Genomic DNA, 57,671 nt, shown 5'->3' on the forward strand with positions numbered 1-57,671 from the left:
CAGTTCGTAGCGGCTGGGACGAGACATTTAGGCTGGTTTCCTCCTGCCTGTATCGTCTCATCTCCCATGCGCATCGCTCTGAATGTCGATTCAGCCTAGGGGCAGCCACCCGTGCCGCCAAGCATCTTTTGATGCTGCTGCGGGACCCCGTTGTACCGAAATAACGGGTCGGTAGGCTTTTCTACGCGGGAGCAAGGGGCTGCACGAAGGCCCTGGTGCCCGGTTGCGATATGAAAAAAGTAGCTGATCGCGCTTTCCTTGTGCGGTTTTAGAGTTTTTTTGCCCTTCAAAACCAGCGTGGGAAAGCGCAAGCAGCTATAAAAAAAGAGCTGCCAGGACAGCTCTTTTGTACAGCAGGATGTGGAGGGCTGGCGGGGCGCCATGGCTACAGTTCTTCGACACGCCGGGCCGGATAGCTGTCCCAGCTCTGGCAGCCCGGGCAGTGCCAGAAATGCTGGCGTGCCTCGAAGCCGCAGGCCGCGCAGCGGTAGCGCGTGAGCGGCTTGGCGGCATGGTCCAATGCCTTCTGCACGGCTGGGTGGTATTGCTCCTCGGCCAGGGTCTCGCCCTGCAGCCACTGGGCCGCGGCCACCAGCGAGGGCTCGTGGTCCAGATGCTGTACCAGCCGGGCGCGGCCGGGTGCATCGGGCACCCCGCTGTGCTGGTCCAGGGCAACCAGGGCCTGCAGCAGGTCCAGCGAAGGCGCCTGGCGGTACTGGGTCTCCAGCAGCCCCTGCACGCGCGTCTGCTGGCCGGTGGCCTGCGCCACATCCACCAGCAAAGTGGCCGCCAGCGGCAGCGAGGCAGGGGCCTGGCGCGCCAGGTTTTCCAGGGTGTCCAGCGCCTGCGCAGGCTGCGCGCAGCGCTGCTGCAGCTGTGCCAGCTCCAGCAGCGGTCGCGGGGCCTGGGGCGCGGTGGCAAGGGCTTGCTCCAGCAGCTTGCGTGCGGCATCGAACTGGCCCTGGGCCATTCGGGTCTGTGCATCCTCGCAGAGGTAGTGGGCCAGGCGGGTGCTGAAATCCCCCTGTCCTGCCTGCTGCATCTTGCCGGCAATGGCGGCGGCCTGCCCCCAGTCGCGCGAGCGTTCGTAGATGGCCAGCAGGGCCAAGCGTGCCTCGGCTTCGAAGGCCGTGCCTTCCAGGCGGCGCAGGGCATCCTCGGCGCGGTCCAGCAGGCCGGCCTTCAGAAAATCCTGGGCCAGTGCATGCTGGGCGCGATCGCGGTCGCTGCGCGAGAGGTCGCCGCGCGACAGCAGGTGCTCATGCACGCGCACGGCACGATTGTATTCGCCGCGGCGGCGGAACAGGTTGCCCAGGGCAAAGTGCAGCTCCGAGGTGTCGGGGTCGTTCTGCACGGCCTCGATGAAGGCATCGATGGCCTTGTCCTGCTGTTCGTTGAGCAGAAAGTTCAGCCCCTTGAAGTAGGCCTTGGGTGCCTGCCGGTTGTCGGCACGCACCTGGCGCAGGTCCCAGCGCGAGGCCAGCCAGCCCAGCACGAAAGCCACGGGCAGGCCCAGCAGAATCCAGGTCAGATTAAATTCCATGCACGTCGCTCGGTACGATGACGGGAGAAGAAGGCGAAACGCCGACGTTGCCGGCAGTTGCGTCCTTGGTGTTGGGGGGGGGCAACCTCGGCTTGCGCGGGCTGCGCCTGCTGGGCCCTGGCCGCTGCCTGGGCATCGCGCGCCGCGGTGCGGTGCTTCCACCAGCGCGGCACCATGCCCAGCACGCCCACGATCAGGCCCAGCACAAAGGCGGCCAGCACCACCAGCACCAGGGGCGCCGTCCAGGTGGTGCCAAAGAAAAAGTGCACGGTTGCGTCCTGCTGGTTGTTCAGCGCGAAGGCAAACAGTGTGAAAAAAATGGCTGCCTTGAGCAGCCACAACAGGTATTTCATGCTTCCCCTTGTGTGTCGGGAAGGATTTTAGGTCAGTCCGCACGCAGGGCGTGCGCGATGCCTGCGCAGGAGCGCTCAGGACGGGTCTGCGGCGGAATCTGCCGCGGTATCGGTGCTTTTCTGGTTGTCCACGGCTTCGCGCAAGGCCTTGCCGGGCTTGAAATGGGGAACACGCTTGGAAGGGACCTGCACGGCCTCGCCGCTGCGCGGATTGCGGCCGATGCGCGGCGGGCGGTGGTTGATGGCGAAGCTGCCGAAACCGCGGATTTCAATGCGGTGTCCGCGTACCAGGGCATCGCTGACGGCGTCCAGAATGGTTTTGACGGCCTGCTCGGCATCGCGCTGGTTGAGTTGGCCAAACCGGGCGGCAAGTTCTTCGACGAGATCGGATCGGGTCATCGGACGACGAGGTGAAAGGGGGAAACAACAGCGGGCGCACAAGGCGCCCGCTGTCTTCGACGCGTAGCGGTCGGCAGGCAGACCTGCCGACCGGCTGACGTGGATTACTTGTCGGAGTTGTCCAGCTTGGCGCGCAGCAGGGCGCCCAGGCTGGTCGTGCCGGCGTTTTCCTTGGAGGACTGGGCCGACAGGGAAGCCATGGCTTCCTGCTGCTCGGCGTGGTCCTTTTGCTTGATGGACAGCTGGATGTTGCGGGTCTTGCGATCCACGTTGGTCACCACGGCGGTCACTTCGTCGCCTTCCTTCAGCACCGAGCGGGCGTCTTCCACGCGGTCAGCGGAGATTTCCGAAGCACGCAGGTAGCCGACGATGTCGTCGCCCAGGTCGATTTCAGCGCCACGGGCGTCCACGGTCTTGACCTTGCCGGTCACGATCTGGCCCTTGTCGTTCACGGTCACGAAGGTCGTGAAGGGGTCGCTGTCCAGCTGCTTGATGCCCAGGGAGATGCGCTCGCGCTCAACGTCCACGGCCAGCACGATGGCTTCGACTTCCTGGCCCTTCTTGTAGTTGCGGACAGCGGCTTCGCCAGCTTCGTTCCACGACAGGTCGGACAGGTGCACCAGGCCGTCGATGCCGGCAGCCAGGCCCACGAACACGCCGAAGTCGGTGATCGACTTGATCGGGCCCTTCACGCGGTCGCCGCGCTTGGTGTTCTGGGCGAATTCCTGCCAGGGGTTGGCCTTGCACTGCTTCATGCCCAGGGAGATGCGACGCTTGTCTTCGTCGATTTCCAGAACCATGACTTCCACTTCGTCGCCCAGGGACACGAGCTTGGTGGGAGCAATGTTCTTGTTGGTCCAGTCCATTTCGGAAACGTGCACCAGGCCTTCGATGCCGGGTTCCAGTTCCACGAAAGCACCGTAGTCGGCGATGTTGGTGACCTTGCCGAACAGGCGCGTGCCCGAGGGGTAGCGGCGAGCCACGCCCATCCAGGGATCGTCGCCCATCTGCTTCAGGCCCAGCGAAACGCGGTTCTTCTCGGTGTCGAACTTGAGGATCTTGGCCGTGATTTCCTGGCCAGCCTGCACCACCTCGGAGGGGTGACGCACGCGGCGCCATGCCATGTCGGTGATGTGCAGCAGGCCGTCGATGCCGCCCAGGTCCACGAACGCACCGTACTCGGTGATGTTCTTGACCACGCCGTTGACGATGGCGCCTTCCTTCAGCGTTTCCATCAGCTTGGCGCGCTCTTCGCCCATCGAGGCTTCGACCACGGCGCGGCGGCTCAGCACTACGTTGTTGCGCTTGCGGTCCAGCTTGATGACCTTGAACTCCATCGTCTTGTTTTCGTAGGGAGTCAGGTCCTTGATCGGACGGGTGTCGATCAGCGAGCCGGGCAGGAAGGCGCGGATGCCGTTGACCAGAACGGTCAGGCCGCCCTTGACCTTGCCGGAGGTGGTGCCGGTCACGAATTCGCCGGATTCCAGCGCCTTCTCGAGCGACAGCCAGGAAGCCAGACGCTTGGCGGTGTCGCGCGACAGGATGGTGTCGCCGTAGCCGTTTTCGATGGAGCCGATGGCCACGGACACGAAGTCACCCACTTGGACTTCGATTTCGCCCTGGTCGTTCTTGAATTCGTCGATCGGCACGTAGGCTTCCGACTTCAGGCCTGCGTTCACCACAACAAAGTTGTGCTCGACGCGCACCACTTCGGCGGTGATGACCTCGCCGGGACGCATTTCGGTGCGTTGCAGCGATTCTTCAAACAGGGCGGCAAAAGATTCAGACATGTAGTTCCTTGCCCGCATACAGGTTTCCGTCGGCACCATTGCCAAGCGTTTTTATGACTGGATGCGGAGGTTTGTGGGTTCACACCCACGGGGTTAAAAGGTGAAAAAACCTGCTGCCGGGCCGCCGCTGTCTCTGACGAGCGACGCTCCTGGCACCAAGGGCCAGCAAGCCAGTTGCAGGGCCGTGCCTGAAAAATCAAGCGCGGCCGAACGGCTGGCGTTCCTGCCACCACGACAGCACCTGGGCAACCACTTGTTCAATGGTCAATTCGGAGCTGTCGAGCAGCAGGGCATCTTCGGCGGGCTTGAGCGGCGCGGTCGCCCGCTGCATGTCGCGGGCATCGCGTGCCTCAAGGTCTGCCAAAAGGGTGGATATGTTAGCTGAAATCCCTTTGGAAATCAACTGTTTATATCGGCGCTCGGCGCGGCACTGGGCCGAGGCCGACAAATAGACCTTCAGCGGCGCATGGGGAAAGATCACCGTGCCCATGTCGCGGCCGTCGGCCACCAGGCCCGGCAGGGTCTGGAATGCCAGCTGCAGGTCGACCAGCGCGCTGCGCACGGCGGGCAGGGCCGAAACGCGCGAGGCGTTCATGCCGGCCTGCTCGCTGCGGATGGCCAGGCTGATGTCCTCGTCGCCCAGCCACACGCGCTGCTGGGCATCGAAGCGCACGGGCATGTCCAGCGCCATCTCGGCAATGGTTTCCTCGTTGGATTCGTCCAGTGCCAGGCCGGCGCGCGATGCGGCCAGGCCCGTGATGCGGTAGAGCGCGCCCGAGTCCAGCAGCTGGTAGCCCAGCGCCCTGGCGACTTCGGCGGCAATCGTGCCCTTGCCCGAGGCGGTGGGGCCGTCGATGCAGATCACGGGAATGCGCTCGCGCTCGGTCTGGCAGACCGAGAACAGGGCCTCGAAATAGTCGGGGAAGGTCTTGGCCACGCACTTGGGGTCTTCGATGCGCACGGGCAGCTTGGCCGGATTGAAGGCCGCCAGCGAAAAGCACATGGCCACGCGGTGGTCGTCATAGGTGTGGATGCTGGCAGCCTTCCAGTCGGCCCTGGATGCCGGGGGCGTGATGCGGATGTAGTCAGGGCCTTCCTCCACCGTGGCGCCGAGCTTGCGCAGCTCGATGGCCATGGCGGCGATGCGGTCGGTTTCCTTCACGCGCCAGCTGGCGATATTGCGCAGCGTGGTGGTGCCGTCGGCATACAGCGCCATCACGGCCAGCGTCATGGCGGCATCGGGGATGTGGTTGCAGTCCAGGTCGATGGCCTTGAGCGGCCAGCCCTGGCCCGGCTCTCCGCGCGTGACCTGCAGCCAGTTGGGGCCGCTTTCCACCTGGGCGCCCATGGCCCGGGCGGCTTCGACAAAGCGGATGTCGCCCTGGATGGAGTCCCGGCCCACGCCCAGGATGCGGATGCTCTTGCGCCCGGTGGCGTTGTCGGCATCCGCTGCGTCGGCCATGCCGGTGGCAATGGCTCCCAGCGCGATGAAGTAGCTGGCCGAGGATGCATCGGCTTCGACATGGATCTCGCCGGGCGAGCGGTAGCGGCTGCCGGCCGGGATCACGAAGCGCTGCCAGTTCTCGTTCTTCACGGCAATGCCGAAGCGCGCCAGCAGCTCCAGCGTGATGTGGATATAGGGCCTGGAGATCAGCTCGCCCACGACCTCGATGACGATGTCGCGCTGTGCCCCGGGGACATTGGCCTGCAGCGGCAGGGCCATGAGCAGCGAGGTGAGGAACTGGCTGGAGACGTCGCCGCGCACCTGGATGGGGGCCTGGCCGAACCGGCTGAAATCGGGCCGGCCGATCTTGAGCGGCGGGAAGCCCTCGTTGCCCAGGTAGGCGATGCGGCAGCCCAGCTGGCGCAGCGCATCGACCAGATCGCCGATGGGGCGCTCGTACATGCGCGGCACGCCCGTCATCTCGAAGCTGCCGCCCAGCACGGCCAGCGCCGCGGTCAGGGGGCGCATGGCCGTGCCGGCATTGCCGAGGAACAGCGTGGCCGCGGCGTCCGCGGGGAGCTGGCCGCCGATGCCCGTGACTTCGATGGCCTGGCCTGGAGCGACGGCATCGGGGGCGATGCGGCAGCCCAGCTGCCGGAGCGCGGCCAGCATGACGCGGGTGTCGTCCGAGTCCAGCAGATCGTGGATGACGGTCGTGCCCTGGCTCAGCGCGGCCAGCAGCAGCACACGGTTGGAGATGCTCTTGGAGCCGGGCAGGCTCACGGTGCCGTGGGCGGTGTCCAGGGCGGGCAGGTCGAGGAATTCGGTGGTGAACATGGCAATTCCACAAGGCGGAAACAAAAGGTCGGACAGGGCCAGGGCGGTTGTTCGAACATTAGCCGCCCGCGCTTTCCTGCACTGCCCCGAAGGCGAAAACGCTCAGGCCTGGTGCCTGCGGGCGCCCATGCGCCACTGCGAGCGCGCGGCGCTGGCCAGCGTCAGGCGGTCCTGCAGGCCCTGGCCGTCGCCGGCCCGGATCATGGCTTCCAGCTGCTCCAGCGCCTGGCGGAAATGCCGGGACTGGGCCAGCACCTGCTCGTGGTTGGCCAGCAGCACGTCGCGCCACAGCTGGGGGTCGCCGGCACCGATGCGCGTGAAATCGCGAAAGCCAGGGCCGGCCAGGCTCAGCACTTCGTCGGCGTCGGGCTGGCCCAGCACGCTTTGCATCATCGCGAAAGCCAGCAGATGGGGCAGGTGGCTGACGGTGGCGAGGGCGCTGTCGTGCGCCTCGGGCGACATGGCCTTGACCTCGCAGCCCAGCGCCTGCCACAGCGCCCGGGCCTTGGCCAGGTGCGCGGTCAGCGTGCGCTCGGTGGGTGTCAGAACCACCTGCGCGCCGCGGTACAGATTGGCATCGGCATGCTCCACGCCGGCCACTTCCTTGCCGGCGATGGGATGGGCGGGCACAAAGCTGCCGAGCTGGTCGCGCAGCGCCGTGCGTGCGGCCTGGATCACGTCGGTCTTGGTCGAGCCCACGTCCATGATCATCATGTTCGGCGTGACCAGGTGCTTGATGGACTTGAGCGTGGCTTCGGTGGCGGCCACGGGCACGGCCAGCAGCACCAGGTCGGCACCGGCGGCGGCCAGCAGGGCCGAGGGCGCTTCCACGTCGATCACGCCCATCTGGCGCGCGCGCTCGGTGGTGGAGGGCGACTTGCTGTAGCCCACCACGCGCTTGACCAGGCCGGCTTTCTTGAGCGCCAGCGCGAACGAGCCGCCCATGAGGCCGCAGCCGATCAGGCCCAGCTGCTCGAACGGCTGCAGGGGCGGCTGCAATCCCGGCTGTAGTTCCTGGAACGGCATCACTTGGCCACCGGATAGGTGCCCAGCACCTTGTAGAAGGCGCACAGGCCGCGCAGCTCGTCCAGCGCGGCGGCCACGTTGGCCTGGGCCGGGTGGCCTTCGATGTCGATGTAGAAGTAGTACTCCCACTGGCCGGTGCGTGCCGGGCGGGACTCGAAGCGCGTCATGGAGACGCCGTGCTTCTTGAGCGGCACCAGCAGATCGTGCACGGCACCTGCGATATTGGGTACCGACACCACCAGGCTGGTGCAGTCGTGGCCGCTGGGCGCGGCGGTGGCCAGCGTGTGCGGCAGGCAGATGACGGCAAAGCGCGTGCGGTTGTAGGCGTCGTCCTGGATGGCGTGGGCCGTGATGTGCAGGCCGAACTGCTGGGCCGCGCGCTCGCCGGCGATGCCCGCCCAGGTCGGGTGGAGCGCGGCCAGGCGCGCGCCTTCGGCATTGCTTTCCACGGGGCGGCGCTCGGCATGCGGCAGGTGCTTGGACAACCAGCCCTGGCACTGGGCCAGCGCCTGCGGATGGGCGGCCACCACCTCGATGCCTTCCATGGAGTTGGTGGTGCGCATGAGGTTGTGGCGGATCAGCATGCTGACCTCGCCCACCACATGGCAGGGCGTGTGCAGGAACATGTCCAGCGAGCGCGTGACCACGCCCTCGTTGGAATTCTCCACGCCCACCACGCCGTACTGGGCGCTGCCCGCGGCCGTGGCGTGGAAGACTTCCTCGAAGCTGTTGCAGTACATCAGGTCGGCCGCGCCGCCGAAATACTGGATGGCCGCCTCTTCGCAGAAGGTGCCGGCCGGGCCGAGCACGGCCACGCGCTGGGGCGATTCCAGCGCCAGGCACGCCGACATGATCTCGCGCCAGATGGCCGCCACATGCGCGCCCTTGAGCGGGCCGGGGTTGCTGGACTTGATCTTCTCGATGACCTGGGCCACGCGGTCCGGCCGGAAGAAGGCCGAGCCTTCCTTTTTCTTGAGTTCACCCACCTGCTCGGCCACGCGGGCGCGCTGGTTGACCAGCTCCAGCAACTGGCGGTCCAGCGTGTCGATCTGTGTGCGTAGCGCCAGCAACTCCGGGCTGGCTTGGGGTTCTGTACTCATGGATACCTCAAAAATCGTAGCTGCTGGCGCCTGTCTGAAAATGACTTCAGGCAAGAATCATGGTGAAGTGCTTGCGGATAAGGTGCTGGCAGCTCACTTTTTCATATGTTGCCGTGGCTTCAGGCCTTGCGCTGCTCGAAGTCCTGCATGTAGGCGATCAGGGCCTGCACGCCTGCTATGGGCATGGCGTTGTAGATGCTGGCGCGCATGCCGCCCACGGACTTGTGGCCCTTGAGCTGCAGCAGGCCGGCTTGCTTGGCGCCTGCCAGGAAGGCCTCGTTGCGCGATTCGTCGCGCAGGAAGAAGGGGATGTTCATGCGCGAGCGGCAGTTGGCCGCCACCTTGTTCACATAGAACGAGGACTGGTCCACATAGTCGTAGAACAGCTTGGCCTTGGCGATGTTGCGCGCCTCCATGGCGGCCACGCCGCTCAGGTCGCCTTCGCGCTGGCGCTTGAGCCACTGGAAGGTCAGGCCGGCCATGTAGATGCCCCAGGTCGGCGGCGTGTTGAACATGGAATCGTTGTCGGCCACGATCTGGTAGTCGAAGGCGCTGGGGCAGGCGGGCAGGGCATGGCCCAGCAGATCCTCGCGCACGATGACGATGGTCAGGCCGGCCGGGCCGATGTTCTTTTGCGCACCGCCGAAGGCCAGGCCCACGCGGCTCCAGTCGATGGAGCGCGAGGCCACGTGCGAGGAGAAATCGACGACCAGCGGCGCATCCGAGCCCAGGGCCTTGAGGTCGGGCAGCTCCTGGAACTCCACGCCGTGGATGGTCTCGTTGCTGCAGATGTGCACATAGCTGGCGCCGCGGCTCAGCTGCCAGCTGTCGGGAGCCGGGATGGTGGTGTAGCCGCTGTCCTTGGCCGTGGCGGCGATGTGCGATTCGCTGGCGTACTTGGCCGCTTCCTTGGCCGACTTCTGGCTCCAGCTGCCGGTGACCACGAAATCCACCACGCCGGCGCGCGACAGGTTCAGCGGCACGATGGCGTTCTCGGCAATGCCGCCGCCCTGCATGAAGAGGATCTTGAAATGGGCCGGCACGCCCAGCAGCTCGCGCAGGTCGGCCTCGGCGTTTTCGTAGATCGAAATGAATTCCTTGCCGCGGTGGCTCATCTCCATCACGCCCATGCCGGAGCCGTGCCAGTCCAGCATTTCGGCGGCTGCTTGCTGCAGCACTTCTTCAGGGATGGCGGCGGGGCCGGCGGAGAAGTTGTATGGGCGGTTCATGGGGTTCACGATCAAGTCAGGCGCTGGCGCAGGCAGGACAAGCGCCAGCAGCTATCAAAATTTCAGCCATCCGGGCGGTCTGCCCGCAAGCATGGCAGAACGCCCGGATGGCTTGAAGCTGCACGCAGCTTCGGGGGCGCAGCGCTTACGCGTTGTCGCCGGGCTCCTGTGCAGCGCTGCTGTCGTCAGCCGCGTCGCCAGGTGCATCGGTGGCGGAGGCTTCACCGGCCGGATCGGCTTCATCGGCCTCGTTCGCATCGTTTTCCACGATGCGCTGCAATCCGCTGAGCTTGGCGCCTTCGTCCAGGCTGATCAGCGTCACGCCCTGGGTGGCGCGGCCCAGTTCGCGGATTTCCGCGACCCGGGTGCGCACCAGCACGCCGGTATCGGTGATCAGCATGATCTCGTCATCGGCATGCACCAGCGTGGCGGCGACGACCTTGCCGTTGCGCTCGCTCTGCTGGATTGCAATCATTCCCTTGGTGCCGCGGCCGTGGCGCGTGTATTCCACGATGGAGGTGCGCTTGCCATAGCCGTTTTCGGTGGCCGTCAGCACGGATTGCGATTCGTCCTCGGCCACCAGCATGGCGATCACGCTCTGGCCGTCCTCGATGTTCATGCCGCGCACGCCGCGGGCATTGCGGCCCATGGGGCGCACGTCGTTCTCGTCGAAGCGCACGGCCTTGCCGCCGTCGGAAAACAGCATCACGTCATGCTTGCCGTCGGTCAGCGCCGCACCGATCAGATAGTCGCCTTCGTCCAGGCCCACGGCGATGATGCCGGCCTTGCGCGGGTTGCTGAATTCGTCCAGCGCCGTCTTCTTCACCGTGCCCATGCTGGTGGCCATGAACACATAGTGGTCGGCCGGGAAGCTGCGGTACTCGCCCGTCAGCGGCAGCACCACGTTGATCTTCTCGCCGTCCTGCAGCGGGAACATGTTGACGATGGGGCGGCCGCGCGAACCGCGCGAGCCGGCCGGCACTTCCCAGACCTTGAGCCAGTACAGGCGGCCGCGGTTGGAAAAGCACAGCAGATAGTCGTGCGTGTTGGCGATGAAGAGCTGGTCGATCCAGTCGTCTTCCTTGGTGGCCGTGGCCTGCTTGCCGCGGCCGCCGCGCTTTTGCGCGCGGTACTCGCTCAAGGGCTGGCTCTTGATGTAGCCGGTGTGCGAGAGCGTGACCACCATGTCGGTGGGCGTGATCAGGTCCTCGGTGGACAGGTCCTGGGCGCTGTACTCGATGGTGGAGCGGCGCTCGCCCTTCTTGTTCTGGCCGAACTCGGCCTTGAGCGCGTTCAGTTCCTCGCCGATGATGGTGGAGACGCGCTCGGGCTTGGCCAGGATGTCCAGCAGGTCCTCGATGAGGGCCATGATCTCCTTGTACTCGGCGACGATCTTGTCCTGCTCCAGGCCGGTCAGGCGCTGCAGGCGCATCTGCAGGATTTCCTGGGCCTGGGTTTCCGACAGGCGGTACAGGCCGTCCTGCTGCATGCCGAACTCGACCTCCAGCCCCTCGGGGCGGTAGTCGTCGGCATTGACCGTGCCGCCGTCGGCACGCGTGCGGGTGAGCATCTCGCGCACCAGCTTGCTGTCCCAGCTGCGGTTCATCAGCTCGGCCTTGGCCACGGGCGGCGTGGGCGCGTTGCGGATGATGGCGATGAAGTCGTCGATGTTGGCCAGCGCCACGGCCAGGCCTTCCAGCACATGGCCGCGGTCGCGCGCCTTGCGCAGCTCGAATACCGTGCGGCGCGTGACCACTTCGCGGCGGTGCTGCAGAAAGACCTGGATCAGCTCCTTCAGGTTGCACAGCTTGGGCTGGCCGTTGACCAGCGCCACCATGTTCATGCCGAAGGTGTCCTGCAGCTGCGTGAGCTTGTAGAGGTTGTTGAGCACCACCTCGGGCACTTCGCCGCGCTTGAGCTCGATCACCAGGCGCATGCCCGACTTGTCGGACTCGTCCTGGATGTGGCTGATGCCTTCGATCTTCTTTTCGTGCACCAGCTCGGCCATGCGCTCCTGCAGCGTCTTCTTGTTGACCTGGTAGGGCAGCTCGTCGACGATGATGGCCTGGCGCTGGCCGCGGTCGATGTCCTCGAAATGGCACTTGGCGCGCATCACCACGCGCCCACGCCCCGTGCGGTAGCCTTCCTTGACGCCGTTGATGCCGTAGATGATGCCGGCGGTCGGAAAGTCCGGCGCCGGGATGATTTCCATCAGGTCGTCGATCGAGGCATCGCCGTTTTGCAGCAGGTGCAGGCAGGCGTCCACCACCTCGTTGAGGTTGTGCGGCGGGATGTTCGTGGCCATGCCCACGGCAATGCCGGAAGAACCGTTGACCAGCAGGTTCGGCAGGCGCGTGGGCAGCACCAGCGGTTCCTGCTCGGAGCCGTCGTAGTTGGGCCCGAAATCCACGGTCTCCTTGTCGATGTCGGCCAGCATTTCGTGGGCGATCTTGGAGAGGCGGATTTCGGTGTAACGCATGGCAGCCGCGCTGTCGCCGTCCACCGAGCCGAAGTTGCCCTGGCCGTCCACGAGCATGTGGCGCAGCGAGAAGTCCTGGGCCATGCGCACGATGGTGTCGTACACGGCGCTGTCGCCGTGCGGATGGTATTTACCGATCACGTCGCCGACGATACGGGCCGACTTTTTATAAGGGCGGTTCCAATCGTTGTTGAGCTCGTGCATGGCATACAGCACGCGACGGTGCACGGGCTTGAGGCCATCGCGCGCGTCGGGAAGCGCCCGGCCCACGATCACGCTCATCGCGTAATCGAGATAACTGCGACGCATCTCCTCTTCTAGGCTGATGGGCAGAGTTTCTTTAGCAAACTGGGTCATGTCTGGCGGTACTTTGACGGCGGGAAAACAACCATTTTAGGTCGAATGGCCTGTGGCAGCAGAGCAACATAACTTGGGAATTACGCAGCTGTCCTACTCGTTGGGGCCCGGTTGACAACACGTCGGCATGTTACGTATGGCACAATCATTTCAACGTTTTTGGTGATGGTCACTGATGACGTCCACAAATTCGCAGCCCTGCTGCGGCTTTTTCCCCAAGAGGAGAACCATGAAGAAACTGAACAAAGTGGCGATGTTGTTTGCCTCTGCTGCCCTCGTGACGGCCGCTGGCGCACAAGTGAAGGCTGCTGACGGTGGCAAGACCATCGACAACTGGCAAAACGGCACCAGCGAACTGGTGTGGAAGAACGGCACGAACGAACTGTGCTGGCGTGATGCCAACTGGACTCCCGCAACGGCCGCTGCCGATTGCGATGGCGCCCTGAAGGCTGCAGCTCCCGCTCCTACTGCTGTTGCTCCTACTCCCGCTCCCGCTCCTCAGCCTGCCGTGGCCTCCAAGGTCACCTACTCGGCTGACGCTTTCTTCGACTTCGACAAGTCGGTTCTGAAGCCCGAAGGCAAGGCCAAGCTGGACGATCTGGCCGGCAAGGTCAAGGACATCAACCTGGAAGTGGTCATCGCCGTGGGTCACACCGACTCCGTCGGTTCCGTTGCGTACAACCAAAAGCTGTCGGTGCGCCGCGCTGAAGCTGTGAAGGCTTACCTGGTGTCCAAGGGCATCGAAAAGAGCCGCGTGTACACCGAAGGCAAGGGCAAGAGCCAGCCCATCGCAGACAACAAGACTGCTGCTGGCCGCGCCAAGAACCGTCGCGTGGAAATCGAAGTGGTGGGCACCCGCGCTGCTCAGTAATCCTTCGATTACAACACCGAAAGCCCCGGCAACGGGGCTTTTTTTATGCCTGAACAAGAGTCGTAATCGCCGACAATTGCAGCCATGAGCAACACCATCAATGCAGATCCTTCGGAACTGGAAAAATTCTCGAGCCTCGCTCACCACTGGTGGGATCCTGAGAGTGAGTTCAAGCCGTTGCACCAGATCAATCCATTGCGACTGGACTGGATCGACGGCCAGGTTTCTTTGCATGGCAAGCGGGTACTGGACGTGGGTTGTGGCGGCGGCATCCTGTCCGACTCCATGGCGCGGAAAGGCGCAGAAGTCATGGGCATCGATCTGGCGACCAAGGCTCTGCGCGTGGCCCAGTTGCATGCGCTGGAAACCGGCACGCCCAATATCCAGTACCACGAGGTCAGCGTGGAACAACTGGCTGAAGAACAGCCAGCTTCCTTCGATGTGGTGACCTGCATGGAAATGCTTGAGCATGTGCCGGATCCTGCATCCATCGTGCAAGCCTGCGCCAAGCTGGTGAAACCCGGCGGCTGGGTGTTTTTCTCCACCATCAACCGCAATGCCAAAGCTTTCGGCCTGGCGATCGTTGCGGCCGAATACGTGCTCAAGATGATTCCCAAGGGCACGCATGAATATGCCAAACTGATCCGCCCCAGCGAACTGGCCCGCTTTGCGCGCAATGCCGGCCTGGTGGTGGAAGGCAGCAAGGGCATGGAGCACAATCCCGTCTCCGGACGCTACTGGCTCAGTGCCGATACTTCGGTCAATTACATGCTGGCGACTCGCCGTCCGCAGGAGCAATAAACCATGTGGACAGATGTGAAAGCAGTGCTGTTCGACCTGGACGGCACACTCATCGACAGCGCGCCGGACCTGGGAGCCGCAGCAGACAAGATGCGCGTGGATCGCGGCCTGCCTTCATTGCCGTTGGCGGCATACCGGCCCATGGCAGGCGCGGGCGCGCGCGGCATGCTCGGGATCGGTTTCGGCATGACGCCGGAGTCGCCGGATTTTCCGGCGATGCGCGAGGAATTCTTCCGCAACTACGAACAGTGCATGACGGCGCGCACCTATGCCTTCGACGGCGTGGCTTCCCTGATCGCTTCGCTGGAATCGGCTTCGCTGGCCTGGGGCGTGGTCACCAACAAATCGAAGCGCTTTACCGAGCCACTCACGCGGCAGATGGCGCTGTTTGCCAATGCGCGCGCCATCGTGAGCGGCGACACCACGCCCTACTCCAAACCCCACCCCGAACCCTTGTTCGAAGCCGCGCGGCGTATCGGGTTGGAGCCTGTGCATTGCATCTACGTTGGCGACGACGAGCGCGACATCATGGCCGGCAAGGCTGCGGGCATGAAAACCGTGGCAGCCTGCTATGGTTACCTGGGTTCTGCGGCCGATACATCGAACTGGGGAGCCGATGCCCACATCAATTCTCCACTTGAGCTCTTGAAATTGCTCGGAAGAGGCTAAAATAGAGGGCATGGGGCTGTCCTGGTTTCGACGTGGGTTCGGGACCGGTGTGGTGCATGTCGAGCTTGAGTGACGCTCGTAAATCTCCATTCAAAAAACTAACTGCAAACGACGAACGTTTCGCACTCGCCGCTTAATCCGGTGAGCCTTGCAACAGCACGCTGATGGGCTGGGCAAGGGGGTAGAAATACCTCCCGGCTGCAAGGGAATTCACATCAGCTGGCTGAGTACCGGGCTTCTTGGTACTTGGCGAGATCCAAGGAAGCTGGTTGCTCGGACAGCGTGCGCCTGCGCGGTCTGAGTGACGAGACTCAAAACAGAACGCTAAACATGTAGATCTGCCCGGCGAAGGCTTGCGGACGCGGGTTCAATTCCCGCCAGCTCCACCATTACACCATCCAAGGGTGTCCATTGCAATCCGATGGACACCCTTTTTCTTTGGGAAATCAATGACTTGCTGTCCGAGGTTGTCCATGATGGTCCATGGGCAGCCACGCCATAGTGGGGGTGCGGATGGGGGTACGAGGCCTTGTTCCTTTATACTTTTGCCAAGTTATACCCCCGTGTTTCGCTGAAACCCAATAGGCATGCGCTTTGGCGGCTGATGGCTTGTACCCCCAATGAGGGGGGTGGCGGGGGGGCTTTGTACCCCCAACTGGAGCCTGTACCCCATGCTGACCGATGCACAGTGCCGCAACGCCACCTGCCCACCTGAGCGCAAGCAAGCGCGCTTTACCGATTCTGGCGGTCTGTACTTGCAGGTGAGCCCGAATGGCTCCAAGCGCTGGTTCTACAAATACCGAACTGAAGGCAAGGAAAAGCAGTTGGCTCTGGGTAGCTATCCTGCAGTGAGCCTGACGGCAGCACGCAAGGCGCGAGATGCGGCCAAGATCCAGAGGTCGGAAGGTTCCGATCCGATCCAGACTCGCAAGCTGAAAAAGCTCAAAGGTGGTGGGGAAACAGGGGAGAGTTTCAAGGCCGTAGCCCTGGAGTGGTATGGCAAGCAGGCCGACAAATGGAGCCCTGGCCATGCTGAGCGTATGTTGAGGCAGTTTGAACGGGATCTTTTCCCCTGGCTGGGGGATAGGCCTATGGCGGCAGTGGAGCCGATGGAATTGCTGTCTGTGCTGCAGAAGGTGGAGGCCCGTGGGGCAATGGAAACGGCCGACCGGGCGCTGATGCTGGCTCGACAGGTGTGGCGCTACTGGCTTCCCACAGCGAGCAATACCCAACGTGATATCACCGAGGGTTTGAAGAGCCGGCTTACCCCCTACCGAGGTAAGAACTTCCCAGCTATTGTTGAGCCTGGTCGGTTTGGTGAGCTATTGCGAGCCATGCACGCTTACAAGGGTGGTCCGTTGGTGCGCACAGCCTTATTGCTGGCCCCCTTGCTGTACCAGCGCCCAGGCAATCTGCGCATGATGGAATGGAGTGAGTTGGATTTGGAGGCTGGCCTGTGGACTATTCCCAGCGCCAAGATGAAGCGCTCCAAACAGGAAAAAGAAAATGGCGAAGCCCATGTGGTGCCCCTGCCGACCCAGGCGGTGACGCTACTGCGGGATCTACAGGTGGTCTCCGGCCGCGGTCGCTACGTCTTTCCGGGGCAGCGCGACCATGAGCGGCCTATGTCGGATAACTCGGTGCGAACTGCTTTGTATAGCTTGGGCTTCGGCGAAGAGCAGAGCTGGCATGGCTTTCGGGCCAGTGCACGCACCATGCTGGTGGATCAGCTCGACCTAGATCACCTGGCCATCGAGGCAAATCTGGCCCATGCCGTGAAGGATGCTAACGGCCGCAGCTACAACCGCACAAAATATCTGGCCAAGCGGCTTGAACAGATGCAGCAGTGGGCTGATTACCTCGACAAGCTGCGGCTGGGCAACGTGGTCCACATGCACCAGCGCGCAGGCTAGTTCCAAGCAGCCTTTGTTCATCAGCCGCCCTCTGAGGCGGCTTTTTAGTGTTTGGGCGCAGGGTCTGCAACTTTTTGCTTGCGTGGACGGCCCCGTTTGGCTGGGAGTAAAGGCAAACGTTCTTCCCCACCTTTCCAATAGGTTCGATCACCATGCTTCTTATCAATGCTCTTTTTGGGAGGGATAAGGCGCATATATAAATCCATGTCAAAAATTGGATTTATTATTTTTTCAATTAAATCTTTGCGTGCTTTGGTCTGTCGCCTTCCAACTAGGCCAAGCCCTGAGGGAGGTGTGGGTTGATGGTTGAAATGATAAAAATAGGCTAGGTCGCTGAGTGAAGGTTCTCTATCTCGATACTTCTCTTGTTTTTTCTTGGGAAGAGAGATATTTTTCCAAAGTGAGCCTATTATTTCTGAAATTTCTACATTCTGGTTTGATATTGTTTTTGATAAGGCAGATATTTTATCTTTTGAATTAAATAATACTGAAGCACCTGTAGCAGTGTTGGGGAAAAATAAGACGAGATGGAAATAATAAGATCTAACTGAAGAATGTGCGAGCTTACCTATATAAGCGCATTCGATTTTCCCTAGTTGGCGACGAAATTCTGTCCAATGATCTGTTGCTTCTTCATATTTAATGGAGGCAGTTTTAGTGTCATCTTGGGGATTTTTGTAACACAAAACCAACCGCACCACTTGTAGCGACCCATGGCGTACGAAAAGGTCATGGATGAACTCGGCGGCGCTATTTTTTGATTTGGTTACATGCCTAATATGCTGGTCATAGGCGAGTCTACCCTCTTTGCTCTTGGCTATGCGATTAATGGTCTTCACCAGGTTATGCAATCTTGATCTATCGCCGCTGACATTTAAAAATAATCTGCTAATTAAATTCTCATCTTCTTTATTTTTAAATTTCTCTAATTCTAAGAGTCTAGGGTGGATGAGGTGATTTGCTTGGTCTTGGTGAAATTCTGAGGAATCTATTTCGTGGGGTTTTTTATCTATTTTTTCTGGAAATATTTTTCTTATTTCATTAAAGCTGAGATTATTAATTGCATCAGCTAAAGCACGCTCCCACTGCTGGATGCGAGGAGGTTCAAGATGCTTTTTGGCTTGAGTCCGAGCCTTGATGGAGGCAAGCCACCAAGAGTCGTAATCTTCTATGAGCCGCGTAGGCGGGGCGGCTGTGATCTCGGTGACGGCGTTAAGAGCGTTGGCCAACATCTCCAAGGCCAAGCTATCCCCGTTGTTCACAAATTTGTCTTGGCTTGCGAACAGGGCGTCGTGCCGTCTAGCAACGTCTCGAGGCTTGAGCAGAGTCTTGGGTGCTGGCATGGCTAGTAAAAAAGTTAGTGCTGTATAAATATGGTATTTTCACCATATCCAGCACTAACTAATTTTTGTAATTAGTGCTGGATAGTCATGGTTTTTGTGAAATTTAACTGAAGTTTGCAGAAAATTTGGCTGGGTCATTACATAGGCGGGTACGGCTCATTTTTGTATGAAACCTTAGCATTCATTGAGCGTCGTGTACAGCTTTTCGGGCGCTATCTAGGGCCTCCAGCACGCGGGTGTTCGAGCGACTGGTGGGGGTGAGGGGCTGCCCAAGTTCACTAGTTCCTAGTAGTAGTCCAAGTGACTGGCTTTGGGCGTCTGTGCAATGGTTGCCCTACGCCTGTAGAAAAGTATGGCTGAGCCGGATGGTCTGGACCAACCAGACAGGAGCAACACATGCGTCTCATCCGCCTCACCCACGTCACCGAAGTCACCGGACTGCGGAGATCCACTATCTACAAGTACATCGCCACAGGCGGATTCCCCAAGCCCGTGCCCCTTGGTGGTGGCCGAGTGGCTTGGATTGAGCAAGAAATCCAGGATTGGATAGCCGAGTGCATTAAAGCGCGGGATGCCACTTAGTCCGACAAAGCAAGCCATGGTTAAGAGGGGGCTCAACCCCTCTTAACCATGATTATGTTGTCATAACAGAAATAAGTCCCCATATAAAAGTCAGTAAAAATCACATCAAAGCTCGAAGGCCATCGATGTATTTTTCTTCTGGCTATGAGCTAATGATTGCTTTCATCATTGCTTCTTATGTAATAAATAAAAAACAAAGATACAATTAAAAGTGATAGAAAATCATATAAAGATAAATTGATTTAAAAATCATTAAGCTAAATATCTGGCATCAGAGCTGTTTGATGCATAAGTACCAAAATAAAAATATCTTGACATGGCTGATCAGTTGAATTTACACAGGAGGTTTCAACATGAGCAGCAAACGAAGAATCATTCGACTGGAAGAGCAAGGCTTGCTCTTGGAGCGACGGATGTTTGAGGTGCGATCCCGGTATCTGATGCTTTACATCACACTTAACTATATGCCTGAGTATCGTGATGATATTTCTATTGATGATTTTCTTGAGCATAGAGATAAATTTTTGAATAATTTTGAATCAAATAAATTGTTGAGGGGTATTAAAGCTTATATATGGAAAATAGAGGAGGGTGAGAAATCAGGCTTGCATATTCATTTCCTGATTTTTTATTCAGCTGAATTCCGCGCAGACGTGAGCCTCGCAAAATGCATAGGTGAGTACTGGGTAGATGTTATTACACACGGTATGGGTGCATACTGGAACAGTAATGCTGAAAAGGAAAAATTCGAAAGGCAGGGGTTGTGGGGACTTGGTCAAGCGAATCGCAAGGATGACGAGCGTCGAGCAGGGGTACGACGGATCATTCGTTATCTTGCAAAATCTGACCAAGCTGTATCGGGTCTCCCGCCTCATGGCAGGAGGTTCGGAATGAGCCAGCTGCCATAGCGATCCTGCTGTTACCGCGCAGTGTTTCGTTCACGCTGGCGAAATCGTTGGATATGAGTGCTGCCGATCAATTCCTTAATAAGGAGATCCAATGGGAAGTTCACTAAGCAAGCCAGCTGAAGGCCATGCACGGCTTCGATGGATAAACGTCTGAAACTACCCAGCTGGGAGTGCCTTTGAATAGAGCCAGCCTACGCCAACCGCATCACTTCGATGATGGAAGGGCCATGTTTCCCATGAGGCGATAATGGCAAGGTAGGCCTTGATTAAAAGGCAATATTCAAAGTGAAGGCGCCGATGGATGCCGTGCACACACAAGTAAGGGATGTATGGTTTCGATTCAGGTGGGTGGCGAAGATAAGACTGCGAAGATCAGTGATTGGGCGATTCACTGGAGCGACAAGTACGAAGCCCTGCAACTGACCTGTTATTACTCATCCAAGAAAACTTACACTCGCCCGCTCAGTGAATGCCGGGTTACCCCCATCCGTGAGCTGGGCGAGATGTTGCTGACCAGGTCTGGCAGCACGATCGTCGCATCTATTGCCAAGGCGACGATCTACGGCGAGCGGTATGCCGTCGTGCATTACCGAGACAACGACAAGCCTTACGTCTTTAAGATGGATGGCATCAACTTTACCGCGCCGACAGCGATGAAGGAGGCGCCGGTCTTTCACTATTTCACAGCCGTGGCGAATGCCAGGCAAGACTGCGCGAAATCGCAAACTGATCGTGAAATTGCCGCTAATATCGTGCGCCAACTGGACAGGCTGCCGGCCAGCGCCAACACTGCTTTGCAGGCCTATTGCACGGGGTGCAATGGCACGCAGATACCGGGCTTGGGACTGATCTATCCGTTTGGACTGAACGAGAGCCAGCTTGCGGCGGTCGAGCAGGCCTTCCGCGCACAGGTCAGTGTGATCGAAGGCCCGCCGGGGACCGGCAAAACTCAGACCATCTTGAATATCCTCGCCAATATCTTGTTGCGTGGGCAGACGGTCGCGGTGCTGTCCAACAACAATGCGGCGGTGGAAAACGTCTACGAGAAGCTGGAGAAATGCGATCTTAGCCATTTGGTCGCCAAACTCGGCAACAAGGACAACCGCAAGGACTTCTTCGCCAACCTGCCGCCGTGGCCGTCGGGCGAGCCCGAGCCCGCGCCGACCCTGGACGAGATCCAGGCCCTGCTGGCCCGATTGAAACAACATCTGCACGATCACAACCGGGCGGCGCAGTTGCAGGCCGAACTCGACGAGCTAACCATCGAGCGGCGCTATTTGCAGCAGTGGCAGACAGACAGTGGCGTGCAGGCCGCCGCCTCACTGGACAAGTACGGGCTGACCCTGCGCACGACGGTGGATCTGATGGCCTACCTGGCGCATCTCGGCGAGCAGCGCATCCGTCTCAAGGACCGCATCGAGCTGCTGTTTAATTTCAGGATTTTTCGAGCCAAGCCGTTCGCCGAGGGCGATGCGCGTCTGGCTGTGTTCCATGCCCTGCAGCTGCACTACTACGACAAGGCGTTGCGGGGCAAGGAAGCGGAGCTACGGGCGTGCAGAGAGTCGCTGGCGCGTGGAAACTTTGATGCCTTACTGGAGGCCTTGAAGACAGCGTCGATGCTCTACCTGAAGCAACATCTGCAACGTCAGGCGCGACCGTCGGACAGCTTCGATGCCAAGACGTATCGGCATGAAAAACAGTTTGATGCTTTCGTGAAGCGCTTCCCGATCCTCGGTAGTGGCACGCACTCCATCGTCAATTCGATCGCACCAGGGGCAATCCTCGATTACGTGATCATAGACGAGGCCTCGCTGCAGGACATCGTGCCGGGCATCCTGCCACTGGGCTGCGCGAAGAACCTGATCGTGGTCGGCGACAGCCGCCAATTGGCGCACATTCCCGTGACGCTGGGTCTGCCAGCACCTGCCGATGCCTATGATTGCGAGCGCCATAGCCTGCTCGACTCGTGCATCAGCGTGTTCAAAGAGGCATTGCCCAGAACGCTGCTGAAAGAGCATTACCGCTGCCATCCAAGGATCATTCAGTTCTGCAACCAGCAGTTCTACGACAACGCGCTGGTGCCGATGACCAAGGACAAGGGCGAGGGCGAGGCGCCTTTGCGCCTAGTGGTAACCGCCAAGGGCAACCACACTCGCCAGAACACCAACCTACGCGAGCTGGACTCCCTGCTCAAGCTGTTCGACGACGAGGGCGAGCCGATTGGGTTGGACGGTGACGGTCGTGGCTTCATCGCCCCGTTCCGGGCACAGGTCAATCTCTCCGGCACGCGCCTGCCGGCGGATTTCGTCAAGGACACCGTGCACAAATTCCAGGGCCGAGAATGCGACGAGATCGTCTTCTCCACCGTACTGGACAAGAAACGCCACAACCAAGAGCACAAGCGGCTGAATTTCGTCGATGACCCCCGCATGGTCAACGTGGCGGTGTCTCGAGCCAAGCACCGCTTCACTCTAGTGACGGGCGATGAGGTGTTCACCAGCAATAACGGTCACATCGCGGCTCTGATGCGTTACGTCACCTATTATGCGCAGGATGAGCAAATCGTGCGTGCGCCCGTGGTGTCGGCCTTCGATTTGCTGTACCGCGAATACGACCAGTCCCTGGCACGCTTGAACGCCCGCTTGCGGCCCGATGATTCACGCTACAAGTCCGAGCAGATCGTCGCACACCTGCTGCGAAAGGCATTGTCCAACCCGATGTGCCAAGCCTTGATGTACCACGGGCAGGTAAAGTTGGATCAGGTCGCATCGCCAGCCAACCCAGAGATGACGGAACGCGAGCGAGCCTTTATGGCGCGCGCCAGCTGCGATTTCGTGATCTATTTCAAGGTAGGCAAGACCCCACTGGGGGTGATCGAAGTCGATGGCGGCTTTCATAACAAACCAGAGCAGGCAGCGCGGGACGCATTAAAGAACCACATCTTGAAGAAAAGTGGTGTTGCCATCTTGCGCCTGCGCACAGTCGAGAGTGGTATCGAGGAGAGAATCGCTGTGTTTCTTACAGCATGGGCACGTACGACCATGGACGAAGACCTTTGACCGTCGTACCTCGTACATGCGCTATTAGGCCCAGCACCATCCAACAGCCGTTTTGTGGCAGTCAGCATGAGTGCGACTGCTGTACCTGCCTTAGCCATCGTTGCGGAGCAACCGGTTGAAGCGATCACGTCGGCTTTAGGCTGATCTCGGTCGTTCGTCGGTGGGGATCTAAGGGGCAGCTGGTTCCAGAAGCGGTCCCCTGACCTGACGCGGCCTCTCCGGCAGCTTCGCGGAAAGAAGCTGCCGTCCTGCGCGTTTGGAGGCGGTTGGACATTTTGAGTGATCGCTGCGAGTAGAGACAGTCCGGTGGTGCATTCAGATCGTGGCGGCCAGGCTGGCCCGCTCGTTGTCACGCAAGGAATGCTCGCCGGCCAACTCGGCGCATGAGGCTTGTTGACACGCCGAACAACGGCATGGATGCTGTGACTCATGCGCATCCCCTCCGAACGCCTCGCCTTCTGGTTCTTGAGGCTCAACGGCTTTCTCACAATCCCGAACTTCATCGTGCATCCCGAGGGGCCTCGAGACGACGGCGCCTATCCGCAGCAGACTGACGTAGATGTGCTGGGAGTGCGGTTCCCGTTTCGCGCGGAGAACCGACGGCGGCCCATGCCAGACCACCCGCTGTTTATGGCTGAACGTCGCAGACCGATGGTGGTACTTTCTGAAGTGAAGACGGGGCAGTGCGGCTTGAATGGGCCATGGACTGACCCAGAGCGCCAGAACATGCAGAAGGTGCTCTGCGCCGGTGGATTCCGACCAGCCCACCAGGTAGAGGAGATTGCTAGTGCCCTCTACGGTCATGGCGTGTGGCAAGACGAGACCTTGGTCATCCAGATCGTATGTTTCGGCAGTCGGCACAACTCTGGTCTTGCGAGAAGCCATCCATCGGTTCCGCAGTTGATTTGGCATCAAGAAGTACTGCCTTTCGTCTACCGCCGCTTCGACGAATACAAGTTGGAGAAGCAAATGCACCATCAGTGGGACGAGGACGCTCGACAGCTGTTTGCAGTGGCTGGGCAGGTGGCCAACGCGGACGAATTTGTGGTGTCAGTTGAAGTGGTCGACAAGCTCTGAAGGATGCATCTCAGTTTCCCATCAGTCGGCCGATGCCTTTAGAGATGAAACTCAGGAAGGTCACGTCTTCATGATTGAGCTCGGCTCGGTCGAGGAGCTTCCAGACAGCGATGGCCGTGCACACCAGCAGGATGGCGATGCCGGCGCATTGACAAGGCGAAATGATGCGGAGCCACATGACCTGGTCCAACAAGCTCGCGAAGGCCGCTACGGCCGACCCCTTGAGGCTGGCCTTGCGCTCGGCGGACCAAGCCATCATGCAAAGCGGCAACACTGTGTAGAAGACGGCAAAGCCAATCGTGCCCGTGCAAAGGGCACCGACGGGGCCGAACGACGCGGCGAGGTGCGCGGTGTTGTCTACCGCCGTGGAAAGGCCGCTGCGGCCTCGCCGCCTGTAGCCGCGCCTGCTCACACCGCCGCCCGCTTCGAGCTGACCGGCCGCTTCTCGGCTTGGACGAAGGCGGTCTGGAGGCCTTGGTAGGTGCTGGGCGCTGCGCCGGTGCGATGGCGCATGGTCCTCATCTGCACATCCAGGGCCGCGTAGACCAAGCCGCCGTGTAGCGGGCGCATCACCTCGGCCAGAGCCAGAATCGCCGCTAGCGCGCCAACGAACGGCGTGGCCACGGCGCGGGAGGCCAGCAGCGTCATCCCGCAGATGTCTTTGCGTTCGTCGGCGAGGATTTTGTAGGTATCGTTCAACTCGGGCGCGGCTTGCGCGGTGGACTCAGCCCTCCAGATTTGGGAAGGCAGGCGCGGCCCCGGGAAGGTGTGCAGGCGGATGTTGCGGAAGTCGCGGTAGCCGCTGCCCAGCCCGGCCTCGACGACCATGGCGAACGCAGCCGTGTCGAGGTCGCGACGGGCGGCGACGTTGTCGACGCCAAAGAGAGCCGTGGTCGGTTCGTCGACCATTACGCGGTGTTCAGGACCGAACCGGCGTTCGACCAGCGCGGTGGTGAATCCGGCGGACTCGAGGCGGCTAGCGAGGGCCCTGACTTTCGGCTTGAGCAGGTCAGCAGCCCAGAGCAGCAAGCAGGTACTGAGGTTGGACTTGGCTGCCTTGTCGAAGTCTTGAAGCACGAGGTGTGGTCGGCCATCGACCGGGTAGGGCAGCATGCCCAGCGTCCACGCATATGCCTGGCCAAGGTGGCCCAAACCAACGAGCCACAGCGACTTCGGCAGATAGGCGAGCGGGGGGCCTTTGTGTGCATCGTCGCGCCAGTCTGCGACGGCCAGCGGATTCCAGAGGGACATGCCAACGGTGCGATGACCAGCCTCAGCCAGGTCGCCGCGGACGTGCATGAAGGCTTCGTTGACGCCCAGCGCGGCGGCGCCAATGCCGGCGAGCGAGTTGTCATCGACGCAGGTCAGCGCGCTTTCGGCGCCGACAGGCGCAATCTGGAAGCGCCAGTGGTCCCAGCCGAGCTGAACGCAGAAGGCGGGTGCAGCGGCGTCGGGCGCGGCGCCGAGCACGATCGTCGGCAGCTCGGTCGTGGCGCAGGTGACCACCGCCGCGCCGAGCTCTTTAGCTACTTCCCTTGCGCTGCGACCTTGATACAGCGGGGCGTCGAGGGCATGACTCAGGTCGCCGTAGACCTCAACGCCGCCAAGAAAGGCGCGCACGGCGGTATTCAGCGCGGTCAGAAAGCTGGCCTGCCCGGCCAGCGTGTCGGCCCAGCCGTAGCCGAGGTGGATGCGCAGGCGGTAGCGCGAAAACAAGGCTACGGCCTCCTCGGGCGAGGCAACTTCACCAGTGTCCAGCGCCATTTTGGCCAGTCGGTGCATGGAATCAGCGTTGAGCTCGATCATTGAAAAACTCCAGCATTGGTAAGTCGTAGGAGGCAGCCGACATCGGAACCCGAATACGACGTCCACTGGTGGTTGCCTTGGTAGACATAGAGGCCAAGGTCACGCGGGCGCGGGTTGCCCTTGGCGAACCTGGGCACGATGAGGGCGATGTGGCCTTTCATGGCGACCATGGGGTTGGTGCGGTCCGAACGGCTCTGCCCGGGGCCGAAGGGGTGCGTGTGGACGTCGGCCACGACAGTCATGCCGGTGGCGCGGCAGACCTCCCAGAGCTTGGCGAAGCTGTCGGCCTTCAAAGACACGTAGTCGTTGCTAAAGGCGTCGGGCTGGAGTTGCTCGTATGGCAAGAAGCGCTTGACCATGCGTCCGGCATCGGTCTTGCATCCAAGGAGGAAGGCACCGCTTTCGCGAACGCCGGCACCTTGCTCGCACAGGTGGGCCAGCAGGTCCGCCCAAAGCGCGGCCGGCACTTCAAGCAGGGGCGCAGGCGTAGTCGCGACTTTGAAGAAGTTCATGGACGACCTCCAGATAGTGACTGATGCCCTTGGCGGGCTTCCAGATGAGCTGCGGGTACTGGGCGAACCAGCAGTCGTGGCCGACGATGCTTTCGCGGTCGCAAGGGATGTAGAGCGCGTCGCCGTTCTTCCAACCAGGCTTGAAGGCCAGCTGCAGGCGCTCGCCGCCCTGGGGCCACCTGTCGAAGGTCAGCTTGCTGTTCGCCGGCAGGTCCCAGAACGTGCCCGTGGGCGGAGTCGTCGGAAAGCCGCTGCAGTCCAGGCGCAGCGTGTACTCGCGCCGGTCTCGGGCGATGACGTTGATGTAGGCGAAGGGCCACTCCAGCTGCTTGAACTGCCAGCGGTTGCGGTCTTCGCCAGAGAGAAAGCGCGCCGACGCAAGGTCGGCACGGAGCGATTGCTCGTCCGGTGCCATACCTCGCCTCTTAGCCGTTAATGCGGTGCGCGGGCACCAGGTCGAAGGCCACCTCGCACTGAGAGTACTTGGTGAGCGAGCCGATGTGGATGTCCACATCGGGCTGCTCGGTCGTGCCGGCAATCTGGAGGACGTGCTCGGCGATGTCACCGGGCGCCATACCGAGCTTCTCGCCAGCCCACAGGCGCACGCGGCCGACCGTGGTCGCCGGGCGAAACTTGTGGTGCACGACCTCGGCACCGAAGCAGACCTTCACTTCCACCTGCTTGCAGCGGTGGAGGTGCACGCGCACGCCGTGCTCCTTCTTGAGGTGCTTGACCTGGATCGAGTGGCTGTGGGCATCGTCGTCATCGTCCTCGACCGAGAGCGTCAGGTCGAAGGCCTCGGTGCCGGGCGGCAGCAGCGCCAGGGCGGCGTGCTTCAGCTCAGCGACGGTCGCCTCATCGTTGACTTCGACGAACTTGATGTCAGGAAAATACTCAGACTGGATGTAAACGCGGGTTGGCATTTCTGCTCCTTACAGCTGGTTGAGCTGCGCGGGATGCGCTGCTCATGCTGGGTAAGTCGCAGGAAGGCCTGGAAATCGGAAGTGCTGGTACGTGAGCGGCTCAGGCCGGGCAATGCAGGAAGTGCCTGCACTTCGGGCATTCCCAGGAGCTAGGCTTCGCCTCGAACTTGCCGGCCGCCAGCGCCCGGGCAACCGGCACCAGAAAGAAGTCGTCCGGGAGCCGGCCGTAAGGGAAGACGGACTCTTCAGTACCGGTGCTCAGATCAAAGATGCCGCCCTGGAATGAGTGCTGTGGGTACGCTTCGGCTAGATACTTCAACACCCACTTCAAAACCTTGTGCTGCCGCGACCACTTGCCGGACGGCTTGGTACGCACGAATTCCAACTTCACAGCCAACCCCGAGTGAGATTTGGTGGTGCGATGCGGCGTGATGTGTAGTGGGACACCTGCACACTGGATGTCAAACGGCTTCCCCATCGCGGCGCGCTTCGTGCCGAGCCATTCCCGACCAGCGCCTCGTAGCTGTTCAGCGTAGGCTCTCAAGTGCGGCACGGACTCCTTGAAAGCAGGGCCGAGAGAGGCAAGCACTTTTTCCACTTCCGCAGGAGGTTCGCCTGGCTCTTGGCCATACGGCACGAACAGCTCTCGCATGACCGCGCCTTCGACCAGAGCAGCTGGGTGCAGGCCTGCTGCCGGGCTCAGCTCCTTGATGAAGTCGTAGTAGTACCGCCGGGGGCACACTCGATACAACAAGAAACCTGCGAGCTCAAATGAGGTAGGTGGGGCGGCCACATTGCCATCAGTGGAAACCACCTGTGACTTGGGCAGGGCGGCTTTGCCTTGAACGCGCTCGAGTAAATGCGCGGCGCCAGTGATGGCCGCGACGCATTCAGCGTTGTACATAGCCTTGGTTTCATAGAGTACAAGGTGCTCGCGGGCTCGCGATAGCGCCACATAGAGCTTGTTCGACGCCTCACTCTGCTCCTCGAAGTGCTCGATGGGAGCGATGGACTGCAGCAAGGACTGGGGCACGAGGTCGGAGTCGGTGCCCATGCGGAAATGCCTGGCATCGATATCCACAAGATGGACCGCCTCGAACTCGAGGCCCTTGCTTCCGTGGATTGTCATTACAGCAACCGCATCGAGGCTATCCGCTTCAGGGGGCGGAATGCGAAGCTCGCGGTCATCTCCGATGCGCAAACGTCGGCGCAAACGAGTAATGAAGCTGCCGACGGTCTGATACGCGCGGCTGCCGTCCGGCACGCGTAGGTAGTAGATGAACTGCCAGAGCGCAATACGACGCGTGATGTCGAGGATGCTGCTACCAGCAAGGTGAGCTCGGAGAATGCCCGTCCGGTCCAGCAACAGCTGGCAGGCGACCTCCCAGGGTGAATCCGACGAGTCGAGGTCAGCGAAAGCGGTTGCCCATTGGCCGAGAGCGGCAATGCCCTTTCCGGAGAGCTCGGACGGTGGGGCGGTGACCCATGAGAGCGGTGCCGGTCGATTCGCCTTGCACCAGCTAAGCAGCTTCTCGACGTCAGCCGGCGGCAGCTCAAATTCTGGGAGGCGCGCTACTCGAAGCAGGCCGCTTCCGGAGCGGTCAATGAAGAGTTGCAGCAGAGCCAGCAAGTCTTTGACCTCAGGTCGCTGGAAGATGTCGCCGAGGTGCAGCGCAGGTACCCCGACCGCATTCAGGCTGTCGGCCGCAGAGCTGCAGCCCTCATGGGTGCTCGCGAGGATGACTTGGTCGCGGAATGATACGCCAAGTCTATTAATGCGGCGGACGTTGGCTGCGAGTTCGCCGTTGACGACATCGTCGGTAGGGCACTGCACGTGACGCGGCTTGATGCCGCTATTTCCCCGCGCCGAACCAACGTCATCGAGCGGAAGCACCATCTGAAGAGGGTTGCCCTCGCGGCCCGTGTGCTCGAAGACGCGGATAACTTCTTCGAAGCTGCGCCGGTTCTCGTTGAGCGGAAAAGTCGTGTGGGATGGAAAGTCATCGCTGAAGCGGACGATGTTGCGCATGGATGCGCCGCGAAAACGGTAAATGGCTTGCCGTGCGTCTCCGACCACCCAAAGACTATTGGCGTGAGCGGCGAGGGCTTTCACGAGCTGGGCGCTAGCCCGGTTCACGTCTTGGTACTCGTCGACAAGGATGTGCTTGAATCGACCGACACTTGCGGTGTACTTGGCGAAATCCTTCGTCAGCGCAAGTGCTGGGAGCATGACGAGGTCCCCCATGTCGACGAGGCTGCCGTTGGCTTGCATCTTCGACTCATAGCACCTGTAAAGCTTGACTACGTCATTCTGCTTGGCCAGCGCCTCATCCGAGGTGCCTGAGGCCGACCGGTCAACTGCTTCGGCGAACTCTGCTGCATCCGCCAGCTCGTCCTTGGCTCGCTGGATGGTCGAGATGGCTTCCTTCAACCAGTCGAGGGGGTCTCCAAGGGGATTGAACGCCGTGAGGCCGAGGCCGTATATGTGAGGTTCGAGGACCGCAATCTGTGCCATCTTGTCAGCGACGCCAAAGCGGGGCCGCAGCCCGAACTCCTCGTGGTTCTTGCGCAGGAATTCCAGGCCAAATGCGTGAAACGTGCCCACCCAGATGTCATGAGCATTCGGGACGCCCGACTGCTGCAACCGGTCAACCAGCTCTCGAGCGGCCCGATTTGAGAACGTTAGCAAGAGCAATTCCTCGGGCTTGGCTCCCTTAGCTAGCAGATGCTGCACCCTCATGAGGAGCGTGGCCGTCTTTCCAGTGCCAGGTCCCGCTACGACCAATGACGTCGTAGCAGAGGATGTGGCTGCGGCGACCTGTTCTTCAGTCGCCGTGATGGGCTGGGGCTGCTCCTCATAGGACGCTGCTGGTTCGGGAAGAAGCAATCCGTCGAGCAACTGTTGCCGAACCAGCTCCAAGGGCAGATCCAGCTCCTGCGCCAGCTGCGTCGCGTTTCTCCCGGCAACAAATAGGGCGCGTGCCACCGTGCGAGGAAGGAGTAGCTCTCTTGCAAAGATGTTCGCCTGCAGTTCGGCTCGCTCACGCGCGCCGTAGGCCTCGACCTTTTGGGCACCGAACGTATCGCCTTCCTCTGGCTTCAGGGTCGAATCGACGACCTTGTGGCACCCCTCGTGGCCTTTGTCATGCAGTTTCCAATGCCCGAATTCGTGTGCAATGAGGAACGCGCGCTCCCCGCTCGGCGCGTCATCGCGCACGACGATTTGCCGGAACTTGCGAACCAAAACTGCATCAGCGCTCCCTAAAGCCTCATCATCAGGTGCTGCATCCGAAATGTCGAAGTCCTCAGCCTCTTCGGTGGCGTCTATGACCTGCTTCGATGGGATACCGGACAACGCCTCGTCGCCAAACAGCTGGTGCCTTAGCTGCGTTGCAGCTTCTCGAGCTCTATGGAAGGGGGTCAAGAGTCGCCCTCCCTGACCTGCTGTAACGCGAGCAGTCGCTGCTTCTCTTCGTTGCTGAGCGACAGGGACTGAACCGCGGCTTTCCACGTTTCTCGCGACGAAGCGTTTGGCGCGGCTTTCGACCGATAGCTCTTGGCTCCCGCCAGTTCAGGTCCCAGGCATGTTTGGAGCCCACCAAGCGCAACGTCGAGATGCGCAGCCAAGTCGTTCAGCACCTTGATGGGAACGTCGACGATGCTTTTGGTGAGAACCTTCGTTAGCAGCAGCGTAGAAGTGCCAAGGCCTGCGGCGGCGGCGGCTTGCTTTAGGCGCTTCCCTGCAAGCGACTCGATGGCTTTGCGCGCAGCTTCAGCTTGCGAGCTCGTGCTAGTCCCACTGTCGAGTTCATGGAGCTGGTTTAGCACGTAGCTTTGGAGACGCGACACCGATTCTTCAGAGACTTCAACGGTGTCGGCAGCTGGGACCTCGGGTGAAGCCTCGTAGGCCGACCACAGGGCAGCGAACTCAAGGATATCTTCACGATATTCCGGATGGGCTTCACAAGCGCGAAGGACCATGTCGGGGGACGGCTTGTCAGCAGAGAAGAAGAACTCGTCCAGAACTTCATCAAGCGACAGCCTGCGGATGGGCGATGTCATTGCATGAACTCCTTCCGCATCTCTGCGACTTTGTCGAGGGCGGTGTTCTTATAGGTGTTGATGGTTCGGGTGCTGACGCCAAGGGCGGCAGCAATGTCCTTGACCGGCATGTCTTCGACGAAAAGCATCGTATAAACGTAGTGCTCTTGCTTGGTCAGCACAGCTTGCAGTCGTTTAGCAACTTCCGCGTGCCATTGTTGGGCGGCCAGGGCGTCAGCCGGAGTATCGTCCTGGCGCAGCGCAGAGACCTTGCGAATGGTTTTGTCGGGGTCATCGTCCTCATCTGAGCGTTCCATGGCATCCAGGCTGTCCTGGAGATTGCGCTTCTTGGCCAGCAGACGGCGCTGAAAATCAAGTGCGCGGCGTTTGAACAACTGCCCAAATAGCTTTTCAGCATGCGTTGCGTCGCCTGGCCGAGTAATAAGGCACTCCCAGACGTACTGCGACAGCTCTTCCGCGGCCTGGTCGATGTTTCCGATGTTCCCTGGATAGATGCCGCTGCGCACTGCGAAGCCCTTGGCGAGGCCCAACAGGCGCCGCGACAGCACCCTTGAAAGAATCCCCGCCCGGCTAGAGTTTCCACCATCCCGAGCGCGCCTGAACATGCGAAAGACCTGCTCATCAGGGATGAACAGCGGGTCGTGCTCCCAGTCCGTACGCGCCAGCCTCGCCAGCAAGGCGCTGTCATCGAGGGCCTCTACGGTCGCGTCAGGTTCTCGTGTGTACATCGTTGTTTTCCGTTGGTCATGCGAACACCCACCTCTCGATTCAGGGGAACGCTCCCTTGCATGACTAAGTCGCAAGATGAGCCGGAAATCGGAAGCTGTCGGGGCGTCGCGGGCTGAGATGACCCGCAAGGCCGAGCCGACGGCGGGTCTGTTCTCCACCAGCCAGTATGCAATAACCTTTCGTTACGTGCGCACGCCCCAGGAGCTTTTGCGCGTAGCTCGGTGCTGGAGTTCGAAGCAACATGGGCCCAACTCGAAGAACGGGATTCAAAGCTGCGGGCGCGAGGTCACGACGGCTCATTCAGCAGTCCAGGAAACAGGTTGCGGACCAGCGCATCGTGGGGCCTGTCCATCTCGAAATTGGCGTCGCTCGCGTCTGGCAGCGGTTGACCTGCAGCGGTAAGCAGGCATCCGCTGATGTTGAAGTCGGCTCGTAAGCATGTACGCAATGAACGACCGGCTCAGCCCCCAGAACGGTCGGTCGAACTTTGTGTCGGCTATTGGCTCGATGACCGAAATTCACTGAGGACCCGTCGTACGAGGCACAGCGCGGGCCGACCGAGATCGCTGCACAGCAGACCTTGACAAAAAAATAAGTCACGATGAAATTCGAGCGTGCACTCGGTTTCATCGTGACTCATGCCCAGAGCAGCGCTGCAGGGGAGCGTCAGTTCGCCTTGATCACAGTGCAGCTTTGAGAGCGATCCCCTCAAGGTAGTGCACCACGGTATCCACTTGGCAAGTGAGGGTTACGGCATGCTTGCCTGCTACTTCGACGTTGATCCCTGCAGCCATTTCGTGTTGATCGCTCATCCGGTCAATTGCGGTAAACACTTCATAGACCGTGTTTCCGTTCGGGATCTGCACGCTGTAAGTCATACGGCTTCCTGTGCCATCCCACTGAAACGTGCTGGCTTTGCTGCGTGGCACTGAAATCGCCAGCTCTGGGGTGTCACCTTTTCTGCCAAAGCTGTATTGCAGCGTTTCACCAGAGTCACATACCTCCACAGCTTTGCCCTTGGTAGTGGTGCAAGCAAAAATTGTTTTGCTCCCTCCACATGCAACTGATGCGACTGGAGTGGTGATGGTGGGCGATGTTCCAGGAGACGCTGCTGGCGCTGTACGCTGTTCAAGAGCCGGTACCTTGACCTCTGCAGCCTTGTCCATGCTCTCATTGAACATGGCGTTCAGTTCCGACTCGGAGATGGTCGCCGTGACTTTAGGGGGCTCCTGCTTGTCCTCCAGAACGTAGCCCAGGATTGCCAACAGGCAGAGGCTGAGCAGGAAAAATTTGTACCATGGCGCAAACGCCTGAGCACGGCCTTGCTTGGGGAAATAGAAGCTCCCGGTGAAGGCCATCACAACGATGGCGGGCATGAAAACAAAACAGCCGATGGCTGCAAACCACCACTTGCGAAACCAAGGGACTTGGTCGTAGGTCGTGTACTGAGTGGGCATAAATGAATTCCTGAAGGTTAGGTACCTGCGGTGATGAGAATGCCCAGTACGGACAGCACAATGGCCGTGAGGGCCCAAGGTTTGCCCCAACGTCGCTGGTTCAAGCTGATAGCAGCGAGCACGATGCTGGGAATTGCGAAGATGAAGGCGCCGACGATTTCGTCGGTGCTGGGTTTGTCTTGCTCCCCAAAGCCAATGCTGGCCAGGAGTACCAAGGCCCCCAGGACCAAAGCCGTAATTGGCATCCACTTTGATTCGGTGGATGACGGTGCGATTTGCGTTGCTCCGCAGTGCGGGCAAGTGAGTGCGCTTTCATGTATTTCTTTGCCGCAGCCGCGACAGAAAACCATTGGCATATTTGCTCCTTTAATGTTGGACTGCTTTTCTATGTTCTTGAATGATGTTTCCTCGAAGGAGGATCAAGGAAATAAAAGGTGTTAATGTCAGGGATATAAAAATCCAAAGAGTTGCGCTTTTGTTATTTCTGCTGGCATAGACTGCAACCACAAAAAACAGCGCAAAGTAAATGACCGCCAAGAACAAAACAATGATTGCCATTTATCGCCCCTTGCTTGCTTGGAGCAATAAATAGCCAATGATTGGGTCAAGGCATATCGAAATCAGAAACCAAAGCCAGAAGCTACGCCCCGCTGCTTTAGCAGATAGTCCTATGAATATCGATAAGAAAAACCATAAGACGAAAATTATGAAAGTGGCTTTCATTTTTTATTCCATGATTGAAATGAATGTTGATGGGGCGTCCCCATCTGAAAATGGAGACGACATGAAAACTGCCGCTGACTGGCAGCGGCATGGAAGTGGGCAGGTTTACAAAGATCAATTTCCTTGATCGGACAGTTTCTTTCGTGCTTGGACGCGACCGTTAAAATGCTGGAGCCGAATTACCTGCCCAGGTACTTCCCGACTCGCAAAATAGCCATCCAGAGCCGCGAAAAACTCCGAAGGCTTGAGGCGAAGGGCAGTGATGATGATTTCCATATTGGCCAGGGTTATGTTTCTCTCACCCCGCTCCACACCGCCCATATAGCTGCGATCCAGGCCGCAGTACTGCGCAAAGGTTTCCTGTGAGAACCCCTGCTCTTTGCGCAAACTCCGGACGACCCTTCCGAAGGCCACCAGCACGGGGAGTCTTTGCGGCTCGGGGCTCGGCTGGGATGCTTTTTTGTCCATGGTTGCTATGGTTACAAGAGCGTACAAACTTGGCTACAGACCATGTGCCCACGGTTTCCAAGTTCACGGCCTTTACGCATACGGTCTATGCGTACCATTGACACTCTGGCGATGCATCCTCAGGGTTCTGGCTTCAGAGTCCGCGATCGGCTCTCCGGGCGCTTCCTGTAGAAGGGGCTCGGGATAAAACTCCTCTACCAGGCCCGCAGCTTCTTCGGGTGAGTCTTCAAAGCTGCCGTTTGCATAGCCCAGCTTTGCAGCCTCGTCCAAAGCTTGCTGATCAAAGCCAGCAGCGTGCCGCTGTACCACTAACTCTCGAGCCTGCGCAATGGCTTCGTTTAACGTCAAGCCACTGCGAACGACCAGATCTGCGTAGTAGATGGCAGCACGATGCGATTGCGTCGTGGACTTGCCCCGCAGCTTGAGCTCCAACGGCATGCCGGCCAGATGCCCACCCGACACCGCAGCGAAGTACTGCAGCCGGGCGGTCAACGTGCGGATGCTGTTGAAGCCCGTGGTCCTGAACACAAAGCTGCCCAGCTCATCGCTGTCACCAATGACCAGATTCAGCCGTCCATAGGGCTTGCAGCCATCCTGGCCGAAGGCGCAGGCATCGGGTCCGGGGCAGGGCATGGCGGCCAGCCCCTGGCTCGTGACCCGCTTGCAGCTCTCGCCGTCGCCCACGCAGACTGGCCTAGCCGTGCTGCGGTCGAACAGGGTGTAATGGGCGCGCAGATTCAGATCGGGCTCGTTGAACAGTACTCGCACTGGGATGCTGCGGAGCTTGCGCCGTGCGGGAGTGGTTGCCGTGGCCGTCGCCGCTGCAGGCCGGGCCTTGGCGTCCATTGTCTGCTCCATATCTGTAGCGACGCCCATCTTTTCCTTGAGTGAACGCTTGCCGGAGCGCTGCGAAGGTTGAGCAGAAGCGGGCTGCAGGCCGCTGTCACCTTCTTCACTACCCTCAGACAAGGAAGGCTTTGTGCCTTCCTTTATGCCACTGTGCTGTGCCTGGCGCAGTGCCTCATCGAGCGGATGCAAGATCCACTGCCCACGGGCCTGCACCTGGGTGGTGATGGTGAATTCGTCATCCTTCTCGGGCAGGCGCTTGCCATTGCGCTCCACCACCTTGCCAATGGCAATGCGGCCGATCACCGGGGGCGTAATCATCAAACCTTTGATCATGAGATGCTCCAATAAAAAATCCTCCAGGGCCAGGCCCGGGAGGACGGGGGAAGAGAGAGGTAAAAGGAAAGGAAGGACGGGAGGGAGATCCCTGAGCGGACAGCGATGTCACAAACCGCCTGGTTTTTGCTGCTAGATTGGGTGCGTAGGCAATCCATCAGATCCCGATGCAACCCAAGATCAACTTCATTGAGAGAGGGCGCCTGTTCAGGCGCGAGCTCAAGCGACGCCGAGTCCGGTTCCTGCCTATGCAGGTCTTGCGCCGGATATTTGACGAGGCCGGTGTTTAACTACCACCCAGGGAGTGAGAACCTTTCCCAGAGGCTCAAGCCTTGGCTTCCGGCTCATAGACACAAAAACGCCGTGAACCGGCCCGCGGGCTCAGATAGCGCTGGGCCAGCGTGGGGTGCTCCTGCACGAACTGGCTGCTGTTGAACGCCTGCCCGTCCTTGCTGCGTTTCCAGGTGACGGAACCGCCACAGGCAAACATGGCCTTGCTGGCTTCGCCCATGTGCATCTGAATGCGCTGGCGCAAGCGAGCTTCCCGTTTCTGCGCAGCGTCCAAGTCGGTGCGGGCCTGCAGCAGTTCCTCGAAGGTGGTGTTGAGCTCCTCGTCCTCGCTCAGATCCACCTGGTCCCCGGTGTCGTTGGGGTACAGGCAGCGCAAAGCCTGCTCGGCACTGTCCGAACCGTCACCGGCCGGTGCGATACCGCTTTGGACCATGTCCCAGAATTCCTTCTCCAGCGCAATCAAGCGCGCAATCAGCGCTTCGTCCCGCTCGATGCGAAAGATGCGCAATTCCTGCCCGCCTACCAGCACCACCACATCGGCGGCGCGCTGGCCTGTCACGGCCAGTTGGTGCATCACCTGGAGCTGCACATACTCGGGAACGCCATCGCGCCACAGGCGGGCGCCATGGATGCCGGCGGTCTTGCATTCGAGCAACTGCACATCGGGAGCTCCGATCACTTCCCGGTCCACATTGGCCAGCATCCAGGGATGTTCGGGATGCTGCAGCACCGCATTCACACGCCGCACCTTGTTGCCCGTGCGCTTGGTGTAATGGGCCGCCACGATGGGCTCCAGCAAGGTGCCCCAGAACATGGGACTGGTGTCGTCCGTGGGATCGACGGCCGGCAAGAGATCGCCCTTGCCGGTCTTTTGCATCCATAGCTCCAGCTGGGACTGGTAGGGGTTGAGGCCGATGGCCGCTGCCGCATCCGAGCTGCCGATGCCGGTACGGCGTACCTCCAGCCAGTCTTCACGCTCCAGGTCCTTGGTGGACACCAGGCGCAGGGCGGCTCCCTTGCGGGGAGTACGGGATGGGGCAGAGGTAGAGCGAACTGCAGGAGCAGCAGGCCCCGAAGGGCTCACCAAGTGCAAAGACATACAAACTCCTTGTCTCGCAAAAATTGCGGGCATAAAAAAAACCGCTTCGATGAGCGGTCTGTGGTGGAGGAAAGAAGAGAGGGGTACCGTCCAAAGACGGACAAGAAAGCCAGGGATCAGACACGAGGACAATGCGATCAGGCCACTGGTTCAGGCCACCAGTTGCAACGCATGGTCCAAAGCCCGCTGCTTGATCACCGCTCCCTGGCCGAACCAGGCACTGTCCAGGCGGTTGTCCTGGCTGCGGGCCTGTTTCTCGTGATCCACGAACTCCGTGACAGCGCACAGCAGGCCCCAGGCCGTGTCCTTGGCCGCCTGCATCTCGGCGCCCCGACCGTGACCCTCATAGAGCATCTGCACTTTCTTGAGGGCCCGCTCATTAGTCAGGCCTACCGTGGGATCGGCATGCTGGTCCGTGTTGCAGATCACCTTGAGGAAGTAATTCATTGCCTCATGGGTCTTGATCTTGCGCTCGGCCAGCGTCTTCATGCGGTACATAAAGCTATCCCACTGGCCCACGGCCACGCCCAACTGGCGCTTGACCGCCTGAGCATCAAAAGCCGTGCTGTGCGGCACCTTGACCGCTCCCATGCCATCGCGCAGTGCCATGGTCAGCGTGTTGTTGCACACCACCCGCACTGTCGTCGGCATAGCCACCGTGGCCAGCGTCCCATCGCAGGATGTGGCCAGCAGCAAATAGCCGTTGACCACATCCTTGCCCTTGAGGGCAGCGGACTTGCCGGTACGGGCCAAGGCCCAGAACTTGCGGCCAGCCTTGAGCACCCCGGCGGTCTCCAGTTCGTAGCCGGCGACCTCGGTCAGATCCCGGTAGAACTCCAGCACCTCGCGGGGCTGCACCACTTGGTAGCGGCTGCCCACCACCGACAGAGGCGCTTGCGTATCGCTGCGGTACAGCACCTTCTGCTCGGGGAACTCCTTGGGCTCGGCATACAGGCCCGAAAGACCCGATGCAGTATCGGTAGCGAGATAACGCACGGGCGTTTCCTGGATACGCCAATCCATGCCAGCGGCCTGGGCCCAGACATCGATGCCTTGTTTGGCGGGCAGGGCATGGCCCAGTTCATGCCAAGGGGTCTGGCCGGTAAAGGCCATGGTTTCTACGAGATGTGCCATGTGAAAACTCCTTTAAGAGAGGGAAAGCAGGAACGCAAAAAAGCCAACAGCCCCTTGTGGGGCTGTTGGCTGCTGCATATGTGTTTGGAAAAGCGGTAAAGGCTCAGGTCTGCCTGTGTGCCAGATGCCGATTGCCAAAGCTGTGACCGCAGGAGCGGCACTCATAGTTGTCGAGCAATGTGTCGTCAAAGCGCTCGCCAATGGATGCACCGGCCGTGCCGCCTGCGACACCGCCGACCAGAGCTCCCATCAGGGCTCCAGCCAGGCCTCCAAATAGAGAGCCAACTGGGCCAGCTAGCATGCCGATGGTGGCGCCAGCTTCAGCGCCACCGAGAGCAGCGGCAGCGCTACCCGCAGCACCGGCTGTGGCTCCAAGCGCTGTTCCGGCCTTGCGGCCGTAGTCATGGGTAGCGATATGCCGCGAATCACAGAGGGGGCAGTAGAGAGAAGAAAGGGGAGTGGACATAAAGCCTCATTGATGTTGGGCAAGACGTGTTGCCAAGCACACCTGGGGGCATGCTCAATGAGGTGATATGTGGGTGAAAAAATCTGGAGATCATCAGACCAAGGCATGATCTGCATTGCAGTGGCTGCAGCCTGCTATGTGAGGTAGCCTTCTGAATCTCCAGACATGGTCTACCGCTTAGCTTTCACATCGGCATTGAAGATGGAGGCGCTCTCTGAGGCATTTGCATTAGCAGCCATTCCGGTGTAGGAGCTGCTGGAGCAATACAAGTCTAACGATGGTCGAGACACGATAATGGCGAGTTGGAGTGAGGCGGCGACAGAAGCAAAGATGCCAAATAGAAGCGTATAAAAATCGCAACCAAATTAGAAAAGTTGCCACCTTGTTAACCCAGAAAAAACACTAGGGAGATCATCGCTGTGGATGACGTTTTTCAGTTCCGTAACCAGCTTGTCGATCGCTACAGCAACTTTTCGCGCAGTTTTGTTCATATTGCCGCTTCGGACATTCAACGAGAAGTTGAGAGTCAGTATAAAGATGGCCGTTACTGGCCTGAGCCACTGGTGCAGATCAACCCCAACTATCAGCGCAAAGGCACGGTGCAATCGCTGGCGACAGATGGGGTGCTTCATCCCGCATGTGCCGACGTATTCCAGGTCGGCAAACCAGAGGGTCGTCCGCAACCTCTGCACCTCTACGCACACCAATTGCAGGCGCTGGCCAAAGGCCAAGCAGGTCAAAGCTATGTGGTGACCACAGGGACTGGTTCAGGTAAGTCACTGTCCTTCTTCATCCCGGTTATCGACCGCATCATCAAAGCGAAAGTAGAAGGTGGGAAGCAGCGCACGCGTGCCATCGTCATATACCCGATGAACGCTTTGGCCAATAGTCAGCTGGAAGAGTTGGACAAGTTTCTGTATGGCTACGCCCATGATCAGCGGCCCTTTACGGTCGCTCGTTACACTGGGCAGGAGAGCAATGTCGAGCGCGATGCCATTGCCGACAACCCGCCAGATATCTTGCTCACCAACTTCATGATGCTGGAGTACATCCTCACTCGTTTCGACGATGTGGATCGAAAGGTGGTGGACCACTGCGAAGGGCTGGAGTTCCTGGTTCTCGACGAGCTCCATACCTACCGAGGTCGTCAAGGGGCGGACGTTGCCCTGCTTGTCCGCCGCCTTCGTGAGCGGCTCAACGCTGACGAGCTGGTTTGTATTGGAACCTCGGCCACTATGTCCAGCGCAGGCACACAAGCTGATCGCAATCGAACGGTCGCAGCAGTCGCCTCCAAGCTTTTTGGTGCAGCCATCAGCGAGCACGATGTGATCGGCGAAACCTTGGAGCGCGTTACAGATCCGCTCAAAGACGTTGCAGCGATTGCTGCGGAGCTGCCTACAGCAGTGGCTCGGGAAGCTCACCAGTGGCCGGATTTCGCTGCCTTTCAGCGCGATCCGCTATCAATTTGGGTGGAGCTTAACCTTGGTATTGAGCTGCCTGATAATGAGCCGCCACGCCGCGCCAAGCCTAAAACCATTCAGGCTGCCAGTGAAGACTTAGCGCGTGATGCTAAATGTACCGTTTTTGAGGCTGGTAACGCTTTAAAGCGTTTTCTGGTGGCTGCACATGATGTTCGCACTCCACAAGGGCGCCCACCTTTTGCTTTCAAGCTTCACCAATTTATCAGCGGTCCAGGAAAGGTGCTCACCACATTGGAAGCTCCAGGCCAGCGACACATCACGCTGGATGCGCAGCGATTTGCACCCGGACGCCAGGATCAGGGGGTGCACCTCTATCCAGCGCACTTTTGTCGCGATTGCGGACAAGAGTATTTGCCAGTTTGGCAGTCAACTCAGCGCCCCACCATTTACCTGCCGAGAGAAATTGATGATATTGCGGCTGATGAGGCAGAAGATACAAGCTACGGTTTTCTGTGTCCAGTCAACCCCAACCAGCAGTACACCGGGCAACAACAAGACTTGCCGGAAACTTGGCTGGACTTGAGTCGCAACGAACCCAAGATCAAGCCCGCTTATCAAAAATCAATTCCTTACGAAGTGTCTGTTGATCCCCAGGGGCACGAAGGTGTAGGAGAAGCTTTCTGGTTCATCCCCGGTAAATTTCGCTTTTGCTTGAGTTGTGGCACGGTGCACGAAGCCCATGGTAAGGACGCCAATCGCCTCTCCAGTCTGTCTGGCGAGGGGCGTTCCTCAGCCACCACAATGATTGCGCTCAGTGCCTTGCAGCAACTATTTGCGTTGCCTGATGCAGAACCTGGACAGCCCGATCCGCGCAAGCTTCTGGGCTTTACCGATAACCGACAAGATGCTGCCTTGCAGGCAGGCCACTTTAACGACTTTATTTTCCTGCTCACACTGCGTGCAGGCCTGATTGGCGCGTTGCAGGACAATGCAGGCGTTCTAAATGAAGAACAACTAGCTGAGACGGTGTTCAAGGCACTTGGCTTTGGGCAAGTAGACCAGACCACCTTGGTCGAGTACCTGCGATCTCCCAAGTTGATGGGGCTAGCTCGTCAGGAAGCACAGAGGACGCTACGCTTCATAATTGCCTATCGCTTGCTGCGTGACTTACGTCGAGGCTGGCGCTTCAACAATCCTAATCTTGACCAGCTAGGCTTGCTGGACATCCGCTATCGTAGTCTGGATGAATTCTGTATAGACGCTGGCGCATTTGCAGACAGCAAGGTACTTTCACAGCTTAGTCCGACGGACCGAGAGGGTCTGTGCAATCTGCTGTTTGATCACCTGCGCCGTCACCTTTGCCTTGAAACCCGCTATCTCGATCCGGTTGAGCATGACAAGGCGCGCACCAGCGGACACACCTACCTGACGGAACGCTGGGCTTTTGCTCCGGATGAAAAGCTGGAGACGGGGCGATACCTCATCTTGGATAAGCGTCCGGAATACAAAGGCAAGCCGCGTACCGATCTGGTTACTGGCGGTGCTCGTTCCCGTCTGCTGCGCCTCGTCAAGACATCCAAGCTATGGCAAAACTCAGCCTTTGCTGCCGAGGTCAAGCACTGGAAAGATACGGAGTGGGTGGAACTGATTAAAGACCTGTTGAGCGCAGCGAGTAACTATGGCTACGTGCAAAAGCACGCGATTGACACTGAACTTGTCGGCTGGCGCCTGAATGCCGCTGCTTTGGACTGGTGTCTGACCACCGATCAGGCTCCGAGCAAAGATAGGCCGGTCAACACCTTTTTTCGTGAGTTGTACCTCAGTGTGGCCGATTTGCTGCGCTTGCCATCGCATCCCTTGTTTGAGTTCGAAGCCCAGGAACACACTGCACAAGTCGATGCGCCACGCCGGCAATTGCTGGAGCAGCGCTTTCGCTACACAGACAAGGACCGCAATGATTGGGCACAGAATCCGGCACACGAGGCACCGCTGGAGCGTCTTCCTGTCATGTTTTGCTCGCCCACCATGGAGCTGGGTGTAGATATCTCTGCACTCAATACCGTGTATCTGCGCAACATGCCACCTACGCCCGCCAACTACGCACAGCGCAGCGGACGTGCGGGGCGCTCGGGCCAGCAGGCACTGGTCGTGACCTATTGCGCGGCACTAAGTCCGCATGACCAATGGTTCTTTCACAACGCGAACGATATGGTGCATGGCGTAGTGCGGGCGCCAACGCTGGATCTGGCCAACCGGGACTTGATTGAAAGCCACTTGCAGGCTGTCTGGCTAGCCAGTACGCAAGTACCACTGGATGCCAGTATTGCTCCCATGCTTGACCTTGATCAGGAGGGCAAGCCGCTCAAGTCCACCTATATGGAAGCTTTCAATGCACCCGAGGTACACACTCGCGCCTTGGCCATTGGGAAAGGCGTGATTGCTCAGCTCCAGGCGGAGCTCAGTGAGAGTCAATGGTTTACATCCGAGTACGTGCAGCAAGTGATTACCCGAGCGCCTCAGCAGTTCTCGGCGGCCTTGGAACGCTGGCGCGTGCTGTTTGACTCCACGCGACAGCAAATGGATATGGCCGACCACATTGTCAAGAGCCACACCGCCTCGCATACTGAGCGCCAGAACGCACAACGCCGCTACGGTGATGCTGCTCGGCAATATGCGGTGCTGCTCAAATCTGGCAACGGTCAGAACACCGACTTCTACACCTACCGTTACCTTGCCAGTCAGGGGTTCTTACCCGGCTACAACTTCCCGCGCCTCCCCCTCATGGCCTGGATTCCCGCTCGAGGCGGGCAAACTGCAAATGGTAAGGATGATGAGGGAAGCATGGTGAGCCGCCCGCGCTTTCTGGCTCTGTCGGAATTTGGGCCGCGCAGCCTTATTTATCATCAAGGGCGTATGTACCGTGTGGTGCGCGCCAAGCTCAATGTAGGCGATGCCAGCCATATCTCTGGCAACAGTTTGCTTTCAACCATCACCTCGCTGGTGTGCAGTCAATGCGGCTATGGGCATTTGGGTGAGCCTGGCGGAACCCAGCCGTTGGTCAACCGCTGCGAGAACTGCGACGCCCTGCTAACCGAAAGCGACTGGGTGCGCGAACTCTACCGCGTCGAGACCGTTGAAACTGTGCCGGTAGAGCGTATTTCCATCAATGACGAAGATCGCCAGCGTCAAGGCTTTGAACTGCAGACTACCTACCGTTTCCTGCCTGGGCCAGACGGAAAGATTCAAAAGCAGAAAGCCGATGTGCAGCTGGCAGAGCAAGTCCTGGCTGAGCTCACTTATGCGCCATCGGCGCGTATCTGGCGTATCAATCGGGGTTGGCGCCGCCGCAAGGACAAGGAGCAACTGGGCTTCTACATCAACCCCATCACTGGTACTTGGAGCAAGCAGGATGCACCCGAAGCGGGGGATGACAATGGCAACGATGATGCGCTCATGGACAAGGTGCCCAACCAGCGCATAGTGCCCTTCGTGGAAGATCACCGTAATTTGCTAATTCTGGCTCCCGTGCATCCTCTCTCGTTAGAGACCATGGCCACGCTGCAGGCGGCTCTAAAACGTGGTATCGAGATGACCTTTCAGATCGAAGAGTCTGAATTGGTGGCAGAGCCTTTGCCTACACAGGCTGAACGCCGCGCCTTGTTGTTCTACGAAGCGGCAGAGGGAGGCGCTGGGGTGCTTACTCGCCTGGCCAATGACTCCGCCAGCCTGGCCCAGGTGGCAAGCAATGCGTTGAAGCTTATTCACTATCAGGCACCGTCCAACGGCATCTGGCGGATGGAAGACTTGCCTGGCCAAGAGGTGACCAACAGTCTGGGTAATCACATTTGCGAAGCCGGCTGCTACCAGTGCCTGCTGTCGTACTTCAATCAGCCCGACCATGAGCACATCAACCGCCGTAATTCCGAGGTGCTGACTTTGTTGGTTGCACTGGCCAATGCCCAGGTGAAGCTGCGGCCGGCTGCTGATGAAAGCGCTACGGCCACTTTGGTTGGTGCAGAGGCGGCAGGCGATACACTTGCTGCGCAATGGCTTGCTGCTTTGCAACAGGCAGGTTTGAGGCTGCCTGATGCACTGAACGTTGCTGTCAACAAGGGGGCGGCCATAGCGGCTGCTCAGTACAAAGCCGCACGTGCGTTGGTTTTTCTGACCCCTCTTGATCCTAGCACTGCTGCTACCTTGCAAGACAAGGGCTGGCAGGTGCTCGACTTCTCCGAACCTACACACTGGCCTGCGCACTTTGCTGAACACTTTGCCGTGTTCAACCCTGCTTGCTGACGTGGCCTACGTATTTCATGACGACTCTTGAACAAGACTTTCTGCCTGGCAACCTCGTTCGCGCCCGAGGCCGCGAATGGGTGGTGCAGACCGATTCGCGCCGTGACTGGCTGCGTCTGCGCCCTCTGGGTGGTGCGGAAGATGAAACGATTGCGCTGATACCCGAGTTAGAGCTGTTGCCTGTCGAGCATGCCACCTTTGGTGCGCCGATCCCTGAAAATGCCGGCAACCATGCAGCGTCCGTCTTGCTGCGCGATGCCCTGCGCCTGACCCTGCGCGCCGGTGCAGGCCCCTTCCGCTCGTTCGGCAACATCGCTGTGGAACCGCGCGGCTACCAGTTGGTGCCTCTGCTGATGGCGCTTCGCCTGTCTACCGTGCGCCTGCTGATTGCCGACGACGTAGGCATTGGCAAAACTATCGAAGCCGGCCTCATTGCCCGTGAACTGATGGACCGGGGCGAAGTCACCCGTCTGGCCGTACTCTGCCCGCCGCACTTGGTGGAGCAATGGCAGTCCGAGCTGCAAGAGCGGTTCAACCTGCACGCCGTGGCCCTCACTGCCGCCTCGGCTGCGCGGGTGGAGCGCGAGCTGCCCCACGGCGTCCCCTTGTTTGACCACCACCCAGTTGCGGTGGTGAGCCTGGACTACATCAAGAGCGAGCGCCACCGTGAGCAATTTATTGCTACTGCGCCTGAATGCATCATCGTGGACGAAGCCCACACCTGTGCCAGCAGCGGTGCAGGCAAGCAACTGCGCTTCGAGCTGCTACAGCGGCTGGCCAGCAACGCGCACCGCCACCTGATCCTGCTCACCGCCACGCCTCACTCGGGCGATGAAGCAGCGTTTCACAACCTGCTGTCCCTGCTGGACACACGCTTTGCCGCCCTGCAAGGCCGCATGTCCGCAAGCGACCCGCTGCGTCAGGAACTGGCCCGCCACTTTGTGCAGCGTCGCCGCAAAGACATTGCCGAATGGCAAGCTGAAACTGAAGACGGTCATGGCTTTGCCCGGCGCATGAAAACCGAGCTGACCTATCAGCTTAGCGGCGACTGGGGTAATTTCTTTGATGCCGTGCAGGACTACTGCCGCGAGCTGGCAGAAACCGCCGAAAGTCAAGGCACCGTAGGCGGCAACGGGCTGATGTGGTACGCCACCCTGGCCCTGCTGCGCTGCGTGGCTTCGTCCCCGGCGGCGGCCGTCAAGGCACTGACGACTCGTCTGGAAGGCAGCGAGACCGCAGAAGACCTGCTGACCGACGAACGCTTGCACGATGGTGAAGCCGATGACCTCTCCAGCATTGACCTGGAGCCTCCCGCACAATTACAAGATGCATCGCGCCTGCAAGCGCTGATTACCACAGCCCAACGCCTCTCAGGCCAGAAGGGGGACCCCAAGCTCACCGCGCTCGTCCAGCACGTTGGCCAGTTGCTGCGTGACGGCTACCACCCCGCCGTGTTTTGCCGCTACATCGCCACGGCGCATTACGTGGCCGAACACCTCAAAACCGCATTTCCCCAGGCCACTATTGACGCCATCACCGGCGAGCTCACGCCCGAAGAGCGCCGTGAGCGGGTCGAAGACATGGCTGATGCCGACAGCCGCATCCTTGTTGCCACCGATTGCCTTTCTGAAGGCATCAACCTGCAGCACCTGTTCACCGCCGTCGTCCACTATGACTTGGCCTGGAACCCCACGCGCCATGAACAGCGCGAAGGCCGGGTCGACCGCTTTGGCCAGCAAGCTCCTGAGGTGCGTTGCACCATGCTTTACGGGCAGGATAACCCCATCGACGGCTTTGTGCTCAAGGTCATCCTGCGCAAGGGTGAGGCTATCCAGAAAGAACTGGGCGTGATGGTGCCCCTGCCTGAAGACGACGCCCGCATCAACCAAGCCCTGGTCAAGGCCGCGCTGATGCGCCGCGAGCAGCAGGGGCCGCCATCTATGTGGCAAGAGGCGTTTGATTTCGGTGAGCCTGAACAACTGCTTGCGCCCATACAAACCAAGTGGCAAGACGCGTTGGAAAAAGCCAAGGCTAACCGCACCGTCTTCGCACAGCGCCGCATTCGCCCCGACGAGGTGCTACCGGAATGGACCAAGCAGCAGCAGGCTCTGGGCACCCAGGCTGATGTGCAGCGCTTTTTGCAAAGCGCCTGCGTGCGTCTGGGCGCGCCGCTGGAGGGTACACGCCGCCCCAGCCAGATGCGCCTGCTGCCCCAGCACCTGCCCGAAGCCCTGCGCTTGCGCCTGGCCGACGAAGGGCTGGACGCACCTCAACTGATTGACTGGAGCGAACTGCACCGCAGCCATCCCCTGGTTAGCCTCTTCGCCCAGCATCTGCTGGAAGACGCCCTGGGCGCGGCGCAACCCCTCGCCGCCCGCTGTGCCGCCACGCTAACCCAGGATGTGGAGGTCGCCACAACGCTTTACCTGCTGCGTGTTCGCCACCAGCTCAGCTACGTGCGTCGGCGCGAGCCCTTCCAGATGATGGCGGAGGAAACTCTGGCACTGGCTGTGTGCGGCCGCACCCAGCCCGAATGGCTGGTAAATGAGCAGACTACCCGCTTGCTCGAATGTACGCCCAGCGGCAACCTGCCTCCTGATGCCGTGCAACGCGAAGTGCGCCAGGCCATTGCCTATCTGGCTGCAAACCCCGAGCAGCTACAGACCCTGGCCCAGAAACGCGCCGATACCCTGCTGGCCGACCACCAGCGCGTGCGCGAGGCCGCGCGTGACGTGGGGCAGTACAGCGTCAGCCCCTGCCTGCCGGTTGATGTGATGGGTGTGTACGTGCTGCTACCCGACGATTTATGAGTGAAAAACCTATCAAACGCATAGCAGATAGGTGCTAATAGCTCATAAATTAGGATTGAATTTCATGAAACGCATACGCCACCACCGGCAGCAAGCCGCGCTTAACCTGCCTACTCTACAGCTCGAAGGCAGCCTGTTCTTGCCCGACCTGCTGGAAAAAGCCGCCCAGGGCCGCGCCCAGGACCAGGCTGATACCGACTACGGCATCCCTAAGGGCGTTAAGCTCAAAGACGAATACAGCCGTGCCTTCCAGATCGCCTGCGCCCAGTGGCAGCACTTTGCCGCGCAAAGCGAGCGCACCGACGTGGACACCCACGCACTCACCCAAGGCTTTGTGGCCGAACTGCTGCGTGATGCGCTGGGCTACGCCGCCGTGCAAGCCACGGCCATCGTGCAGGCCGGGGTCTTCGGCTACCCCGTCAGCTTTGTGGCGGGGCCAGCACCTGCGGGCGTGCCTGTGCTGGTGGCCCCCCACACCCTGGCGCTGGACGAGGCCGACCCACGCTTTGCAGTGGTCGGCAGCGGGAGCCGTAAGAAGTCTGCCTTCCAGGCCATGCAAGAGCTGCTTAACGCCAGCCCCGACCACACCTGGGGCATCGTCAGCAACGGCAAACAACTGCGTCTGTTGCGCGACGCCGACAGCCTCACCCGCCCCGCCTACCTCGAATGCGATTTGGCCGACCTGCTCAGCGGCCAGCGCTATGCAGAGTTCGCCAACGTCTGGCGCCTGCTACACGCCAGCCGCGCGCCGCAAACGGGCGGCATGTGCATTTGGGAGTGCTGGCGCGAAGCCGGCAAGGCCGAGGGCACCCGCGTGCGCGACGGCCTGCGCCACGGGGTGGAGCAAGCACTGCTCACCTTGGGCGAAGGCTTCTTGCAACACCCCGCCAATGACGCACTGCGCGCCGCCCTACACGATGGGTACCTAAGTCAAGACGCCTACTTCCAGCAACTGCTGCGTCTCATCTACCGGCTAATCTTCGTTTTCACCGTCGAGGAGCGTGGCGTGCTGCACCCGCAGGACGACAGCGCCGAAGGCCTAGCCGCCCGCAAAGCCTATGCCGAAGGCTACGCCCTCGCCCGCCTGCGCCAGCTCTGCCTCAAGCGCCGCGCCCGCAACCGCTTCGACGACCACTGGCAGTCCATTCGCATCGTCTGGCGCGGCCTGGCCCAGGGCCAGCCGCTCCTGGCCCTTCCCGCGCTGGGTGGCCTGTTCGCACCCAACCAGTGCTCGCACCTGGACGCCGCCAGCCTGCACAACACCCACCTGCTGGCCGCCCTGCAGCACCTGCGCTGGGCCGTCACGACCCAAGGCAAGGCCATCAGCCTCACCCCGATCGACTACCGCAACATGGGGCCGGAGGAGCTGGGCAGCGTGTACGAAAGCCTGCTCGAACTCGTGCCCACCATCGACCTGCCCGCGCGCCATTTCGGCTTCGTTGGCCTGACCGAAGAGGGTAGCACCGTAGGCAACGCTCGCAAACTCACCGGCAGCTACTACACCCCTGACAGCCTTGTGCAGCAGCTTATTCATAGCGCGCTCGACCCGGTGATCGCGCAGCGTCTGGCTGCCAACCCAGCGCAGCCTGTGGAGGCGCTGCTGTCCATTCGCGTGATTGATCCTGCCTGCGGCAGCGGCCATTTTTTGCTGGCGGCTGCACGCCGCCTGGCCGAAAAGCTGGCGGAGCTGCGCGCGCCTGAAGGCGCCGTGACGCCTCAGGCCTACCGCCACGCCCTGCGCGAAGTGGTGGGCCGCTGCATCTTTGGCGTGGACCGCAACCCCATGGCGATCGAGTTGGCCCGCACCGCCTTGTGGCTGGAAGGCTTTGAAGAAGGTCGCCCCCTGGGCTTTCTGGACCATCACCTGCAATGCGGCGATGCCCTGTTGGGCCTGACCGACCTGGAAGCCTTGAAACAAGGGATTGCCAAAGATGCCTTCAAGCCCTTGAGCGGTGATGACAAAGAGGTGTGCAAACAGCTTGCCAAGCTCAACAGCGCGGGCCTTAAACAACTGGCCAAGGATGTGCAAAGCGGTCAGCAGCTACTGGCCTTTGCCATGGACACCGGCCTGCAAGCCCTGCAGGCGCTCGAAGCCCTGGGCACCGACACCGCCGAAGACGTGGCCGCGCAAGAGCGTGCATACCATCAAATTTGTGAGCGGCTTGTGCACAGCCCTATAGCGCTGGCGGCTGATTTGACTGTCAGTGCCTACCTGCTGCCCAAAACACAGGACACCGCTGCACTGGTGGCGACCAGCGCAACCCTGCACACTGCCCTCACGGCCCCGCAGCTTCTAGCCGATCCTGGCGCAGATCAGGCCGCCATTGTGGCCGCCGCCCGCGCTGCCTGCCAGCAAGCCCGTGTGCTGCACTGGCCGCTGGCCTTTCCGCAGGTCTATGCCGCAGGTGGGTTTGACTGTGTGCTGGGTAATCCACCTTGGGAAATGCTGCAGCTTGATCCGCGGGAGTTCTTCGCAACTAGGGCACCAGAAATAGCGAATGCTCAGCACATGGCGGCACGTGACAAGATGATTGCCGCATTGAAGGAGAGCAACCGGCCGCTGTACGACAAATTCAAACGAGCCGAACGGACCACCGAAGCCGCGCAGAGCTTTATTCACTCCAGCGGGCGTTTTCCTACCTCCGGCTTCGGTCGCTTGAACCTCGCGTACCTCTTTGCCGAGTTGTTCTTGGACATGAAGAGGGAAAACGGTCGAGCGGGGCTCATCGTTCCATCGGGCATTGCCACCGACTCTTTCACGCAGCATCTTTTCAACAAGATTGCAAAAGGCAACCTCATCAGCTTCTACGACATTGAGAATCGAGAAGCGATATTTGAGTCGGTGCATCGCAGCTACAAATTCTGTCTTTTGACCTTGGGACACTCGGATGAAGCAGACTTTGTTTGCTTTGCAGGAAAGATGGAAGATCTGCAAGACCCACGCAGACGCTTTCAGCTAACTCCCCAAGACTTCAAGCTCCTGAACCCGAACACCGGTACTTGCCCTGTGTTCCGCTCTAATGCAGACGCCGAGCTAACCAAAAAAATATACCGATCTACCCCCGTTTTGTGGCGAGAGAAGAGCGACGAGCAGGCCGAAGACAACCCTTGGGGCTTGAGCCTGATGCTGATGTTCATGATGAATACCGACAGCTATCGCTTCAAAAATGAATTCCTCCCCGACTACCTCCCTCTATACGAAGCCAAGCTCGTCCACCAGTTCGACCACCGCTGGGCTACCTATACCCCCGATGGTGACAGCCGCGACCTGTTGCTTTCCGAAAAGCAACACCCTACCACCACCGTTACCCCCCGCTACTGGGTGCAGGCGCGCGAAGTCTGGCTGCGCGTAGCCCGCTTGCCCCAGGGCCTGCACAAAGCCCTGAAAGACGACAATCCAGACGCCACCGTGCTGTGCGCCACCCAGCTGTTGTTCGGTTGGTGGCTGGCCGACGCTCGCCGATGCGACCCCGCCGTGGGCACCTACACCGCTTGGCAGGACTTTGTGCACCACCATCCCTACGCCAGCGAGGTTGCCTCCGTTAGCCTAGGCCTGTGCGGAAACAGCCCAGCCAGCATCCAGCCCTTGAATGACAACTACCTGCCTGCCGAGGGCGCGGTAGAGGTCTTCATGTCTAACGAGCGCCACGGCACTGCCTGGTACGCCGTGGATGCGCAGGCTGAGAAAGCTGTGCTCGACTTCACTGCCGATCACCGCCACCTGCCCGCGCCCAGCACCCCTTTGCACGACCGCGACGCCGTGCTAGCCCTGGCCGAGCGCTGGCTGCAAGCGGCTTGTCCACAGTGGTTGATGGGGTGGCGAGACATTTGTCGCGCGACGGACGAGCGCACGGTGATTGCGTCGGTGATGCCATTGGCGGCGGTAAATCACAAAACTCCGCTTTTCTTTGCTAAAGCTGCACCTTCCACTAGGCACGTCGCAGCCCTTTTGGGCAATTTCGATTCTTTGACGCTGGACTATGTAGCGCGGCAAAAAGTAGGTGGTACGTCATTGACATATTTCTACCTAAAGCAGTTACCGTTCATCCCCCCAGACCGCTATACCGAAACCGATCTGATCTACATCGTCCCGCGTGTGCTTGAACTCACCTACACCGCGTATGACCTGGCGGGCTGGGCCAAAGACCTGGGCCACGACGGACTTCCATTCCCATTCAACCCAGATCGTCGTGCCATTCTTCGTGCGGAGTTGGATGCCTACTACGCCCGCCTTTATGGGCTAAACCGGAAGGAGCTGTGCTACATCCTCGACCCTGCCGATGTGCTGGGCGAGGACTACCCCAGTGAAACCTTCCGCGTACTTAAAAACAAGGAGCTACGCGAGCTCGGCGAGTACCGAACGCAAAGGCTGGTATTAGCAGCATGGGATGCGCTGCAAGCACAACCCACTGTCTCCATTCCTGTGCCCCAACCGGCACGGCGGACCGCACCGCTTCCCATCTATGCACAAGGCGGCACACCGGCTTCCGAAGCCGAGGACTGGTTGGCGGGCCTGGTGTGCGATGTGCTGCTGCAGGCAGGCCCGTGCGACGACAACCGTCTGCGACGCATCCTGTTGACCTCACTGCCTGACAACATGCCATCCGTCGAGGTGTTACCTTCCTGGCTGGTACCCATGAATACGGAGCGCTGGGGGTATATCCGTGATTGGCTGCACGGCCTTCTAGGCGTTCCCGTGACGGCACCGCTGTCCATCCGCAAGCCGGAGGCGCTGGCCGATGTGATTGGCGATTACCGCACCCAATCATTGGCTGCCGCATTAATCCAGGCCCGCGATCAGCAGGAGGTGGCGCTGAAAGAAGTACTGGCCGGTACCGCATCGGTCGTGCAGTCCAACGAATTACGAAAACAAGGGTAATCCGATGAACGACGTCAGCATCTTCGCACCTAATCCAGTCCTCCGGCCCCGTTTGTGGGTGGAAACGCTATGGTTACTGGATTCGCTCACAGCCACCCAACCCCTGCGCGAAATCCCCTTGCAGCGCGGGCTGAACTTGATCGTGTCGCCGCCGGGTATGGGTAGCTCTGGGCACGGCGTGGGTAAAACTGCGTTCTGTCAGTTGCTGCGCTTTGTGCTGGATGATCCGCTGTGGTCCGATGGCTCCACTTTGCGCGATGAACTGCTGCGCAGCCGCGAGTTGAAAGAGGGTGCCGTTGCCGCGCGCGTGCACGTTGGTGGTGAAACCTGGACAGTGCTGAAGCCCTGGCTGCACCAGAAGCAATACCGTGCATCGCGTACAGCGGACTGGCGACAACTGGCCGCGAATAACGCAGAGAATGAATTCGCCGCCTACCAGGCCGCGATGCGGCGGCATCTGGTGGAGATACTACCCGTGCAAAAGCTGCCTGGATCCGAGCAGTCCATCGAATGGCATCAGATTCTGGCCTGGTGCTCGCGCGACCAGAACGCCCGATATCACAGTTACTACCAGTGGCGTGCGGACGGATCGGGCTTCAGTTGGCCCGCCAAATCACCTGCCGCATTGATGCAAATCGTGCTTGGCCTGCTGCCCGATAGCACCACGTTGCGCGAACTAGACGGCACAGCGAAAACGCTGGAGAAGCACAAAGCGGATTTGCAAGCGCTGCGCGAGGAGCCCGCACGCTTGTTGAAGCACGTGCGCCGTCAACTGACCCGCCACTTGAACGTCTCTTCTCAAATGCCGTTCCGGCAAAATGGCTTGCTTGAACACCCCAACCTGATTGGTATTGCCAAGCAAAGGCATCAGGCCTATCAACAGGAACTGGTGGCTATCGACGCCGAACGGCAAGAACTCGCAGCACAGCGCCAGGCATGGATGGAGAAGCGTGCGCCGCTGAAAGCGGGCATTGATCTTCTGACCAACAGGATCGGGCAAGACGAAGCATTTGCAGCTGGTGATATGCAAGAGGTAGAGAGGCTACAGAAAGAAGCCTCATCTTTGCAGCAACTGCTACCCACGCGCTGCGATGCTGGAAGCCGCTTGCTCAGGGACTGCAGCCACGTGATGGAGCGAATCGAGCAGACGCAGATTGACCGAAGGCAGCGCATCACACAACACCAGCGCTCCAAAGAAACGCTTGAAAGCGAACTGCTGCCTCTGCGCCGCCGACTGGCCGAGCTGGAGGCCGAAACGGCTCCCATGAATGAGCAACTGACATCCATTGATCAGCAGGATGCCGCGCTGACGACAAGGCATGCACAGTCCCTGTCCGCCGACCAGCTTCTCAGCGATGCCATCAAGGACTATGAACTGTATGAAGACATTGCCACAGGCAAGTCAACCTCGCCGGAAATCGACAAGCTGGAGCGTCAACTGGAATCGGCCCAGCGCCGCCATGGCCAGCTTCATATCAAGGTCGTCAAAGAGCACGATGCAGTGGCGGGGCGCCGCCAGGTCATCAGCGCCGCGATGCACGCCGTTGCCAAGTCACTGCCCTCTTTTCACTGGGGCGTGCTTAGCGATGACGACAAGCACCGCAACCGCCCGTTCCAGATGGGGCCCATGCACTCGACGACCTTCAAGGTGCTCGAAATACTGGCTGGAGACATTGCCTGCCTGATGGACAGCACCTCTCCGGATAGCTTTCATCCAGGCTTTCTTCTGCATGACTCGCCGCGAGAGGCGGAGATGAGCGAATCCATGCTGTGGGCTCTGCTTGGCCATGTGGGGTCGGGCGAAAGCAATGCCTTCCAGTACATTGTCACCACCTCGACAGAGCCCGCCGAGGCATTCAAACCCTTTGAGCGCCTCAGGCTTTCTTCGGACAGTGAGGACGGCCTTTTGCTTCGCCGCCGCGTGGGTGCGGAGCAAACGCCGTTGGCGTGAGGAATGAGGGCATGGACAGATTCACACAGAGCAAACGGCAGATTGCAAATGGTTTGACTGGTGGCCAGCGCTCCGTGCTAAGGATGTCTCGTCCAATACTGCTGCATTGCCCATGAATCCGCTGCAACGTGCCTTGGTCGAAAAAGCCGGCCACGACTATGGTTTTGAGTATGTGCTGGCCAGTGGGCCGGAGGGTGTGACGCTTGCATCGGCAAGGCACGCGGCACGTGCGCAGGTCTCGGCGCTACCAGAGGGAGACTATTTGCTGCACCTGCAAGCAGCCACCCCAGCGCTGCTGCCTGAGATGCAGCGCTCATTTGCCCACGCGCTGCATGCGGGCGGTTTTGTAGCTAACAATGAAGCAGCGCTGGCGGCACTGCTGGACCGCAGCGCGAGTTTGGCACGTGCTTTGCCCAGCCAGGCGGCACAGGACTTTGAGGCCGCCGTGTTCCACCAGTTGGATCAGTTGCCTGCTGGGTTTGCTGGTACCGAAGTAGAGCGCCTGGTGCGTCAACGGGTTGGGCAGCAAAAATTCCGCGCAGCCATGCTGGACTATTGGGGCGGCGCTTGCGCTGTAACCGGCTTGGACCTGTCTGCGGTTCTGCGCGCCAGCCACGCCAAACCCTGGGCAGAGTGCGCTAACGATGCCGAGCGGCTGGATGTGTTCAATGGCTTTCTGTTGATTGCCAACTTGGATGCATTGTTCGACCGTTTTTGGATCAGTTTTGATGACACAGGAGAGATCGTGAGGTCACCAGCTCTTTCTGGTGTAATTTGTGATCAATTGGGACTAAAACCAGGCATGGGGCTGCGCTGGCTCAGCGATGCGCATCGAAAGTATTTGGCTTGGCACCGGAAACGTTTGCGGCAAAGGCGCTAGCGTTGCCTGCGCACAAAAATGACCAGATTGTGGGGAGCTGCTACGGCAGGCCCTCATCGGCCCCAAGGTAAACGAAGGCTCTCAAGCCAGGGCTATCTTGCGTAATAAGGCAGGAGAGGCTTTCTGCGCTGTGCATCGTGACTTCTTTTGTTCAGCCGAACAACAATGCCGTGGTTGCGGGCACTATTACTGGTGAACTCAACGCGAGCCCCTTCAGTTTACAGAACTGTAAGCCTCGAACAGAGATGATTGCGAGACCGCCTCCCATTCTCGTGTGGGTAGCAAACGTGAAGTGGGGGTACAACTGGGGGTATAGAGTCATTTTTAAAAGGTGAAAAATCTTATTTTGTAATGATTTTGAGATGAGATTCAATAGACGCCAGCCCATCCAAGACACCGCCACACTCTGGAATCCCCAGGGTGTGGCGGTTTTTTCATGCCTGAAAGGGTGGCGCGGTGTCTTGAAAATCGCACCGATTTCGCACGCGAATCGCACCGGTCAGTCTTCCTTCACGATCTGCAATTCTGCCCGGGGCCTCTGGTAATCCTCCCGGATGAATTTCCCGTAGGTGCGAAACACCATCTCCACATCCTCGTGCCCCAGCTGCTGGGCCACATACCAGGGGTTGGCGCCGGCCGTCAGCAGGGTGGATGCGTAGGTGTGTCGCAGCTGGTAGGGGTTGCGGTAGGGGATGCCGGCACGCTCCATCAGCGGCAGCCACAGCGTTTTGCGCACCTGGGCATCGTTGTCCCACGGCTTCAGGGTGCGCGGATTCAGCCAGATCCGGGGGCCGCGGCTCTGGCTGATGTCTTGCTGGGCGCGCAGCGCTTGCAGAGCCTCGTCGTTGAGATCGATGTCCCGAATGCCGGCCAGCGTCTTGGGCGACTTGATCACCCCGACCACCTGGTTCTGCACCACGCGGGCGATGCGCCTTTCCTGATCCACATGTGCCCATTCCTGGGCCTGCAGTTCGCCGGGGCGCAGCCCGGTGTTCAGCCAGTATTGGATGGTGGGCCGTTCGTCGCTGCGGCAGGCCTGCAGCAGCGCCGTGCGCTCGGTCTGGGTGAAGGGCTGAATCACATAGTCGCTGGCCTTGCTGGTCTGGCGGATCAGCTTGGCCAGGGCAATGCGGTCGAACGGATTCAGCTCGATCAGCTCGTCGTTCAGCGCATCCTCGAACACGCTGCGCAGCGGAATCAGCGTGTTGCGTATGGCCTTGCTCGTGCACTCCATGGCGGAGATCCACTCGCGCAGCAGGGCGGGGGTGACATCGCGCACCTCCACCCCGTGCCAGCGGCGCATGCGCGTGCCGTTGATGGCCTTGGCATAGCCCCGGTACGTGGCCGGGGACAGTTTGCCGTTGCCCACCTGCCGCTCGTAGATGTCGAGCTGCCGGTACAGCAGCTTCTCCATTTTTGTCGAGCCTTTTCGGGATGCCGCGGCGCGCGGGCTGTCCGGGAAATAGTCGGCATAGACAAAGCTGCCGGCCTTGATCTTCATGCGGATCTCGTCCCGCAACACCGTGGCGCGCAGCAGGCTGGACTTGTTGACGGGCGCGGCGGGCAGCAGCTCGCGGCATTCCTTGCCCTCCCAGGTGAAGGCGATCTGGATGCGATCGCCCGAGGCGAACTTGCGGATTTTTACGCCGGGCGGCGTTTGGAAAGCTGGTCGTTGATCCATTGGTCTGCGGCTTTGAGGTTGACGTAAAGGCGACGGGAGATCACGGCCACTTGCAGGCCTTCCTTCCAGACGCCGCTTTTCTTGCGCTGCTTCACGGCCTCGCGGGTCACGCCGGTCATCTCCTCGTATTTGGAGGCCAGCACCCACTGGGTCGGGTAGCCAGCGACATCTTCGGCGGCCGCTGCGGAGGCGACTTTTGGGGCGGGTTCTTTCATGGGCTGTGCTCCTTCGATGAAAAACAAAAAGCCCGCGCGGCATGGGCCGGGCGGGCTGGGGATGTGAATGAAATCGGTCTCCAGCGCTTATGCAGAAAGCGCTGGCAGCTATGAAAACTGCTATCTCAGTTGCAGCTGGCTTTGTTGGCCGGGCAGGCCCTGGGCGCCGCCGTGGTGCTGCAGGGCCTGCAGCTCGGCCCGCGTGGCCATGCGCTGGGTGCAGGCTGCCGCCAGCCGGGCCAGAGTGGTATCGCTCACGATCAGGTCGGTACGCACGGCCTGGGTCAGCTGGGCCAACGTCATCACCATGGCACCGGCCTCGATGGGCTGCACATACGGGTTCATTGCACCGCCCGCGCCGCGGGTAAAGGACAGCAACATGCGCGTGGAGTGGGGCGCTTCGCCCTCCAGCATCACCGCATCAAACACCGCCTGATAGACCTGTAGCGTGGCCGCATGGGCCAGCTGGTGGGCATGCTCGACAAGGTGAACATCGCGTTGCAGGGTGTTGTCGTCGGCCTGCTGTTCAAGCAAGTCCAGCACCCACGCCCGAAACTCCTTGGCTACCGTCGTGCGGGCAAACATGGCCAGGAGGTGCGCGCCGCGCAGGCTGAAGATACGCACTTCCTTTTCGCTGTTCCCATTGCCGAAACCCTTGACGGTCAAATTGACCGTCAAGGTCATCTTCTCTGTGAACTCGTCGGAGCGCCGTGCATAGATGCGGTTGATCGCGCTCTCATCGGCGTACCCAAGAGCCTGGGCAATCTCGTTGGCCTTGAGCCAAGGCTGCCCTTGGTGGTCAACGATACCGAAGGTGGTGGAGTGAAAAGACAGCGCAGCAGCGCGTGCATTGAGGGTGTCAGCCATTACGGCCTCCTTGCGGTCATTCTTGCAACAACCACCGCC

General features: G+C 60.0%; 42 protein-coding genes and 1 other RNA gene. 15 read left to right on the top strand and 28 right to left on the bottom strand.

Annotated elements, in window-relative coordinates:
* Positions 1-385 precede the first annotated feature (385 nt).
* The 9 genes from lapB to gyrA all read right to left on the bottom strand — a co-directional run bounded on the left by lapB (position 386) and on the right by gyrA (position 12,557).
* A complete protein-coding gene (lapB, locus tag V8Z74_RS10210; protein ID WP_349709125.1) occupies positions 386-1,543 on the bottom strand; it encodes a lipopolysaccharide assembly protein LapB in 1,158 nt (385 codons plus the stop codon).
* Positions 1,528-1,896, bottom strand: a complete 369-nt coding sequence (locus V8Z74_RS10215) for a LapA family protein (protein ID WP_349709127.1) — start codon at positions 1,894-1,896, stop codon at positions 1,528-1,530. The genes lapB and V8Z74_RS10215 overlap by 16 nt, the downstream gene beginning before the upstream one ends.
* Positions 1,897-1,971: 75 nt before the next feature.
* The gene (locus V8Z74_RS10220) at positions 1,972-2,295 is read right to left on the bottom strand and encodes an integration host factor subunit beta (RefSeq protein ID WP_066482462.1); all 324 of its coding nucleotides are present in this window, start codon (positions 2,293-2,295) and stop codon (positions 1,972-1,974) included.
* Positions 2,296-2,399: 104 nt separating this feature from the next.
* Positions 2,400-4,103, bottom strand: a complete 1,704-nt coding sequence (rpsA, locus tag V8Z74_RS10225; RefSeq protein ID WP_083526752.1) for a 30S ribosomal protein S1 — start codon at positions 4,101-4,103, stop codon at positions 2,400-2,402.
* Between the two features lie 178 nt (positions 4,104-4,281).
* Positions 4,282-6,366, bottom strand: coding sequence for a bifunctional 3-phosphoshikimate 1-carboxyvinyltransferase/cytidylate kinase (locus V8Z74_RS10230; RefSeq protein WP_349709128.1), 2,085 nt, complete (start codon positions 6,364-6,366; stop codon positions 4,282-4,284).
* 102 nt (positions 6,367-6,468) lie between these two features.
* The gene (locus V8Z74_RS10235; protein WP_349709129.1) at positions 6,469-7,392 is read right to left on the bottom strand and encodes a prephenate dehydrogenase; all 924 of its coding nucleotides are present in this window, start codon (positions 7,390-7,392) and stop codon (positions 6,469-6,471) included.
* Complete coding sequence (gene pheA, locus V8Z74_RS10240; protein ID WP_066482487.1) at positions 7,392-8,492, bottom strand: prephenate dehydratase; 1,101 nt, start codon at positions 8,490-8,492, stop codon at positions 7,392-7,394. Before pheA ends, V8Z74_RS10235 begins: the two co-directional genes overlap by 1 nt.
* Before the next feature lie 119 nt (positions 8,493-8,611).
* Positions 8,612-9,721, bottom strand: a complete 1,110-nt coding sequence (gene serC / locus V8Z74_RS10245; RefSeq protein ID WP_066482622.1) for a 3-phosphoserine/phosphohydroxythreonine transaminase — start codon at positions 9,719-9,721, stop codon at positions 8,612-8,614.
* Positions 9,722-9,866: 145 nt separating this feature from the next.
* Positions 9,867-12,557, bottom strand: coding sequence for a DNA gyrase subunit A (gyrA, locus tag V8Z74_RS10250; protein ID WP_349709130.1), 2,691 nt, complete (start codon positions 12,555-12,557; stop codon positions 9,867-9,869).
* Positions 12,558-12,786: 229 nt separating this feature from the next.
* Here gyrA and ompA point away from each other — a divergent pair, with 229 nt between their 5' ends.
* The 5 genes from ompA to V8Z74_RS10275 all read left to right on the top strand — a co-directional run bounded on the left by ompA (position 12,787) and on the right by V8Z74_RS10275 (position 16,811).
* Positions 12,787-13,428 (top strand): outer membrane protein OmpA, encoded by a 642-nt coding sequence (ompA, locus tag V8Z74_RS10255; protein WP_349709131.1) that lies wholly within the window; start codon positions 12,787-12,789, stop codon positions 13,426-13,428.
* A gap of 84 nt (positions 13,429-13,512) precedes the next feature.
* On the top strand, positions 13,513-14,229 hold the full coding sequence (gene ubiG / locus V8Z74_RS10260) for a bifunctional 2-polyprenyl-6-hydroxyphenol methylase/3-demethylubiquinol 3-O-methyltransferase UbiG (RefSeq protein ID WP_066482505.1): 717 nt from the start codon (positions 13,513-13,515) through the stop codon (positions 14,227-14,229).
* 3 nt (positions 14,230-14,232) lie between these two features.
* Positions 14,233-14,898, top strand: coding sequence for an HAD family hydrolase (locus V8Z74_RS10265; RefSeq protein WP_066482513.1), 666 nt, complete (start codon positions 14,233-14,235; stop codon positions 14,896-14,898).
* Positions 14,899-14,910: 12 nt separating this feature from the next.
* Positions 14,911-15,287: a transfer-messenger RNA gene (gene ssrA, locus V8Z74_RS10270) on the top strand.
* A 282-nt stretch (positions 15,288-15,569) separates the two neighbouring features.
* Positions 15,570-16,811, top strand: a complete 1,242-nt coding sequence (locus tag V8Z74_RS10275; protein ID WP_349709132.1) for a tyrosine-type recombinase/integrase — start codon at positions 15,570-15,572, stop codon at positions 16,809-16,811.
* A gap of 44 nt (positions 16,812-16,855) precedes the next feature.
* Here the strand turns inward: V8Z74_RS10275 and V8Z74_RS10280 are convergent, their stop codons facing one another.
* Positions 16,856-18,073 carry a hypothetical protein gene (locus tag V8Z74_RS10280; RefSeq protein WP_349709133.1) on the bottom strand — a complete coding sequence of 406 codons (1,218 nt, stop codon included), beginning with the start codon at positions 18,071-18,073 and terminating at the stop codon, positions 16,856-16,858.
* A gap of 477 nt (positions 18,074-18,550) precedes the next feature.
* Between V8Z74_RS10280 and V8Z74_RS10285 the strand changes: the two genes are divergently transcribed.
* The 4 genes from V8Z74_RS10285 to V8Z74_RS10300 all read left to right on the top strand — a co-directional run bounded on the left by V8Z74_RS10285 (position 18,551) and on the right by V8Z74_RS10300 (position 23,780).
* Positions 18,551-18,736 (top strand): helix-turn-helix transcriptional regulator, encoded by a 186-nt coding sequence (locus V8Z74_RS10285; protein ID WP_349709134.1) that lies wholly within the window; start codon positions 18,551-18,553, stop codon positions 18,734-18,736.
* A 353-nt stretch (positions 18,737-19,089) separates the two neighbouring features.
* Positions 19,090-19,644, top strand: coding sequence for a rolling circle replication-associated protein (locus V8Z74_RS10290; RefSeq protein ID WP_349709135.1), 555 nt, complete (start codon positions 19,090-19,092; stop codon positions 19,642-19,644).
* A gap of 329 nt (positions 19,645-19,973) precedes the next feature.
* The gene (locus V8Z74_RS10295; RefSeq protein WP_349709136.1) at positions 19,974-22,703 is read left to right on the top strand and encodes a DEAD/DEAH box helicase; all 2,730 of its coding nucleotides are present in this window, start codon (positions 19,974-19,976) and stop codon (positions 22,701-22,703) included.
* Positions 22,704-23,132: 429 nt separating this feature from the next.
* Positions 23,133-23,780 carry a hypothetical protein gene (locus V8Z74_RS10300; protein WP_349709137.1) on the top strand — a complete coding sequence of 216 codons (648 nt, stop codon included), beginning with the start codon at positions 23,133-23,135 and terminating at the stop codon, positions 23,778-23,780.
* A gap of 10 nt (positions 23,781-23,790) precedes the next feature.
* On the opposite strand, the gene V8Z74_RS10305 is transcribed toward V8Z74_RS10300, so the two are convergent.
* The 10 genes from V8Z74_RS10305 to V8Z74_RS10350 all read right to left on the bottom strand — a co-directional run bounded on the left by V8Z74_RS10305 (position 23,791) and on the right by V8Z74_RS10350 (position 33,625).
* Positions 23,791-24,192, bottom strand: a complete 402-nt coding sequence (locus V8Z74_RS10305; protein WP_349709138.1) for a hypothetical protein — start codon at positions 24,190-24,192, stop codon at positions 23,791-23,793.
* Complete coding sequence (locus V8Z74_RS10310; protein WP_349709139.1) at positions 24,189-25,586, bottom strand: BilD N-terminal domain-containing protein; 1,398 nt, start codon at positions 25,584-25,586, stop codon at positions 24,189-24,191. The genes V8Z74_RS10305 and V8Z74_RS10310 overlap by 4 nt, the downstream gene beginning before the upstream one ends.
* Positions 25,583-26,098 carry a hypothetical protein gene (locus V8Z74_RS10315; protein ID WP_349709140.1) on the bottom strand — a complete coding sequence of 172 codons (516 nt, stop codon included), beginning with the start codon at positions 26,096-26,098 and terminating at the stop codon, positions 25,583-25,585. Before V8Z74_RS10315 ends, V8Z74_RS10310 begins: the two co-directional genes overlap by 4 nt.
* The gene (locus V8Z74_RS10320; RefSeq protein WP_349709141.1) at positions 26,055-26,513 is read right to left on the bottom strand and encodes a DUF7665 family protein; all 459 of its coding nucleotides are present in this window, start codon (positions 26,511-26,513) and stop codon (positions 26,055-26,057) included. Before V8Z74_RS10320 ends, V8Z74_RS10315 begins: the two co-directional genes overlap by 44 nt.
* Positions 26,514-26,523: 10 nt before the next feature.
* On the bottom strand, positions 26,524-27,021 hold the full coding sequence (locus V8Z74_RS10325) for a hypothetical protein (protein ID WP_349709142.1): 498 nt from the start codon (positions 27,019-27,021) through the stop codon (positions 26,524-26,526).
* A gap of 100 nt (positions 27,022-27,121) precedes the next feature.
* The gene (locus V8Z74_RS10330; RefSeq protein ID WP_349709143.1) at positions 27,122-30,445 is read right to left on the bottom strand and encodes a UvrD-helicase domain-containing protein; all 3,324 of its coding nucleotides are present in this window, start codon (positions 30,443-30,445) and stop codon (positions 27,122-27,124) included.
* Positions 30,442-31,083: a hypothetical protein gene (locus V8Z74_RS10335; RefSeq protein WP_349709144.1), complete on the bottom strand. Its 642-nt coding sequence runs from the start codon at positions 31,081-31,083 to the stop codon at positions 30,442-30,444. Before V8Z74_RS10335 ends, V8Z74_RS10330 begins: the two co-directional genes overlap by 4 nt.
* A complete protein-coding gene (locus V8Z74_RS10340) occupies positions 31,080-31,811 on the bottom strand; it encodes an RNA polymerase sigma factor (protein WP_349709145.1) in 732 nt (243 codons plus the stop codon). The genes V8Z74_RS10335 and V8Z74_RS10340 overlap by 4 nt, the downstream gene beginning before the upstream one ends.
* A gap of 681 nt (positions 31,812-32,492) precedes the next feature.
* Positions 32,493-33,269: a hypothetical protein gene (locus V8Z74_RS10345; RefSeq protein ID WP_349709146.1), complete on the bottom strand. Its 777-nt coding sequence runs from the start codon at positions 33,267-33,269 to the stop codon at positions 32,493-32,495.
* Positions 33,270-33,286: 17 nt separating this feature from the next.
* Positions 33,287-33,625 carry a zinc ribbon domain-containing protein gene (locus V8Z74_RS10350; RefSeq protein WP_349709147.1) on the bottom strand — a complete coding sequence of 113 codons (339 nt, stop codon included), beginning with the start codon at positions 33,623-33,625 and terminating at the stop codon, positions 33,287-33,289.
* A 314-nt stretch (positions 33,626-33,939) separates the two neighbouring features.
* Here V8Z74_RS10350 and V8Z74_RS10355 point away from each other — a divergent pair, with 314 nt between their 5' ends.
* On the top strand, positions 33,940-34,119 hold the full coding sequence (locus V8Z74_RS10355) for a hypothetical protein (protein ID WP_349709148.1): 180 nt from the start codon (positions 33,940-33,942) through the stop codon (positions 34,117-34,119).
* On the opposite strand, the gene V8Z74_RS10360 is transcribed toward V8Z74_RS10355, so the two are convergent.
* The 5 genes from V8Z74_RS10360 to V8Z74_RS10380 form a co-directional block, all read right to left on the bottom strand.
* On the bottom strand, positions 34,107-34,460 hold the full coding sequence (locus V8Z74_RS10360) for a helix-turn-helix domain-containing protein (protein WP_349709150.1): 354 nt from the start codon (positions 34,458-34,460) through the stop codon (positions 34,107-34,109). The two genes, V8Z74_RS10355 and V8Z74_RS10360, sit on opposite strands and share 13 nt — an antisense overlap.
* Before the next feature lie 72 nt (positions 34,461-34,532).
* Complete coding sequence (locus V8Z74_RS10365; RefSeq protein ID WP_349709151.1) at positions 34,533-35,642, bottom strand: recombination directionality factor; 1,110 nt, start codon at positions 35,640-35,642, stop codon at positions 34,533-34,535.
* Positions 35,643-35,967: 325 nt separating this feature from the next.
* Positions 35,968-37,032: a YqaJ viral recombinase family nuclease gene (locus V8Z74_RS10370; protein WP_349709152.1), complete on the bottom strand. Its 1,065-nt coding sequence runs from the start codon at positions 37,030-37,032 to the stop codon at positions 35,968-35,970.
* A 150-nt stretch (positions 37,033-37,182) separates the two neighbouring features.
* Positions 37,183-38,166 carry a DUF932 domain-containing protein gene (locus V8Z74_RS10375; RefSeq protein WP_349709153.1) on the bottom strand — a complete coding sequence of 328 codons (984 nt, stop codon included), beginning with the start codon at positions 38,164-38,166 and terminating at the stop codon, positions 37,183-37,185.
* 103 nt (positions 38,167-38,269) lie between these two features.
* A complete protein-coding gene (locus tag V8Z74_RS10380) occupies positions 38,270-38,416 on the bottom strand; it encodes a hypothetical protein (protein WP_349709155.1) in 147 nt (48 codons plus the stop codon).
* Between the two features lie 635 nt (positions 38,417-39,051).
* On the opposite strand from V8Z74_RS10380, the gene V8Z74_RS10385 reads away from it, so the two are divergent.
* The 5 genes from V8Z74_RS10385 to V8Z74_RS10405 all read left to right on the top strand — a co-directional run bounded on the left by V8Z74_RS10385 (position 39,052) and on the right by V8Z74_RS10405 (position 54,869).
* Positions 39,052-44,349, top strand: coding sequence for a DEAD/DEAH box helicase (locus V8Z74_RS10385; RefSeq protein ID WP_349709156.1), 5,298 nt, complete (start codon positions 39,052-39,054; stop codon positions 44,347-44,349).
* A 17-nt stretch (positions 44,350-44,366) separates the two neighbouring features.
* A complete protein-coding gene (locus V8Z74_RS10390; RefSeq protein ID WP_349709157.1) occupies positions 44,367-47,159 on the top strand; it encodes a DUF8741 domain-containing protein in 2,793 nt (930 codons plus the stop codon).
* Between the two features lie 64 nt (positions 47,160-47,223).
* Entirely contained in the window at positions 47,224-52,038 is a 4,815-nt protein-coding gene (locus V8Z74_RS10395; RefSeq protein WP_349709158.1) for an Eco57I restriction-modification methylase domain-containing protein, read from the top strand.
* Positions 52,039-52,042: 4 nt separating this feature from the next.
* Complete coding sequence (locus tag V8Z74_RS10400; protein ID WP_349709159.1) at positions 52,043-53,989, top strand: chromosome partitioning protein ParA; 1,947 nt, start codon at positions 52,043-52,045, stop codon at positions 53,987-53,989.
* A gap of 112 nt (positions 53,990-54,101) precedes the next feature.
* Positions 54,102-54,869 (top strand): HNH endonuclease, encoded by a 768-nt coding sequence (locus V8Z74_RS10405; RefSeq protein ID WP_349709160.1) that lies wholly within the window; start codon positions 54,102-54,104, stop codon positions 54,867-54,869.
* A 499-nt stretch (positions 54,870-55,368) separates the two neighbouring features.
* Here the strand turns inward: V8Z74_RS10405 and V8Z74_RS10410 are convergent, their stop codons facing one another.
* From V8Z74_RS10410 to V8Z74_RS10420, 3 genes are all read right to left on the bottom strand, one after another.
* Positions 55,369-56,550 carry an Arm DNA-binding domain-containing protein gene (locus tag V8Z74_RS10410; protein ID WP_349709162.1) on the bottom strand — a complete coding sequence of 394 codons (1,182 nt, stop codon included), beginning with the start codon at positions 56,548-56,550 and terminating at the stop codon, positions 55,369-55,371.
* Positions 56,511-56,765, bottom strand: coding sequence for an excisionase (locus V8Z74_RS10415; protein WP_066482625.1), 255 nt, complete (start codon positions 56,763-56,765; stop codon positions 56,511-56,513). The genes V8Z74_RS10410 and V8Z74_RS10415 overlap by 40 nt, the downstream gene beginning before the upstream one ends.
* Positions 56,766-56,885: 120 nt before the next feature.
* Positions 56,886-57,632: a BRO-N domain-containing protein gene (locus tag V8Z74_RS10420; protein ID WP_349709163.1), complete on the bottom strand. Its 747-nt coding sequence runs from the start codon at positions 57,630-57,632 to the stop codon at positions 56,886-56,888.
* Positions 57,633-57,671: the final 39 nt, after the last annotated feature.

Source organism: Comamonas sp. w2-DMI, from assembly GCF_040187735.1.
Lineage (GTDB): Bacteria > Pseudomonadota > Gammaproteobacteria > Burkholderiales > Burkholderiaceae_C > Comamonas > Comamonas terrae.

What these genes read in the sequence shown, in the direction of transcription:
- V8Z74_RS10275 (WP_349709132.1), top strand. Translation starts at nt 15,570, where the DNA reads ATGCTGACCGATGCACAGTGCCGCAACGCCACCTGCCCACCTGAGCGC.
- pheA (WP_066482487.1), bottom strand. Translation starts at nt 8,492, where the DNA reads ATGAGTACAGAACCCCAAGCCAGCCCGGAGTTGCTGGCGCTACGCACA.
- V8Z74_RS10215 (WP_349709127.1), bottom strand. Translation starts at nt 1,896, where the DNA reads ATGAAATACCTGTTGTGGCTGCTCAAGGCAGCCATTTTTTTCACACTG.
- V8Z74_RS10380 (WP_349709155.1), bottom strand. Translation starts at nt 38,416, where the DNA reads ATGGGAGCTCTGGTCGGCGGTGTCGCAGGCGGCACGGCCGGTGCATCC.
- V8Z74_RS10390 (WP_349709157.1), top strand. Translation starts at nt 44,367, where the DNA reads ATGACGACTCTTGAACAAGACTTTCTGCCTGGCAACCTCGTTCGCGCC.
- V8Z74_RS10365 (WP_349709151.1), bottom strand. Translation starts at nt 35,642, where the DNA reads ATGATCAAAGGTTTGATGATTACGCCCCCGGTGATCGGCCGCATTGCC.
- V8Z74_RS10405 (WP_349709160.1), top strand. Translation starts at nt 54,102, where the DNA reads ATGAATCCGCTGCAACGTGCCTTGGTCGAAAAAGCCGGCCACGACTAT.
- V8Z74_RS10345 (WP_349709146.1), bottom strand. Translation starts at nt 33,269, where the DNA reads ATGCCCACTCAGTACACGACCTACGACCAAGTCCCTTGGTTTCGCAAG.
- V8Z74_RS10420 (WP_349709163.1), bottom strand. Translation starts at nt 57,632, where the DNA reads ATGGCTGACACCCTCAATGCACGCGCTGCTGCGCTGTCTTTTCACTCC.
- lapB (WP_349709125.1), bottom strand. Translation starts at nt 1,543, where the DNA reads ATGGAATTTAATCTGACCTGGATTCTGCTGGGCCTGCCCGTGGCTTTC.
- V8Z74_RS10300 (WP_349709137.1), top strand. Translation starts at nt 23,133, where the DNA reads ATGCGCATCCCCTCCGAACGCCTCGCCTTCTGGTTCTTGAGGCTCAAC.
- V8Z74_RS10290 (WP_349709135.1), top strand. Translation starts at nt 19,090, where the DNA reads ATGAGCAGCAAACGAAGAATCATTCGACTGGAAGAGCAAGGCTTGCTC.
- serC (WP_066482622.1), bottom strand. Translation starts at nt 9,721, where the DNA reads ATGAACCGCCCATACAACTTCTCCGCCGGCCCCGCCGCCATCCCTGAA.
- V8Z74_RS10400 (WP_349709159.1), top strand. Translation starts at nt 52,043, where the DNA reads ATGAACGACGTCAGCATCTTCGCACCTAATCCAGTCCTCCGGCCCCGT.
- V8Z74_RS10230 (WP_349709128.1), bottom strand. Translation starts at nt 6,366, where the DNA reads ATGTTCACCACCGAATTCCTCGACCTGCCCGCCCTGGACACCGCCCAC.
- V8Z74_RS10320 (WP_349709141.1), bottom strand. Translation starts at nt 26,513, where the DNA reads ATGGCACCGGACGAGCAATCGCTCCGTGCCGACCTTGCGTCGGCGCGC.
- V8Z74_RS10410 (WP_349709162.1), bottom strand. Translation starts at nt 56,550, where the DNA reads ATGGATCAACGACCAGCTTTCCAAACGCCGCCCGGCGTAAAAATCCGC.
- V8Z74_RS10415 (WP_066482625.1), bottom strand. Translation starts at nt 56,765, where the DNA reads ATGAAAGAACCCGCCCCAAAAGTCGCCTCCGCAGCGGCCGCCGAAGAT.
- V8Z74_RS10325 (WP_349709142.1), bottom strand. Translation starts at nt 27,021, where the DNA reads ATGCCAACCCGCGTTTACATCCAGTCTGAGTATTTTCCTGACATCAAG.
- gyrA (WP_349709130.1), bottom strand. Translation starts at nt 12,557, where the DNA reads ATGACCCAGTTTGCTAAAGAAACTCTGCCCATCAGCCTAGAAGAGGAG.
- V8Z74_RS10315 (WP_349709140.1), bottom strand. Translation starts at nt 26,098, where the DNA reads ATGAACTTCTTCAAAGTCGCGACTACGCCTGCGCCCCTGCTTGAAGTG.
- V8Z74_RS10350 (WP_349709147.1), bottom strand. Translation starts at nt 33,625, where the DNA reads ATGCCAATGGTTTTCTGTCGCGGCTGCGGCAAAGAAATACATGAAAGC.
- rpsA (WP_083526752.1), bottom strand. Translation starts at nt 4,103, where the DNA reads ATGCGGGCAAGGAACTACATGTCTGAATCTTTTGCCGCCCTGTTTGAA.
- V8Z74_RS10295 (WP_349709136.1), top strand. Translation starts at nt 19,974, where the DNA reads ATGGTTTCGATTCAGGTGGGTGGCGAAGATAAGACTGCGAAGATCAGT.
- V8Z74_RS10220 (WP_066482462.1), bottom strand. Translation starts at nt 2,295, where the DNA reads ATGACCCGATCCGATCTCGTCGAAGAACTTGCCGCCCGGTTTGGCCAA.
- V8Z74_RS10355 (WP_349709148.1), top strand. Translation starts at nt 33,940, where the DNA reads ATGAATATCGATAAGAAAAACCATAAGACGAAAATTATGAAAGTGGCT.
- V8Z74_RS10335 (WP_349709144.1), bottom strand. Translation starts at nt 31,083, where the DNA reads ATGACATCGCCCATCCGCAGGCTGTCGCTTGATGAAGTTCTGGACGAG.
- ompA (WP_349709131.1), top strand. Translation starts at nt 12,787, where the DNA reads ATGAAGAAACTGAACAAAGTGGCGATGTTGTTTGCCTCTGCTGCCCTC.
- ubiG (WP_066482505.1), top strand. Translation starts at nt 13,513, where the DNA reads ATGAGCAACACCATCAATGCAGATCCTTCGGAACTGGAAAAATTCTCG.
- V8Z74_RS10265 (WP_066482513.1), top strand. Translation starts at nt 14,233, where the DNA reads ATGTGGACAGATGTGAAAGCAGTGCTGTTCGACCTGGACGGCACACTC.
- V8Z74_RS10375 (WP_349709153.1), bottom strand. Translation starts at nt 38,166, where the DNA reads ATGGCACATCTCGTAGAAACCATGGCCTTTACCGGCCAGACCCCTTGG.
- V8Z74_RS10340 (WP_349709145.1), bottom strand. Translation starts at nt 31,811, where the DNA reads ATGTACACACGAGAACCTGACGCGACCGTAGAGGCCCTCGATGACAGC.
- V8Z74_RS10310 (WP_349709139.1), bottom strand. Translation starts at nt 25,586, where the DNA reads ATGATCGAGCTCAACGCTGATTCCATGCACCGACTGGCCAAAATGGCG.
- V8Z74_RS10360 (WP_349709150.1), bottom strand. Translation starts at nt 34,460, where the DNA reads ATGGACAAAAAAGCATCCCAGCCGAGCCCCGAGCCGCAAAGACTCCCC.
- V8Z74_RS10395 (WP_349709158.1), top strand. Translation starts at nt 47,224, where the DNA reads ATGAAACGCATACGCCACCACCGGCAGCAAGCCGCGCTTAACCTGCCT.
- V8Z74_RS10235 (WP_349709129.1), bottom strand. Translation starts at nt 7,392, where the DNA reads ATGCCGTTCCAGGAACTACAGCCGGGATTGCAGCCGCCCCTGCAGCCG.
- V8Z74_RS10285 (WP_349709134.1), top strand. Translation starts at nt 18,551, where the DNA reads ATGCGTCTCATCCGCCTCACCCACGTCACCGAAGTCACCGGACTGCGG.
- V8Z74_RS10370 (WP_349709152.1), bottom strand. Translation starts at nt 37,032, where the DNA reads ATGTCTTTGCACTTGGTGAGCCCTTCGGGGCCTGCTGCTCCTGCAGTT.